Genomic DNA, 55267 nt, shown 5'->3' on the forward strand with positions numbered 1-55267 from the left:
GTTCCGGTATGGCCCAAGGTGGCGGCGGTGACGGCTTTAGCGGCGCCGAAGTCTACGAGAAATAGCTGGCCGTCGCGATCGCGCCGAATGATATTTTCCGGTTTGATGTCGTGGTGGATGACTTCTCGCTCGTGGATGAATTCTAAAATCGGCAGGATATTTTCGAGCAGTTCTCGGATTTGTCGTTCGTCAAAGGTACCCGTGAGGGCGAGTTCTTCGGCTAAGTTCTGACCGTCTACGAACTCTTGCACGAGATATTGCCGTCCTTCTTGGTCGAAATGAGCCAGGAGGTCGGGAATTTGCGGGTGTTGTCCGAGTTGTTCCAAGCGGATCGCTTGTTGTCGGAACAGTTCGCAGGCTTTTTGGTAGTGGGAACTCCGTCCTTCGTCGGGGGTGTAGAATTGCTCGATCGCACAACGGGGGTGGGAGGGTTTGTATTCGTCTACGCCGACAAAGGTGCGCCCAAATCCTCCCGAACCAATCAGTTTGACGGGACGATAACGATCGCCGAGCAGCAGTTTCGCGCCGCAAGTCTGGCAAAACTGGGAGCGATCGGGATTATTCGGTTGCGGACAGTGCGGATTGAGGCAAACAGTCATACGGGGACGCCATCGAGCTAATGCCTTTCCTTTTATGTTGGCACAATCTCCCCGGACTCTGGGCGATCGCCCCACGGGTCTCGGTCGGTGGCGATCGGGTTTTGTTCCCCAACCGGACCCAAACCGGGGGCGATCGCCGAAAAAGTTGAGTAATTCTACTCAGTTATTGCAAATTTTTAACAAAAATTGACTGACTGTTGCGAATCTTAACGCGATCGGATGCGGTCAACTCAGTTTAGACTGATAGACTGAAGGCAATACGACTTCACGGGCGTATAACTCTAGGCACGCCTTAAGGGCGATCGACCTACTCAAGCGGCGATTTCGTCGGCGTTTTCGGGTCGGATACTCGTCAGACACCCGTCAGGCACATTTAAGAACATCAACAACGAATCCTATGGTAGATTCCCTCAAAAAACCTGCCTTTGATGAAATTCGCCCTGGGGTCAAAGCCCCGGCGAAGGACACCATCCTCACCCCTCGGTTTTACACCACCGACTTCGAGGAGATGGCTCAAATGGACATCTCCCCGAATGAAGACGAACTCCAAGCGATTCTCGAAGAGTTTCGCACCGACTACAACCGTCACCACTTCGTCCGTGACGACGAGTTCGAGCAATCTTGGGATCACATCGACGGCGAAACGCGCAGGTTGTTTGTCGAATTCTTAGAACGTTCCTGCACGGCTGAATTCTCCGGCTTTCTGCTTTACAAAGAATTATCCCGTCGTCTCAAAGGCAAAAGCCCGGTTTTAGCCGAGTGCTTCGCCTTGATGTCCCGCGACGAAGCCCGTCACGCCGGATTTTTAAACAAGGCGATGTCGGATTTCAAATTATCCCTGGATTTGGGATTTTTGACCAAAAATAAGAAATACACCTTCTTTAAACCGAAGTTTATCTTCTACGCGACCTATTTATCCGAGAAAATCGGTTATTGGCGCTATATCACGATCTATCGCCACTTAGAAGCGAATCCCGAACATCGGATTTATCCGATTTTCCGCTTCTTTGAAAATTGGTGTCAGGATGAAAACCGCCACGGCGATTTCTTCGATGCGATTATGAAATCGCAACCGCAAATGCTCAATGACTGGAGAGCGAAACTCTGGAGCCGTTTCTTCTTGCTCTCGGTCTTTGCTACGATGTATCTTAATGATATCCAGCGTTCCGGATTCTACGCTTGCATCGGTCTTGACGCCCGTGATTATGACATTCACGTGATTCGCAAGACCAACGAAACTGCAGGACGGGTGTTCCCTCTGGTTCTGGATGTAGACCATCCCGAATTCTTCAGTCGGTTGGACACCTGCACGGAAAATAATGTTAAACTTGCCGAAATAGCGAGTTCTAACACGCCGAAATTCTTGCAGTTTTTCCAAAAACTACCCCTTTATCTTTCTACTGCCTGGCAACTTCTGCGTCTGTATCTGATGAAGCCAATCGAAGTGACATCGATGGAAGGGGTAGTTCGTTAGTCAGTATTCCGGTTTCGCTCCTCTGTTGTTTCGTCTTTCGGCTCTGCACTGTCGCAGGGCCGTTTTTATTGGTTTTATTGAGGGAGTTGTTTGCCTGTTGCCTGTTGCCTGTTGCCTGTTGCCTGTTGCCTGTTGCCTGTTGCCTGTTGCCTGTTGCCTGTTGCTTCTTGCCTCCAAAATTCCCATGAAAACAACCTGCCAATCTCGTTTATCTCTTCGTTTATCTCTGCCGAACTCTGGCTTTTGGCTTGTGAGTTTTTTCTTCTTTATTCTTTCTCCAATGGCGATCGCCCAAACTTCGGATGCCGAACGGTTGGATCTCGATCCGGAAGTGATTGAAAATAGCCCGGTTTTACAACGGTGGTTGGAAGAGGTTCCTGATGTTTTAGACGATATTCGTAACGATCCGAGTTTTAAAACCCGAGTGCGGTTGGGTTACTCGCAATTTAGCGACGCGGACGACAGTAGCGGCGTCCAAATTGGGGTGGAAGATATCTTTCTCGGTCGCACCGGATTGACTCTGAGTGGGGATTATCAGGCCAGTGGGGGCGATCGCTCGGGCGGCGGTGCGGAATTGCGCTATTACCTGCTACCTTTGGGCAATTACGTCAATATTGCTCCGGTTCTCGGCTACCGCCAACTCGAATCTGAGGATTACTCGATCGACGGTTTACAACTCGGCGGGCGGGTGATGTTGGCCCTGTCGCGCACGGGGGCGGCAGATATTGCCCTCGGATACAGTCGGGTAGGGGTCGGCAGTGAAGAAAGCGGGGGTTTGTTTTCTGTCAATGTCGGTTATGCGGTTTTGCCACAACTGCGTTTGGGGGCGGATTGGCAGCGACAAGATGCAGAAGATGAGGGGGAAAATCGCTGGGGTCTCGTGTTGGAATGGATGCCCTAAGTTAGGGGTTGGGCGAGGCGATCGCGAGGCACTTATTGCCAGAATAAAAGATTTTAATTCAATCCCTCGAAAAACATTTATTGTCTCGAAGCTTTTGTCATAAAATCTTAATACAAGAACAAAGAAGCAGCGCGATCGCGAATTTCAACAGGCATGAGTTTTTATATTGCTCCGAAGTTTTTAGACAAATTAGCGGTTCACATTACCAAGAACTTTATGGATTTACCCGACGTTCGGGTTCCCTTAATTTTGGGAATTCACGGACGCAAGGGCGAGGGGAAGTCCTTTCAGTGCGAACTGGTGTTCGAGAAAATGGGCGTCGAAGTCGTTCACATGTCGGCGGGAGAACTCGAAAGCCCGGACGCGGGGGATCCGGCGCGCTTGATTCGCCTGCGTTATCGCGAAGCTGCCGAACTGATTCGCACGCGCGGCAGAATGTCGGTGTTGATGATTAACGACCTCGACGCCGGGGCCGGACGATTCGATCGCTCCACCCAGTACACGGTCAACACCCAACTGGTCAACGGGACGTTGATGAATATTGCGGACAATCCGACCAACGTGCAGTTACCGGGGAGTTACGACGAGACCCCCCTGCACCGGGTCCCGATAATCGTCACCGGAAACGACTTTTCGACCCTCTACGAACCGTTAATCCGTGACGGTCGCATGGAGAAATTTTACTGGGAACCGACCCGGGACGATCGCATCGGTATCGTGTCGGGAATTTTTGAAGCGGACGGACTCTCGCGCGCTCAAATCCAACAGTTAGTGGATACCTTCCCAGAGCAGTCGATCGACTTTTTCGGCGCCTTGCGATCGCGCTTGTACGACGAACAAGTGCGTAAATTCATCGACCAAATCGGCTTAAATCGGGTCTCGTCGCGCTTGCTCAAAAGTACGGAAGGGGCGCCGAAGATCGAGCGACCGAACTTTAATCTAGAACATTTGCTCGAAATCGGTCATCTGATGTTCGACGAACAAGACCGAGTGCGTCGGATGCGCCTGTCGCGGGAGTACATGAGAATTGACGATCGCGACGACGACGAGGAAATCCGGCCCGCGCGATCGCCGCAAGCGGGGAAAGCGGTAGGGCGCAACCGCACCGAACGCAGCCAACCGGAAGCCACACCCCGGGCGAATAACCATTCGGCTAACGAGGGAACCTTACCTTCAGAGATTGCCGAACCGTTGCAACAACTGACGATCGCCGGATATAACATCGGCATCGAATTCGTCGATAAACGCCGTTTCCAGACTAATTCCTGGAAAACTTGCGCCTGTATCGCCAGCGATCGCCACGAGGAAGCGGCCCGGGAATTAGCCAATTGTTTGCAAACCCATCCCAACGACTACGTGCGGATTGTCGGGATCGAACCGCAAGCGAAACGCCGGGTCAGCGAGACGATCGTTCAACGTCCCAACCGCTAAAGGGTCGAACCCACCCTATTGAACGCTGGTGACTTCTCCCAGGCGAGTAAAGCGGATCTCGATCCGACGGCGGGTTTCGTCCGCGTTGCGATTGATATCCGCAAATCCGCCACTGGGAGAGACCAGTTGCGCGGCGGAATAGGCGCGAAATTCCAACCCTTGCAAGCGTTTTTCGTTTTTCTGAATATTCTGTAAAATCTGCACCACCGCCAGCGATCGCATCAACCCCAAATCCGCATTAGAACCGGGAACCAGTTGACTGACCGCCGTATTGCCACGCGCCACTTGTTCCAGGGAGCGATCGAGATTGCTGGCGCTGCTTTCGTTCGGTTGTCCGTCGGTATGGCCGATAATTTCTACTACATCAATTTGATATTGTTTGGCGTTCGCTTCGATTTGCGGGACTAACTGCGATCGCACGTAACTTTCTAAAGCATCGGGAACTTGGGCGCTCCCCGACTCAAACCGATAGGAACCCGTATCTCGAATCACGATGATTGGCGGTGCTTTGGGCGTTTCTAGCTCTTCTTTTAAGCGTCCCTTCAAATCTTCCGTTTGAGCGTTGAGCGCTTGATTTCGGGCAGCTAGGGCTTGATTTTGTTGCGTTAAAATGCCGATTCTTTGTTCCGCCGACGCCGCGCGATCGCGCTGTTTGTCCAAACTATTTTCTAACCCGACAAGCTGTTCTCGCAAGGCGGCTTCGGTTTCGCGCATACTCGAAATCGAAACCAACGGTTTAATAATCGCCAGCAATAGCAGAAAACTGAGAATCATAAACGCATTGGACATTAAGTCCGTAAATGCGGGCCAGATATCAAAATCTTCTTGAATTTCTTCCAATCGCGATCGCCCGCGTACCATTCGCCCTTCCTCCCGGTGAAAATTATCGTAACTTGACCCAGTTTTTAACTTGGGTTAGCTCGACTTCCGCTTAAAACATAAGTTTCTTCAAATAGGATAACAAATCCGCTATTTTTCCTAACTCGGCCCACAAACAGACGGTTTCAGACAAAACGATGGGTAAATTCGCAGGTTAAATCGATTCTCCCTTTGCGTAACATCGCCGGATCGAGTCGTTCGGTCGTGTTACAGGTCATCAAAAAGACGATTTTCTGGGTTTCTTGGAGGCGGCGATCGTCGATGATACTTTGATAAAGGGTTCCATCGAGCAAACTTAAAATATGCTCGGTTCGATTGCTTTGTTGGGCGATTTCAGTAGAGCGGTCTTGCGCCAAGTTATCCGCTTCGTTGATAATAATACAAATTCGCTCTAAATAATTGGGCGGAATAAAGTTTTCTACCCCGTCGCGATCGAGAATAAAAATCGTATAGCCGAGAGGGACTAAAATTTCTTTAGCCACCGCTTGAGTCCAAGCCGTTTTACCCGTTCCCGGAACCCCATGAACGAGAATCGCCAATTGATTTTGGTTAAAAATCGCCTGTTGCACCGCATCGGTGAAAATCTGAATATCTTGAGGAAAAGAACGAATTTCAAACTCGCTATTAAGTTGTCCGACGCGACTGTGATAGCCACTTAACATGACCGCGAGATTGTAGGTTGCTTTATTGATTAATGACCCGAGTTCTCGGGAAATTAGGGTATAACGTTTTTGCGAACGTGTCCCAGTTTGCATTTGTCCGAGATAGTCAATTTGCAACCAAATATCATGGGATTGCCAATAAGCGAAAATGGTTCCCATGGTTTGCAGGCGTTCCCAACTGACAAAGCGTTCGACGGGATAGTAAAAACTTCGGTCTTGATAAACTTGGGTAATCAGATCGGGGCGGTCTAATAAATCTAAGATCTTAAAAACGGTAATTTCCTGAAAGCGACGCAATACGTAGTCAATAGGAATGCTATCTCGACTGACAATTTGTTCCGTGGGAGTATCGATACTGAGGGTGTCGCATTCTCGATAGTTGGGTGTGGGTGGGTTTGGGGTGATGTAATCCCAAAATTCATCGAGATCGCCTCGGGTATAATCGGAAAAAAGATTAAAAATATTCGCCCACCAAGCATAATCTTTCCGTCCGAGGGCGTCGGCGACATCGCTAATTACATCGAGGGTTTTTTTGGTGAGTTCAAAGGTATCGTTACAGCAAAGATGATAGAAAAAATTCCAGTCAAATTCTCGATAAAGCGGTCGCCAACCTGCACCGAGTAATCCCTGTTCTGGGGACGAATTGGCGCGATCGCGATCGTGGGAGTTCCCAAAATATCCGGTTCCCATAAGTTGTATTATTTCTGAGGAATGGCGATAGAAAAAAAGGGATTTTAAATCCGCTCAATTTCAGGCGGTTAACACGATAAAATCGGTTGTATTTAGGATGAGTTTCGATCGCGGGGTGGGATGAAGGCGATCGCCCGAGACCCGATCGATCGACCCGATTGAGTCGGAATCGATCTTGATACTACATAAATACTACACAGTTGTCAAGTCTGCGGATGGTAAGCTGAAGGCGCGATCGCCCGGACTGGCGCCCCAATCCCGGGGTATAGTGAACAATTCAACCCAATTCATTACGGGTGGAGGAGGGGAACATGCAATTATCCGAACCCGAAATCGATCGCTTTTACCGTCTTTATTATTCTTTATTAATTGATGTCAACCAAAGAATTAATGGATTTGAAGAATTACGCGAACTGGAGGATTTAGTTAATTTTACGATCGCAGAAATTGAAATTCTTCGCCGACAGCTTTATCAACATCCGGAATTTTTAGACCGATTTCTCGAAGACAATCCGCGAGATTTTTCTTCAGAAGATTTAAACTTAGTTCGCAGTTGGAAAACCTTTATTAAAGGGAAATTCTATATTTTTGGATACCGCGAACAGTACACCCTATTTTTAGTCGATCGCAAACCGAGTAAAGTTTATGGGGTGTTAGCTTTAGATATTCCATTTCGCGAGTTAATTGGAAGTGCATTACCCGCGATCGTCGAAACTGTGTTACTTCCTTTTGGCGATCGCATTATTTACGACGGTATTTTACAATCTTATCCGTTTTATTTCGGCTGTAGCATTCGCGGAACGCTTCAAGATTCTTATCAAGAAGCGGAATCTCAATTTGGGATTATTACCCGTTTAGACGAACCCGTTCGCCAAAAAAGGGAAGAATGCAGACCGCAAGCGGCGATCGCGTCGATGAGTGACGAAGCCTTAATCGACTATTATATCGAACACGAAGGCGATCGCGCTCGATATCGCGAACAACTCGAAACCGCGATCGCCAATAATGCTAAACTAGCCAAACAGTATTATCAAAAAATAGGTCAATATAGCGCCGATCGCCTTGCCGAAAAATATAAAAAAATTGGCATCAAAAAAGCCTGGATTGCTTTTTACGAAGATACGGCGATCGCCACCGGAACCACAAAAGCAGAACTCGAAGGAATTTTGAAAAAACTTCTGTCCGTACAAAAACGGAAAAATGTTTATATTCATCGATTAAAATAAACCAAAATAGTTTAAAATAACCCTAGATAATGTCAACTCTTTTATAAAAAGCCAAAAATACAATTTTTGAAAAAATAACTCATTTCAAATTTGTTGCCATCGCCCTATCGACCGAAGGTTTAAACTCGATAATTTTAACTGGATAAAATGATGTCTGACTTTCGATTTCTTTTACCTTGCTGTGTCCTCATCCTCGCCGGATGTAATGCGATCGCGCCGACAGGCGATCGGCCCGCGACAACCCCAGAAACTACGAATACAGCAACGGAGGCGATCGGTAGCGAAACGACCCCAAGCGCCCCCAATCGCCTCGAAACGGCAGTTTTATCCCCCCAACCGATTCGCATTTCCGCCGCCAACCTCCCCGAACCGTTCCACAGCGACAGCGTCGCCAAACCGCCGCAAGTCGTCCCCATTCCCGATCGCCCCATTTTAAACGTCCCCGAAGGATTCGAGGTCAACATTTTCGCCGAAGGACTGACGAGTCCGCGTTGGTTGGCGCTGACGCCGACCGGAGACGTTCTGGTGACCGAAACCCCAAACAACCAAATTCGTCGCTTGCGCGATACTGACGGCGACGGCGTGGCGGACGAGCAAAATATCTTTGCCGATCGCACAAATGGCTTAAATTTACCCTTTGGGATGGCATTTGCCTCCGATTCATTCTTTTTAGGAAATACTGGAGAAGTCCGCCGTTTCAACTATCAAAACGGACAAACTCAACTCACCGGAACCGGAGAAAAAATTGCCGACTTACCGGGAGAAGGATACCGCCAACATTGGACGCGCAATGTAGTTGTTTCTCCCGACGAACAGCAGCTTTACGTTTCCGTCGGTTCGCGATCGAATGTAGACCGAGAAGAATTACCGCGCGCTTCCGTTCAAGTGATGAATTTAGACGGATCGCAAGTCGAAACTTTTGCCTTTGGTTTGCGTAATCCAGTGGGGTTAGATTTTCACCCGATAACGGGAAAACTTTATACGACAGTTAACGAACGCGATGGCTTGGGAAATGATTTAGTTCCGGACTATTTGACGGGATTGAATCGAGGGGAATTTTACGGATGGCCTTATGCCTATTTTTCCCCACAAAACTTAGACCCACGCCGGACGGTCAACGGACGCAGCGAAGCGCCCGAATTAGTCCAAAAAACGAAAATGCCCGATGTTTTATTTCAATCCCATTCTGCGGCATTGGGGTTGCAATTTTACGACGGTGAAAGCTTTCCAGAACGCTATCATAATGGGGCATTTGTGGCCTTTCGCGGCAGTTGGAACCGCGATCGCGCGACGGGATATAAACTCGTTTTCGTGCCTTTCGACGAGAACGGACAACCCCAGGACTATTATGAGGATTTTCTCACCGGATTTTTGGCGAATGAAGAAACACCGACCACCTGGGGACGCCCGGTTAGCGTTTTAGTTTTAAACGATGGTAGTTTATTATTTACTGAAGAATCGAATAACCGCATTTATCGGATTCAGTATCGACCGTAAACAATAGCAAAGGCGATCGCCTATTTCTAAATAATTTTAGAGCTTTTCTCGCAAATATACGATAATTTTTTGGGACTGGTTTCATTCCGATCTACAGCATTTTCCTCGGCTATGCAAGACATTTAGATCCCCCTAAATCCCCCTCGCCAGGTAGGGGTTTGGTTACCCAACCCCTACTTTCCTCGTTGCCCCCGAAATCCCCCCAACCCCCCTTTCAAAGGGGGGCGAAGGGGGGATAGGGCGATCGGCACTGTACCTCATCAGACGCCCGAGTGCTGTATCTACCTGACCAATCTGAAAAAACCTATATCCGTTTTACGGACAATCACGGTTGGAAATCGTACCGTCTGGCATAATCGTTTCACATAACTTTGCTTTTTCCATTAACGCCCCTTTTACACTGGCATAGGTAAAATCAACCCGGGTTAAATCAGCCCCGGTAAAATCAACATTAGGTAAGCCCGTTTCTCCGGCGGGGGTAAAGCCAACTGCTTGAAAATCTGCCCCGGTTAAATTGGCATTTCTAAAATTAGTATCGCTCAAGTAAGTACAAGTTCCCGCCCCACAAGAAAAATCGGCTTGAGATAAATTAGCCCCCTCAAAATTTGCCCTTGCTAGGTTAGCTTGTCTCAAAATCGCTCTTTCCAGATTCGCCTTGGAAAAATTCGCGTCGCTTAATTGGGTGGCTCCAAAGATCGCCTCTTGAAGGTTGGCGCCGGAAAAGTCGGCTTCGTTGAAGTTTCGTAAGGCGAAATCCTGAAAAGCAAGGTCACAGTTTTGACAAGAATTGATTTCTCGATTTAAAAATCTCTCTTTTTTAATTTCGGGTCGATTGGAATCGGCAATTAAAATTGCGGGTACGGTCACAAATCCGGCGAGGTAACAGACGCAACCCAAGGCGCAAGAGCGAGGATTTATCCATTTTTGCCAAGGCAAACGGGAATCTTTTTGAGGTGAGTTGTGATGGTTGTCTTCCATATTTGCCCTCGAAGAGAAGGGGGACTTATACAGGAGGTGAAGTGACGCGCAAACTGAAAAGCTTGGATCTGATTCTAATCTAAAAATTGAATCTCTTGCTTTTTGCCTCTTGTTAACGCTGTCCCCAAAAAAAATAACCCTCACGGAGGAGGGTTGGGAAAATTGAAGATTTAGGCCGAGCAACGGACATTATTCAGGCAGGTTGTTGCTGGCGTAAGCATCCATGCGGTAAGCGGGAACGCGATCTTTATAGTCGATATCTTGTCCGGTAATGCTTTTCGCTAATTTCTCGAAGGATTCGGAACGCCAGTTACGTTCGTGGATGGGTTTGCTTTGTTCGCCTCGGAAGTAAGCTTGGGTTCCGATGACGGCGACGGCGGCCCAACCTGCGATAAATAAGGCAATCAAAATTGTGAAGGTAGCCATATCTGCGATCTCCTCGATTGAAATTTACAAAATTTACAAGTTTACAAAGGTACAAATGTACAAAAAATGTAGATTAAAGCGAATTGAAGCGGTTTCTAACTGACCCCTGCCGCGACTAAGAGCAGTCCGGTAAATAAGAGGATGGAGAAGGCGCCTTGGAGCATGTAACGGCGTTGCTGGGCTTGAGAGGGATATTTAGCGTAATACATCTTCGGTTCGGTGGCGTAGTTGTTGAGGATGCCGCGTTCGTCGGTGGTGGTGTACATGAGTAGGAACTCCTTTCGTTTGCCTTGTTGTTAACTAATGTAACGCAATGTAAAGAAATATTACTGTGACTTGACAAGAAGAAACTCGTGATGTTCGTCACGAGGGGGGAAGGGTTGGGGCGCCGACGGCGGGCAAAACTGAGGGGGATGTCTGTTGTTTTATGCCTTGATTCAGTTAGAGTGAAAAACTGAGCAAGCCTTTAAGCAGATGATTTCCGATTGGTTATGCAGCAGCCCCCGAGCGAACACCCCCAGTTCAATTGCCTTTCGATGCAACTGAGCGGTCAACCGATTTCCGACCCGACCCAAGATACGGAATTCCTCGATCTCTACGCGAGTCTCCACTTTCACGAAGTGTGGCAAAGCATCGAGGAGGGGCGTTTTAAATTTGGGGCGATCGGTGGCACCCTGAAGCTGGCGCTCGATCGCGCCGACATGGCGGTAGACGAGAGCGAACCCCTGAGCCGTACCGTCAACTTTGACGGCGACGCGATCGCCGTTGAGGTCACCCGAGGCGGTAGCGAACGACAACCCACCTGGACTTGGACCCTCAAAAGTGGCGCCCCGGTTCTGCACGGCGGCATCGATCGCCTCAAACTCGGAAGAGCGCGACTGACGGGTCAACCGTTTTCCATCGAAGCCACCTTTGAAGTCAGCGCCGCCAACCTCGCCTTAATCGAAGCCGAACGGTTGTGGCCCCACGACATCAGTCCCAACAAACACGGCGTTCTCGAACGGCGGCTGATGCAAGAGCTAGCGGCGTTCAAACTGCAACCGTATCTCAGCCGGGTCGAACTGCGCTACAGCAGCTTAGACCGGGAACCGAGCCTCACCCAATACGAGATCGAAGCTTCGGAGACGGGATTCGATCGCCTCCAAGAAACGATCGCCCGGGTCATGGACGCCAAAACCGACGACTTCACCGAACTGGCCCAACTCGCCGAACTCGACCTGCTCCAAGATTTTGCGGGCGCCAAACTCTGGGGCTGCAATTTGAGCGGTGTCGATCTCAGTGGAGCCAACCTGCAAGGAACCAAACTGCGCGGCGCCGACTTGTGCGATGCGGATTTGAGCGAAGCCGACTTGCGCGGCGTCCAACTCGGCGGCGCCGATCTGAGTGGGGCGCTGTTGAGCGATGCCAACTTAGAACGGGCCGATTTGCATCGTTGTAGCTTGGCGTTGGCGAATTTAAGCGGCGCCAATCTGGTCGGCGCCAATTTAACCGAAGCCAACTTAAGCAATGCCAATCTCAGCGATGCCAAATTGACGGGAGCGAACCTGACCGGGGCCGACCTTCACCAAGCCGGATTAGTGTTGACCGATTTGACGGAAACGAACTTAACCGGAGTCAAAGTCGAAGGCGCGCGGTTTAAAAAAGATGCGGGTTTGTCTGTCGAAATCGAACAGATGTTAAAAGCAGGCGGCGCTATTTTTGAGGAAGCGTGAGCTAGGGGAGTGGGATGAGTGTAGAACAGGGCGATCGGCTGCTGAAAGCGGGAATCGAGTGCTATCAAAACAACGAGTTTGAGGCGGCTTTAGATGCCTGGGAGCAGGCCGGGGAAATTTATCAAAAAGTGGGCGATCGCGCCCGCGAAGGGGCGGCTGTAGGCAACTGCGGCGCGGTTTATCAGGCATTAGGACGCTTGCACGAGGCGATCGCCGCTTACGATCGACATCGGGCGATCGCCGAGGAGATCGCCGATCGCACCGGACACCTCAATGCGCTCTTTAATTTGAGCAACACTCATGCCGCTCTCGGCGACTTCGAGCGGGCGATCGCCTGCCAGCAGCAACGCCTCGCGATCGCCCGCCAACTCGGCGATCGGCGCTTGGAATGCAGCGTCCTGTCCGAGTTGCAGCGTCATTACACCACGAGTGGCAACCCTTCCCAAGCCCGAGCCTGCCAGCGCGATCGTACCCAAATCGCCCGAGAACTGTTCGATCTCAGTCCCAACCGCGATTTTCAAAACTTTTGTACCGAACTCGGTCTCGACCTGCGCCGGGACTTTGCCGGAGCGAATTTGAGTGGCTTGGATCTCGACGACGCCGATTTTGCCAACGCCAACCTCCAAGGCGCCTGTTTGAGTCGCTGTTCTCTCCAACTGGCGAACTTTTGCGGCGCCGATCTCTCCGATGCGGATCTCGTGGACACTCTTGCTATTAACGCCAACTTCAACCGCGCCAACTTACAGCGCGCCCACCTGCGTCGCGCCGATTTACGCACCAACTTAAGCGGCGCCAACTTGCAACAAGCCTGTTTGGAAGGCGCCAATTTAACCGCAGCTTACCTGCAAGGCGCCAACCTCACCGAAGCGAATTTGAGCGGCGCCAGTCTGAAAAATGCCGATTTAAAAGGGAGCAATTTGACCGGGGCCAACCTGACTGCCGTGGATTTGACCCGAGCTGAGTTGAACGAGGCGACAGTCAGCAAAACCCGCTTTGTCGCGACGATCGGACTGTCTCCCGAACTGGAAAATCAATTGCGCGATCGCGGGGCGATCGTCGAAAGCGAAAGACCCGAGAGCGAGTAAACGCGGCTCGGGCCTTGAGGTAAATGTCGAATCGATCGAACGGATGCGGCAATTTACATTAAGCCAATTTGAGACAAGATCCCTTGTCCGGTCATCAACTCGGTGAGTAGACCGATCGGAAACCCGAGCATCGCCAAACGACCGTTCCAGGTTTCCGCAAATTGGGTAAAGCCAAATTTCGTGGTTTCGTTATCCATGTTTACAATTACTCCTGCTGTTGCAATTTTTAAAAACTCAAACGTCGCACAACCGACGGGAGATCTACATTAAGCCGATTTGAGACAAGATCCCTTGTCCGGTCATCAGCTCGGTGAGCAGACCGATGAGGAACCCGAGCATCGCCAAGCGGCCATTCCAGGTTTCCGCAAATTGCGTGAATCCAAATTTGGTGGTTTCTTCGTTCATGGCTCAGAAAACATTCCTTTTGTCAACCCTTGTAATATAAGTTAACGCAAACAGCCTCGGAGTGCAACGTTTTATTAAAAAAATTTGACAAATATTGAGCAAGCCCCCCGCAGTTCCGAGGAGAGCGCCACCCCTGCAACCCTCGTCGTCGACCGCCCTGCGCGCGATCGACGACGAGGGGGCGATCGCCTCGGTATTCGTCCCGGCGAGAACTGGGGACGACCGGGGTTAAATTCTCCGGGCGAAACAAAATTACGGCTGCATCCATTCCTTATCTATAGGAGGCGATCGGGTCTTGAGGGGTCGTCCGGCGATCGCCAAACCCGGCAATGTTATTATCGCTGCTAGTCCGAGATCGGGCTGTCGTCCTTAATTTTTCCCGCTTCAATCAATGTTGTTGTTAAATTTCTTCGGGCGAACTTGTCTCTATTTAGTCACGACGTTGGCGGTCGTGGCGATCGCCCTAATTGTCAAATTCCTGTCAATTTTATTAGGAGATGAAATCGTCTATCAAATTCCCTTAATTGGTGACGCCTTTTTGAGCTTAGAAATCATGGAAATTCTGAATATTCTAGTATTCGGAATTCTCGGAATGGGATTCGGACTGGCGACGGTTTTGCTGCCCCGTTATTTCAGCAACCGGGTCAGCTTTTATACCCTCGTCTTGCTCGTTCCTTTGATTTTTAGCACGAGTACAATTTTTCGTTATTATAATTGGGTTCAAGAATTCGCCTTTCGGGAAAATATTTCTTACGAACAGTCCCGAAGAATCACCAATACATTTTTAAAAAATCAGACGGGCGATCGCCAAGGGTTTGTTGGGTTTTATTTTTACACCGCTCAATTTCCCAGCCTTCCTTATAAAGAGAAAGAAATGGTTCTGCTCGACGAACTGGAACAAAAAAGTAAAGATCGATTTTCTCGCTTCACCGGGTTAGACGATCGAATGGTTTCTTATTTATTTGCGGGACGAGGCTGGGGCTTGCGTTTCTTTTATTTATTTCTTTCGATTTTCGTGGCGATCGTTAACTTTCAAATTGGGATAAAACAAGTCAAACGGACTTGACCGAACGAGAACATTTTCCCGAGAAAGGATCCACGAAGTCTTCCGATCGCCTGACGTTTAAAAACGGCAAGCTACACTAGAAAGATGGCGATCGCTCACTTCAAGAAAAACCACTAGATTCGACGATCGGGGCGATCGCTGTTTTCAAAAAAATCAGTATTTTTACCGAAAACCAGGATCCAGAGATGAAGCTTAGGGACAGCATCAAGACGATCGCTCAGTCCCTAAATCTTAATCTTTAATAAAGAGCGGCGATCGATAAAGCAAATTTAAACTTAAGACTCTGATTTTTCCGATGTGGCTTCAACCATGTTATAACGGACTCGAAGATCTGGCCAACCCTTGAATCTCAATCGAGACCGACCGCGATCGCCATTCCAGATTTTCGTTCACTCTAAAATCTCCTAGTTCACAAGACTTTCAAGCTCGGAACGAACCCTAATTAATATAGATAGCCAGATAAAATTTCCTCCGACCTTACAATCGATTATTTTGCCGCCAGAAACCTGGCTCTAGACGAACCATTATGCGTATTCTGATTTACTCTTACAATTATCATCCAGAACCGATTGGAATCGCTCCGTTAATGACAGAATTAGCGGAAGGAATGGCGAAAAAAGGCCATAAAGTGCGGGTGATTACCGCCATGCCCAATTATCCGGAGCGTAAAATTTATGCTCCCTATCAAGGGAAATTTTTCATGGCCGAAATCGTGAACGGAGTAGTAGTCGAACGCTGTTTTATTTTTATTCGACCTCAGCCGACCTTGTGGGATCGGCTGTTATTAGATGGCAGTTTCGTGATTAATAGTTTGCCCCAAGCATTTAATGGTTGGCGTCCGGATGTAATTTTAGCAACAGTTCCCCCTTTACCCGTGTCGGTTCCTGCAACAGTTTTAGGTAAGTTATTGCGATGTCCGGTCGTTTTAAATATTCAAGATATCCAACACGAAGCGGCGGTTTCGGTGGGATTGCTCAAAAATAAATTCGCGATCGAGGCGTTTACCCGCTTGGAGAGATTTGCCTGTCATCAGGCGGATAAAATTACGGTCATTGCGGAAGGCTTTAGAGAGAATTTATTAAATAAAGGGATTCCAGAAGAAAAAATTGCGCTGATTCACAATTGGGTCGATGTTAATTTTATTCGACCGTTACCGAAAGAGGAGAATTATTTCCGGATTCAGAATAACTTAACGGGGAAATTTGTTGTTTTATATTCGGGCAATATTGCGCTGACCCAGGATTTACCGACGGTGATTAAAGCGGCGGCGCGACTCAAGGATATTGCCGATATTAAATTTGCGATCGTGGGAGAAGAAAAGGCGATCGATCGCGTTCGTGATTATTGCGAAATGTATGACGCTCCCAATGTAATTTTACGACCGTTTCAACCTCGAAAAAAACTACCGGAAATGTTAGCGGCTGCCGATGTAGGTTTGGTGGTTCAAAAAGCGAACGTCATTTCTTTTAATATGCCTTCTAAAATTCCGGTGTTGTTGGCGAGTGGTCGGGCGATTGTCGGGTCGGTTCCGGATACGGGAACGGCGGCGCAAGCGATTCGTAAAAGTGGCGGAGGGTTGGTGGTTCCGCCTCAAGATCCGGACCATTTGGCGGATGCCATTCTCAAGCTTTATCACGATCGCGATTTGACGGAAACCCTCGGTCGCAAAGGTCGCGAACATGCCCTGGAGTGTTATGGGTTTGAGGATACGTTAAATAAGTATGAGGCGCTTTTTGAAGAGGTTGTAGCTCAGTCGAAAGCGCCCGATCGCCGATCGCATTGAGTCGGGAATTGTTGTAGGGGAGTCATGGCGATCGCCGCAAGGTTCCCAGGACGAGAGATAGCCTGGTTTCTGCCGTGCGTTTCCAATGACTTTTGAGGGGAAAAGATGGGGGCATGGGGAGCGTTTGCGGGGGGTAGGCAGAGGCGATCGCCTATCTTTTGAAGTTTAAAAAATGTAATTTAATTTTAGGAAAATTTACGCATTTTGCAGGAATTGCGACTAAAACTTAACTGTTATAATAAATTGAGTAAATACTTTTAAGTGTTTGTTAAGTTTTCGGGGGTGGAAAGACAATGCGCGATCGCATTTTGGCTTGGTTGGAAGAGCGAGTTCCTGCGGGACGAATCCGCCATATTCTGCGGGTCGAACAGATGGCGGGAGAGTTGGCCCTACTGCACGGAATCGACGAAAACAGAGCTAAATTAGCGGGATTGCTGCACGATTTGGCGAAATATTTCAAGCCCAAACAGTTATTAGAGATGGCGACGAGGGAGGGGTTGGAAATTGACGGAGTATTGCAAGCGAACCCGCACCTGTTGCACGCCGATGTCAGCGCGATCGTGGCCCGGGAGGAGTTTGGGGTCAAAGATGAGGAGCTGTTGGCGGCGATCGCCGATCATACCTTAGGGCGTCCGCAGATGAGCGCGCTCAGTTGCGTGGTGTTTTTAGCGGACAGCTTGGAACCGGGACGGGGGAATACCCCGGAGTTAGCCGAACTCAGACAAGCCTGTCGCGACGATCTTTATAAAGCGGTGTGGCTGACGGGAGATTATACCCAGCGCTACCTGATCGATCGCCAGCAGTTGATCCACCCGCGCACGATTTTGACCCGGAATTGGGCGATGCAAGCGGCGAAATCGGCCAAATCGGCTCGCAAGCAAGACAGTGGCGATCGCGTTCCGGCTTGAAATTTGCTAGGATTACATCAAAAACCAAGGGAGATCGATTCGATCTTCACCAGACAAGTCCTTCGCTGTTTCGGTCTGGAAACAGAGGCGCGATCGCCCGGAGCGACCGACGGAATGCAGCGAGTCAAATAAAATCCGCTCGCCAATAATATTGATGGAGTTTTAATGTCGGAATATTTTCAAGCTCAATCGAATATCCCGTTAACCTTGAATCGCGGAGGTGACTTCAGCGACGAAGACAGCCAAATGCTCGCCTTGACGATCGCCCGCGCGGCCCAAGACCGCAAAGGTGGGGATTTGGTTTTGCTGAAAGTCTCCGACGTGTCCTATTTAGCCGATTACTTCGCGATCGTCACCGGGTTTTCCAAAGTGCAAGTGCGCGCGATCGCCCAAGCGATCGAAGAGCGCGTCGAGCAAGAATGTCACCGCAAACCCCTGCACGTCGAAGGACAAGGGGAAGGATCGTGGTTAGTTCAGGATTACGGCGACGCGATCGTTCATATCCTGATGCCCGAAGAACGAGACTATTACAATCTCGAAGCCTTCTGGGGTCATGCAGAACGCCTCGACCTCGACGAGTACGGATTGGGAGAATAACTCAAATGAGGGAGACGTCGATCGCGCAATGTCCCGTCCCTGACGAACAGCAACCGCTCAACGAATACGAACAACTGAAAGAATCGTGTTTCTTCGGCTGGGCCACGCGAGATCGGCGGGGTTACGCGACCCAGATCGCCCTCATTTGGGGATGCAGTTGCGCCCTGTGTTTCCCGATTGCGGCGGCGAGTTTTGCACCGAGCAAACATCTCGGAGAATGCATGTTGTGTACGGCGGGCGGGGGGAATTTATTTTTATCGTTAGCCTTATTGCGCTTGTATTTGGGCTGGCGTTACGTGCGCGATCGCCTCTGGAGTCCTACAATCTTCTACGAAGAATCGGGATGGTACGACGGTCAGGCATGGACGAAAACCCCCGAACTGCTCGCCCGCGATCGCCTCGTCGTCAACTACCAGCTCCGACCGATCCTGACGCGCCTCAGCCGCAGTCTCGGGGCGATCGCCCTGTCCTGTATCGTGGGAGCAACCCTGTGGGCCTTCCTCTGAAATCGGGAACGCCGAGAGGCGATCGGCCCGGCTCCCCTTTCTTCAGAACGGTTGTTTTTTGTAGGCGATCGCCTCTAATGTAATCGGGGGCTTCGTGTCCTCAATCAACTCGCCGTCGTGTCCCTCACCAAGAGGTAAATCCAACCCGTGACAATGGGAAAACGTAACTCAGCCGCATCTCTTGAAGTCCGCTTACTCCGTGAAGGGATTGTCGAATCGACCCACAACGTTCAAGCCGTCGTTTGCGATAACCGGGGTCGAGTGCTATCCGTCGCCGGAAAGGCTCAAACCACGGCCTTTATCCGCTCGGCCCTCAAACCCTTCCAAGCCCTCGCCGTCACCACCACAGGCACCTTAGAACGGTTCGATTTAACCGATCTCGACTTGGCCATTATTTGCAGTTCCCATCGCGGTACCATCGAGCAAACCCGGCAAGCCTTTAATATTTTATGGCGCTGCGATGTCGATACCTCCGCCTTGCAATGTCCGATTCCCCCAGGAAAGCAAAGCCCCCTCGAACACAACTGCTCCGGAAAACACGCCGGAATGCTGGCAGTGTGCAAACAGCGTCATTTTCCCCTCGAAACCTATCTCAAGCGCAACCATCCGGTTCAGGAGTTGATTTTAGATAAAGTCGCCGAATTGCTGCGAATGCCCGCCGCCGAATTTATCGCCGTGCGCGACGACTGCGGGGCGCCTACCTATTTGATGGAATTAGGACAGATGGCAACCCTTTATGCCATCCTCGCCTCCGGGGATAGTGTCGATATGGAACGGATCGTGCGCGCGATGGTCGCCCATCCCACGATGGTCGCCGGACCGGGAGAATTCGATACCGAGCTGATGAGTTTGACCGAAGGGGAAATCGTCAGCAAGTCCGGCGCTGAAGGCGTGCAATGTATCGGACGAGTCGGAGAAGGGATGGGACTGTCGATCAAGGTGCTCGACGGGGCCAAGCGGGCGAAATATGCCGTCGCCATCCACTTGCTCAAACAACTCGGATGGATCACCCCGACGATCGCCGAAAATCTGGCCGACAAGTTTATCGACCTCACGCCCCTCAAGCGTCTCGATGTCGTCGGGGAAGTTTCTTTTTTATAAGCTTGTGATTTGGAGGAGCGATCGCCTGTCGGTCGGGGCGATCGCCCATGTTCGTCAAGGGATTAGCGGGTTCTTTCCACAGAAATAACAGGCTGAGTAAGCTTACCCGACGATCGTCAGAAATGCTACAGCAGTTTTCGCTGTTGGGCGGTACATTTCGATCCCCCTAAATCTCCCTTAATAAGGGGGATTTAGGGGGATTTAAGGGGGGTTGGGGGCTTCTTTGCCTCTTGTCCCTCATGACAGCGCGAATTGCTGTATAAGGCGCGATCGCCTCAACAAGCAACCGCTTAATTTGCCCTATCCCCATTCGCGCAACTCAGTTCTTATCTGTGGGCTTCTTCGTCACTTCACTGGATAACCAAGCCAAATTTTTACTAATCAGTAACTCCGACTTTTTCGCATGATGAGTATTTTTCATCGCCACTTCTTTCATCTCAAAATTATAAAACTTTCCCATTTCTCTTAACTCCGCCGCATCGTTATAAGTCATTAAAAAATCCCCTTTTAATCGAGCGGCTAAAGCGAAAAGCTGCTGATGATTCACCTCCGAATAACGATAAAGTCTTTTGCCCGTTTTTGTATAAGGCGGATCGATAAAATAAATCACATCTTCTCGGGAAGAATTCTGTTGGCAAACATCGAATCCATCTCCTTGAATAAAATTAATTTTATCTTTAACTCTTCCAATAGCAAGAATCCGTTTTTTAAGTGTTTCGGGATACCATCTCGACCGAATTCCTTTACCGTTTTCTCCTTTTTTAACAAAGCTCGCTCCATCCGCCAAAATACCACCTCGATTGACACGATTTTTGACAATCGTAGCAAAAGCTAGAGATTCTAAAGATTCATTCGCCTTTTCAATAACTTCTTTAGCACTTTCTGGAGTTAATTGAAAATTAACAATTCGATTTGCAAGCCATTGGGCGCCTCCATTAAGAACAATTTGCCATACAGCCGCAACCCCTTCATCTTTTTCCACCATTGTTACCCGATGAACTAGGTTTTCACATGCAGCCGTTAAACTGACAATCCCCCCCCCAGCAAAGGGTTCAATCAGTTCTTTACTACTATGTTCGCGCTCATTCAACCATTGTCGAATCTTGGGAATCAACCATGTTTTCCCACCTGCATATCGAAACGGACTCCGTTGAGGAACAGTAGAAATGTTGACAATTTTAGAATTTACATCCACCTTGTTAGAAGGTAATAGATCGGTTTTTGGCATTAGTTTTAACCCTGTTTCCACAAGCGATCGCTTCTGCACGATCGGTTTTCATTGCTTCAGTTTTTTAGGCGACTATCCAATTTTTTTTGTAAGCTTTCAATAAATTTTTCTGAATGACCGATTTCAGGAGTAGAAATTCGATTAATTGCCACCCAATATTCAGTATAAACCACATCGGTGAGGACAAGTTGAAAGCGATCGTTCTGTTTTTGGAGGTCGTAAAGATTCCAGGCTAGATCGGCGCGATCGCGTGAAACTCGCACTAAAGAGGGTAGGGTTTCAAAAAATGCTTTTTGTACTGCAATAACCTGCTTTTTACCCCACTCATGTAAAATGGTTCCTTTGTAAAGGAGTTGAGGAATTAATCGTTTGCGCGAAGATGAAAGGTAATCTGGAGTCGGATAGTAGGGGGTTAATTGTGACTCCTTAATATTTTCCCAATTTTCAGGCTGATTCATGTAGGCTTCAAACGGTTGTCGGATATTGCCTGAAATGTAGACAGCCTGAACTTCAACCGCTCCAAAATCTATGATTTTCCCGCGACGGTCGTAAGCAACCAGTACCAAGTCGATATTGCCAGCCGATTGATTATTAGCATCTTTTAAACGAACTTCTGTTAGAATTGTCCACTGTTGATTTTTCCCAAAAAAGAAATCAGCAGCATTTTCAGCAATCAACCAATCTTGACGAAAACGAACCGGGCAAGTAATGACGGGAGCTTTCTTATGGTAAATGCTACAAACACCGAGGGGATTATTTGCTTTATCTTTAGTACAGTTAGCAACTTTATTATTGTAAGGATACAGCCGATCGCGACGATATCGATTTGCTTCTTGGGAAAAACTATTACTAGGAAAGCCAAAAACCTCTGCAAGAGGATTATTAGACATTTGAGCTGACCTTCAATTCAATGAGGATCAGTAGGTGTCTATTTTTATTTATTGTCGAGACTGAAAAAGTTGAGCGATTGGCGATCGCCCCCCGTCACCCCTCACGAGATCGTCGCGCGATCCTTTCTATCGATCCGAGGAGGAGATCTCGCGGGGGGAACGGGGACGACAGGGAGAACCGAAACAAACTTGGGCGGCGGGTAGGTCGGTGAAGACACTGCTGCGGGCGCCGACAACCGCATTGGCGCCGATCTTGACGCCGGGACCGACGAAACAATCGGCAGCGACCCAGGTGCCATTGCCGATCGCGATCGGCGCCGTTAACAAGCCAAAGGCGGGGTCGGCGATGTCGTGATTCCCGGTACATAAATAAGTTTTTTGTGAAATCACGCAATGTTTGCCGACGGTGATGCGATCGAGACTGTAGAAGACGACATCATCGCCGATCCAGCTAAACTCGCCGATTTCGACTTTCCAGGGATAGGTAAAACGGGCGGTGGGTCGAATCATCACCCCCTGACCGATGCGAGCGCCAAAACGGCGCAACAACCAGCAGCGAAAGCGGTGGGCGGAATGCAGGCTTAACGGAAAAGCGATCGCCTGCACCAACCACCACAACAAAATGAACCAACCCGGGCGCCCGCGATCGAACCAGGATTGATCGTACTGACGTAAATCGATCGCCGGAGGGAGATCGAGAACGGGTTCGACAGGTTCGGGAGGAGAAACGGGGCGATCGCTCATAGAAATCACTCGGGACGTTTGGCGTTCACAGCAAAGAAAATTAACTTTTAACAAACTCAGTTTAACTCAACTGTCCTTCCAGACTATTTAAGAATCAGTTTGAGCCAAAGATTTAGACGTTTCAACATCCTGGGGATGGGGATTGAGCTGACCGCCAAACTTACGAATTTCGTAAAGCTTCACGCCGATTTGATACTCGTATTGGCTCAATAACCTGGCATAAATATAACCCTGGATACCGTCGAGAAAACCGAGCTGAATAATATAAAACAGAATAAATCTCAGAGTCGGTTTAAATGGCAATCGTACCCAAATCCTCTTTAAAAACCGCTTGCGTTGAGCTTGGGAACCAAACAAACTCGCTTCGATCGAATCATCCTCTTTTCCTTCGAGTAAATTGTAATAAACTCTAGCTTCCCAATTTGAATAACGATTGTGACGCTCGATCCACTCGTAAATATCCCGAAAATCCTCGTGAATCATATCCGCTTTGAGATGTCCGGCGGTCAGTTGCGGACTATTTTTATCTTCGAGATTGTCTTTTAAAATCACGTGTTCGTGAACTTCATTATCCCCCGTATTGCGAACCCCTTCCGTCCCGAGATTTTCGTAGCGACCTTTGCAATGTTTGAACAAGCGTAAATTAAAATCGGGATATTTTCCCCCATGACGAATCCATCGACCGAGGAAGTAAACCTTACGATTTAGATAATATCCTTCGTACTGCGGATTTTGAATAACTTCTGCAATTTCCTGCCATAATTCGGGAGGAATGCGTTCGTCACAATCGACAATCAACACCCATTCATTGCGAAAGGGCAGGGTTTGTAAAGACCAATTCTTTTTTTTCGGCCAATATCCGTTAAAGTCAAATTGTTTGACTTTTGCCCCCCAAGCTTCGGCGATTTCTACGGTGCGATCGCTGCTGTGTGAATCGACGAGAAAAACTTCATCCGCACATTCCAAACTGGCCAAACAAGCGGGAAGATTGCGCTCTTCATTTTTAGCGGGAATGAGGACGGACACCGGGACTTTTTTGATAGTGGAGGTCATGTTCTTGGCCATTAGGTCAGCAATACAAACGGGAAAGACGATCGCTCCGAAGTGGAGATTCGAGGATGGATTGTTCCCTTAATCTTTATACTCCATCTCGATTTTTAAATCTTTCGGGGGTGAAAACGGGAGATTCGGATAAATTGGTCTTCGAGGGACTCAGGAGGTCGCTGACTGCGGCGGTCAAATAACCGAGATGACCGTAAGCATAGACTAAATTATCAAAGCGTCGGGCCGGATCGGGCCAGGATTTTAACGCTTTATAAACCCCTCGGGCGATGCGTTCCCCGGCGAGACCGAACTGACGCCATCCGGTGCGACCGCAGAGGCGATCGCGGTAACATTCGCTAATACCCTGCCACCATCCCCGTTGTAAAAACCACGATCGCGCCATTCGTTCGGGAGCCACGTGGTGGGCGACCAACGCCTCGGGAAGATAAAACACCTGCCAACCGAGTTCGAGAGCCAGTTCGGTGACGTAGAGTTCTTCATTCGAGAGTAATTTCGTACCCATGCGTCCTAAATTCGGATTGAACCCGCCGATTTGGTCGAGAAACGTGCGCCTGATTGAATAGTTCAAGCCTCGGGGGGTCAAACCGGGTTGTTCGATCGCTTGTGGGAGATCGCCGAGGTCGTAAGCGCCCAAATTGCCTGCCAGTCCGTCAGACAGCCACGGGGGAGGAGTAGAGTGTTCCGGCCAAATCAGGGTGACTTTTCCCCCGGCGACGGCGAGGCGGTCGTTTTCACGATAGGCTTGAACGAGAACGCTCAGCCATTGAGGACTCGCTACGGCGTCGTCGTCGAGATAGGCCAAAATGCGACCCCGGGCGACCCGAGCGCCTGTATTGCGGGCGGTGGAGAGTCCGAGTTCGGCTTCGTAAACGTAGTGGAGGCGATCGTCGTCCCGGCGGCGATCGACCACAGTGCGGGTGCCGTCCGTCGAGGCATTATCGACGACGATCGCCTCGAAGTTCCGAACGTCTTGGGCGAGCAAGCTGTCGATCGCCTCCCCTAAATACTGTTCCCGATTGTGGGTGCAGATAATTGCAGAAACTTCGAGGTCTGACATGAGTAAAGAAGAACCCCAACGGTTCTGAGTGTTCTTCCATATTCTAGGCGCGAACGATTGAGGAAGTCGTGACTCATCGAGTTGTTTTAGTCACCGGCCCGGCGCGATCGGGCAAAAGCGAGTGGGCCGAAACCCTCGCGCAAAAGACGGGCAAACCGCTTGTTTACGTGGCGACGGCGCGTCGCGATCCAAGCGATTCGGAATGGAGCGATCGCATCGAACGTCACCGCGAACGTCGCGGGGGAGAGTGGACGACGTTGGAAGTCCCCATCGAATTGGCGGCGTCCCTGCAGCAGGCGACGCCGGGGAGTTGTTGGTTGGTGGATTCTTTAGGAACCTGGGTGACGAATTGTTTGGATCTCGACGAAGCGAGTTGGAGTGAGGTTCGCAGGCGATTGCTGGCGAGTTTGGCCGATTTGCCCGAAATTGAGTTAATTTTCGTCGCGGAGGAAGTGGGATGGGGGGTGATTCCCGCGTATCCGGTCGGTCGCTTGTTTCGAGATCGCCTCGGCAGTTTGGTTCGCGACCTCGGGGCGATCGCCGATCCGGTTTACCTGGTGGTGGCAGGTCGCGCCGTCAACCTCGCGCGCTTGGGGACTCCCCTCGGGCCGACCCCCGATCGCCCCGATTTTAACTTTTGAGGGGTTCGGGGAGCGATAAATCCCGCACTGTACCTGAAAGGTCAGTATCGGGATACATGGACTCCCCGCGTCGATTGAGGGGTAGCGAGAAGCCGCTTCGCGTCTACGATGCCCCGAAAATCGACACACTGCCTATAGTCTAACGGAAAGCGCAAATCGGTTAGGCTGTAGGTATGTTGAACTTGACCTACAGCTACCGAATCTATCCAGGACGTGACCAGGAAGCTCAAATGCTCGATTGGTTGGAGCAGTGTCGTCGCGTCTATAACTACGCTTTGGCAGAGCGCAAGGACTGGATCGGCTCGCGTAAATGTCCGGTCAATGCTTGCACGATCAAGCAGGAATATATCATTTCTGCTGATGCACCCTATCCCGACTACTACAAACAGCAGAATGCACTGACCAAAGCCAAAAAGGCGATCCCAGAACTCAAGGCAGTTCACTCTCAAGTTTTGCAAGATGCCTTGAAGCGATTGGACAAGTCGTTCAAATTCATGCAGAAAAGAGGATTTGGATTTCCTCGATGCAAAAAGTTTGGTCAGTACCGCTCGTTTGTCTTTCCGCAGTTCAAATCGAATCCCGTCAACGGGTTTGAAATCGAACTGCCGAAAATTGGAGCCATGCCCATTAACCTGCATCGACCTCTCCCGGAAGGGTTTGCACTCAAGCGGGTACGGGTCGTCTTCAAGCCATCTGGTGGTATGCTCAACTGATTCTGCAAGCCGATCTTGCCGTCCCCGAGATCGTGCCTCACGGTGAACCGATTGGTATGGATTTGGGACTGGAAAAGTTCTTGGCTGGATCGACGGGAGAGTGGGTAGAACGCCCTCGCTTTTTCGTGAATTTGCAAAGCAAGCTTCGATGGCTGCAACGTAAATTGAGAAATAAGAAAAAGGGTTCTGCTAATTACCGGAAGATTCAAGCCAAGATTCGCCAACTGCACGAAGATATCTATAACGTTCGCCGTGAGTTCCACTTCCTGAAAGCTCACAAGCTTTGTGACCATGCTGGGATGATTTTTGCTGAGGATTTGAACCTCAAGATGACCAGTCGCGGGATATTGGCCAAGCATTGTTTGGATGGTGCTTGGGGAAGCTTCTTGGAAATCCTCAAGTGGGTTGCCTGGAAGCGTGGCGTCTACTTTGCCACGGTTGACCCCAACGGAACCCGTCAAACTTGCCCTCAGTGTGGGGCGCATACTGGAAAGAAAGAACTCGGCGAACGGGTGCATCATTGTGATGAGCGTGGATATGTAACTGACCGGGATGTTGCTGCCGCTCAAGTGGTCATGCAACGAGGTCTTGTACTTGCAGCCGACGGACAGTCGGTGATGCTGCCTGCAGAGGAAGGTTGCTTGGGAACCCCGATGAAGCAGGAAAACCCAACCGCGAGGAAGGGAAGCCCGCACTCTACCTGTTAGGGTGAGCGTCAGGAGGATGTCACGATAGAGATCCCCACGAAGGCGATCGCGATCGGACAACACCGCCTAACTAGAGCGATCTCCACCGTTAATAACTTGCATCGATCTGTAAAAAATCGTAATGACTTCTAACTCTCGTTAGAGGTCAAGTCTTCAAAATCTAGATAAGATAGGGGAAAGGGGGGACGACCTGGGGAATATCATTCGAGAATTTGCAAAATTAATTCGAGCTTGGGTGGCAGTGCAAACCACGAGGATCGTTTATGGCATCGCAACAGCAAATCAAACAATATTTGGCATATTGGTTTCAGTTAGGAAAAAAAATTATTGTCGGTCGCACTCAAGTTGCCTTACTCCCGCAAGTGATTTATGGCGGCGATCGCTACTCGGAAGAATTCGAGCAGTGCTGGCAAAAGATCTGGTCCCAAGAGCGCGACTCGTGTTATCTCGAAGGGACCGATCTCAGCGTCGGCGAACTCCTCGATTCCCGGTGGGAAATCGTGCTGTGCGCCCGTTGCTCGATGCCGATTCCCTTGCCCGTGCGGGGGATGCCGCCGGAAGTTTGCCCCTGTAACGATCTGGTCGGCTGGCCGAATACAGAACTGCCCCAACCGCGATCTCCCGTCGAAAATCGACACCAACTCCACGGAATCCGCGATCGCCTCTTCCTCAAAGACACCGAAGCCGACGAAGAAGACAGCGATCGCCCGCGTCCTGGAGATAGCACGATCGCCCCGGAATCGAGCGGCGAATTTCCTTTGTGTCCGTGCCATCCCAAACCCCTCGGGGAGTTGCGATCGAATCCGCGACCGATCGGCCAGCGCCACCGCCTTTAAGGGGCGATCGCCGTCTCCGACGCGCTAGAACGGCGACGCGGCACCTCGTAACTCCAAAAATCTCGTGCCATCGCCGTTTTTGGAAAAATCGCCCGCGCTTCCGCTTCGAGATCGTCGAGTTGGATCGCATTGCCGGGAGCGTAACGGGGGCTGAAATGAGTCATCACCAACTGCTTCACCCCCGCCGCTAAGGCCACTTGAGCCGCCATCGTACTCGTAGAATGGAGGCGATCGATCGCCAGTTGGGCGTCGCGGTGGGAAAACGTCGCTTCGTGAATTAAAACATCCGCATCGCGCGCCAACTCTACCGCCCCTTCACAGAAAATCGTATCCGTACAGTAAGCAATTTTGCGGCCCACTTCCGGCTCGGCGCAAAAGTCCGCCCCACGCACCCGGCGTCCGTCCGGCAGGGTCAGAGTTTCGCCGCGTTTGAGTTGGCCGTAAAGCGGCCCGAAGGGAATCCCGAACGCTTTCGCCTTTTGAGCGTCGAAGCGTCCGGGACGGTCTTTTTCTTCAATCCGGTAACCGAACGCCGTCACCCGGTGTTCGAGTAAACCGCAATGCACCCGGTATTCCTCATCTTCGTAAATGAGACCCGCGCGATTTTCGTGAACCGCGACCGGGTAAGAAAAATGAGTTTGGGAATAGCGGCGACAGGCTTGTAAGTATTCGTTCAACCCCGGCGGCCCGTAAATATCGATCCGCTCCGTATTTCCGGCCAAACCGCAACTGGCGAGCAACCCCATCAAGCCGAAAATATGGTCGCCGTGCATGTGGGTGATAAAAATGCGCGACAGTTGGGAAATTTTGAGGTCACTTCGCAAGATTTGATGCTGGGTGCCTTCCCCGCAGTCAAACAGCCAGAATTCCGCGCGTTGGGGCAGGCGAACCGCCACCCCCGAAACGTTGCGCGATCGCGTCGGCACGCCGGAACTCGTTCCAAGAAAGGTAATTTGCACGAACTGACTCTACTCTGACAACAATGACCCCGGCGACCCGGTGGACGGGGACGCCGATGGTCGGTTCGGAGACGATCTCCTCAACGAGCGCGCGATCGCCTCCTGGACAAATGCGGTTATTTTCAGCAAAATTGACGAATCGATCTAACCTGTATTGTAACCAGATTCCCCGAACACAGGCCCTCGATCGCTCGACGAGAACCCGGATCGGGAGATTGCCAATCGACCATCGAATCTTGTTATTATGGCCCACAACCTATTATTTCCCGTCAAGAAATTCCGAGTCAAGCTTAAGTTTCTCTGGTGGATGTGGCTGGCCATCGGCTTAATTGTGGCCGCTCCCGCCCAAGCTTCACTGTTATTAAAAGTGGCGATCGAAGAAAATGTCGATCGCGTCAAAGTGGGTAGCTCTACACCTGCCATGGTGCGCGATAGTAACGGGCGCAACCTCGGCCAACTCGACGCCATGCGCTCTTTCTACGCCCAAAGCAACGGCGCGGGAATTAGCTTGCAACAATGGCAAGGGAACAGCATCACCATCGATCCGGAAAATGACGGCTACGTTTACATTGGCGATCGCTGGTATCGCGGTCACACCATCCTCGTCCCCACCGACGGCGGTTTGACTGCCGTCAACGCCGTAGACCTCGAAGCATACCTCTACAGTGTCGTCGGCGCCGAAATGAGTCCCAGTTGGCCCTCGGAAGCGTTAAAAGCTCAAGCCGTCGCCGCCCGTTCTTACGTCCTCTACCAGCGCCAACATCGGGGCAACGGCGTTTACGATGTCGGCGACGATACCTACTGGCAAGTTTATTCCGGTTTGGAAAAGGAAGCGACCACCACCCATAAAGCCGTCCAAGAGACCGCCGGACAAGTGCTCACCCACGACGGACAGATTATCGAAGCGGTGTTTCATTCTTCTTCAGGCGGTCATACGGAAAATGTGGAGGACGTTTGGTCTGAAACTCGTCCTTACTTGCGTGGCGTTCCCGATTTCGATGCGGGGGCGCCCGTTTACGAATGGAAGGAAAGTTTTTCGAGTAGCCAACTGAGTCGTTTAATTTCCGGCGTGGGCAATGTTTTATCTTTGAATGTGGAAGCAATGACGCCTCAAGGTCGCGTCGTGCGCATTCGGGCGATCGGCGATGCGGGAGAACGCTCCCTCGATGGGGAAGCGTTCCGCCAAGCGCTCGATCTCAGAAGTGCGCGTTTTACGGTGCTTCCGCAATATGGATCGGCAACGAGCAAAGAGAATGCCAATGCTATTCCTACCGGGTTTTTACTCGACGGTCGCGGTTTCGGTCACGGCATCGGGATGAGTCAATGGGGGGCGTATCATTTGGCTCATCAGGGCGCCAACTACCAGCAAATTTTGCTGCATTACTATCAAAATTCGAGTTTGGCGAAGATTAAAGTCGAATAATCGGGAACGGGGCGATCGCGCGGGGTCTCCACAGGAGAATCGCGCGATCGCCCCTCGTGCATTCTCAATTTTCAAGCCTTTCAAGGCTCGCCAAATCCTCTCGCAATCTCGTCATGCAAGATTTCTGCATTCAATCAATAGGGTAGGAGTTCGACCGTGCCACAGTGGGAATATCTGTTCGTCCGTTTTGACTACTTTGCAGGCGATCTCCGACCGCAAAATGCCAACGGCGAAGAAATTCGCGACGAACGCCGTCAGCATCCTTTACACGAATATGCCAATTATCTCGGCGAACAAGGTTGGGAAATGGTGAATTTCAACTTTAGTCCGGCTTACGGGTATGGGTTTTTGACATTGAAACGGATCAAGGAGAGTTGAGGGAGAAGCAGGGAAGTTCAAGTAAAATCTAAAATCCCCACTCCCTCAATCTCAAATCAATCCAGGATTTAATCGCCTTCCAAACGGCGGCGCCATTCGGCATCGAGGAGATTGGTTTGGGCGACTTCTTGTTCTACAAGATCGGTTTCCGTGGTATAGGCGAGATCTTGGCTGTCGATCGTGGTTTCGGCAGCAAATTTTTCGGCGTAGTTGAGTTTTTTGTGCAGTTCCGGACTGGCTTGATTTAAGGCGATCGCCCGCGATTGACGCTCTTGGTTGCGCCGTTCGATTTTCTCGTTGCGCCATTGAATCGAGAAATAACGAATTAAGGGGACGCCTAAAAAGGCGACGCCATACCCGAGTAAGAGCCAGTAAATGGAAGCGACAAAGGCGACCAATCCCCCTAATGCGGAGGCGATCGCGCCGTCGCGCAACAAGTAACCTAAAATTAAAGCGCCGACGATGTTAACCCCACCCAAACCACTCGCTAAAATAATTTGACCGGAACTGGCGTGGCTGAATTGCCAGCGAAATTCCTGGAGAAAATCAGAGGTCGAACGATTTTGGCTGCGACTGGCGCGAACTTGTAACTCGGGGAAGTGATAGACGATTTGACCGTCGGGGCTGACTTCGGGACGTCCGTTAAAGCGGGTCAGTACGGGAAGCATATAATCTTCGTTTTCACGATCGTAATCCGCACCGAGATCGTCGAGATAGGGGGCAATTTGTTCGGCGACGACGGCGCCGCGAGCGTTACGGATGGTAGCGGCGATTTCTTGCCAGCGTCGTTCTTCTAAATTGGCGTTAGGATTGCCATCGCCGAACAGGAAGGAAAAGACCGCTTCAAAAAAGTTCATTTCGTCGCGATCGCCACTGCTAACCCGTTGTTGGCGTCGCTGTTGGTAGCTGCCATAATTCGGATCGAAGAACCAAAATAAATCCGGTCCCCACCAAAAATGAGGCATGAAGAAGATACCGCCACCGGAGCGAGAATTACCGCTACTGCGATTGTCACCGTCGCGGTTGAGAGAGGACAAAATAATAAAAATGGTGACAAAAATCAGGACGATCGAAACAATTAAAATAATCCCGAACGAAATGCGGATCAGATAAAACAAAATCCGCCAAATTTTTTCCCACCACTGTTGAAGTTGCAAGCGGAAAAACTTTTGGCGCAGAACCGCTCGAAAATTTTGGGGAAACTGGTAAACAATATCCCCGCTTTGAGCCACCTGCAAGTGACCGCCTGCTTCTGAGGCGAGTGCGAGCAGTTCGCGTTCCGCGAGTCGCACGTCCATCCCGACGTGAGCGGCGAGATCGCCGATAGTGGTGCGGTAGTCGAGCTGTTCTACCGCTTTCATGATGGTGGGATTTGGAGCCATGTTCAGCCCTCCCTCAAAATTGGCGCTTTATTTTCCAGTATAGGAGTTTTACGTTTTTCCTTCAGGGATAGTGGGGAGGCGATCGCCCGCGATCGGGTGCAGGTTAATGCTGTTCGTCGGACCATTGAGGGGGAAAGGAAGGATCGGGGAGACCGAAGGAATCTAACCCGGAGCGATCGCCGCAAGAGGAAACGGAAATTAAATCTTCGATATTGAGCAACATCGTTTTACAAATGTCGTCTAGGGGCAAATCGTTGGGGTCGTAATTAAACGGATTTTCAATTTCGACCCCAATTTCTTCGATGCCAAATAAGGTAAAACTAATTAAGGCGACGACGGGAATAGTCCAAGCGCTGAGGTCGCCGACGAGTTGAAAGGGTAAAGCGAGACAGTAAATTAATAAAATTTGTTTTAAATGAATGGTATAAGCGACGGGGATGGGAGTTTTTAAAATGCGCTCGCAAATTCCGAGAACTTCGACCATTGTATCGAGTAATTTAAACAGGGCGGTGAGTTGATAAGTATTGACCCTGCCGAGATCGTGTTGTTTTTGCAAGTAATCCCCGATCCAAAAGGCAATTTCTAAGGGGGGATGGTTCATGACTTGCAGTTTTTCATATTGGGCGGGAGACATCAAGGCGGCCAATTCTGCGTTGACGGATTCCCGACGCAAGTGGAGTTTGACGGCGACGGCGAAGGCGACGAGCAGGCGCAAGACGGCGATTTTTTGGGTGCGATCGCCGTCGTTGGTTTCGGCGATCGCCACTAAAATTTGTCGGGAAAAGTTGCGAATGGTATTAACTAAGGTTCCCCAAGCTTTGCGACCTTCCCAAAAGCGATCGTAGGCGGTATTGGTTCTAAAAACTAATAAAAGCCCGAGGACTAAATTCGGCACGAGTCCTTCGAGAACGGGCCAAGAAACGGGAATTTCAAGAGTCGATAAAAAGGCGATCGCGGCGGCGAAAACGGCACAAAACAGAACCCGAGGCCAAATGGCAGGAATGACGGATTTTTTGAAGCCCAAGGCAATTTTAAGCCATTCGTTGTTGTTGGGTTTCATCGCACGGATAGGCGGGAAGGGGGGCGCGCCACCAGGTCAACCGTCGGAGTCGTCGATCTCGGGCATCGACCAGACTTTGATCGTTTCGTCGGGACTGCCACTGACGAGGGTTTTGCCGTCGGCGCTGACGGCGATCGCGCTCACGTATTTCCCATGTCCGCGCAAGGTGGCGGTCAGTTCCCCGGTACTTAAATTCCAAATTTTAATCGCATCCCCACTGGTGGCGAGGGCTTGACCGTCGGGGGCGATCGCCACGGACCGCACCCAACTCGCATGAGCGTTGAGCTGGTATTTGCGCTCTCCGGTTTGAACGTTCCAAATTTGAACGGTATTGTCCCCACTCCCACTGGCGAGAATCTTGCCGTCGGGGCTGTAGGCGAGGGAAAGCACTTCGTGAGAATGAGCGCTCAAGGTTCGCAAGCGCGCCCCGGTGGGAACGTGCCAGATGCGAATGTTGCGATCTTTGCTGCCACTGGCGAGGGTTTTGCCGTCGGGAGCGAAGGTCAAGGCGTTGACGCCGGAACCGACTTGAATGGTGAGGATGCGGGCGCCACTGTACAGATCCCAAATGCGAATGGTGTTGTCTTCGGAGCCACTGGCGAGCAATCTGCCGTCGGGACTGATGGCGAGGGCTTGAACGGCGCCGGAGTGGGCGGGGGCGATCGTCAGAATGCGACTGCCGCGCTCGAAATCCCACAGGCGAATCGAGCGGTCGGAACTGCCACTGGCTAAAATATTGCCGTCCGGGGTGAGGGCGAGGGCGTTGATCCAAAGTTTGTGGGCGGCGATCGTATGCAGTAGGGTTCCGGTTCGCAGATTCCAGATCCGAATGGTGCCGTAACTGCCACTGGCGAAGGTGGCGCCTTCGGGGAAGTCCGCAGCGCCTTTGAGGGGACTCATGGCGATCGTCTGCACCTGACCGACCCCGCGCAGAGTTTTCTTTAAATAAAAGCTACTGGGTAAACTGAGAACCAAGCGGATCGGACTGGCGGGTAAAAACCCGTAGCGCCAGTAACCGTAAACTTGCGACAGCCCTAACATCAAACACAGTAGGGCAATGCTCAATTGCCAACGACTTTTTGAGGCATTGGCCGATCGCGCGGTACGATACCTGTTGTTTTTGGGTAACAATAAACGGGGCGATTTGCCACCGGAGGAATTCGACCCGCGCGAATTCAAGCTGGAGTTGGAGGAGAAGGCGGTGCGCCCGCCAAACATGGTTTTCTGATTGAATTTCCCCGTATCCTCCTCCCCAGGTAAGGTCAGGTCGATCTCGGCGAGGCATTGAACGATCGCCTGTGAATTTTGCGGTCGTTTGCCCGGAAACGGCGCCATCAAGTAATCGATCACGTCGGCGAATTCTTTGGCAATTTGGGGGGCACTGTTGCGCCAGACTAATTTCCCCGTGCGCGGGTGTTCGGAAAAGGCGGTCGGCGGTTTACCCGTGAGCAAAAAAACAAAGGTGCGCCCGAGGGCGTAAAAATCCGATTGGGGAACCGCTTTGCCGTTGGCTTGTTCGGGGGGCGTGTATCCCGGCGAGACAATTCCGGTGATGTTTTGTCCCTGTCCGACTTTCGCAAAATAGGTGGCCGTCACTTCCCGGGCCGCGCCAAAGTCGATCAACACCAGTTGTCCGTTGGGTTTGACCATGATGTTGAGCGGTTTGATGTCGCGGTGAAAAAACTGCTCTTTATGGACTTGTTCGAGAATTTCCGCCAGTTGGACCATCCATTCGATCGCCTGCTTTTGGGACACCGGGCGGTTCCCGCGCTGCTTCATCCAATCGCGCAGGTTGACGCCGTGGATTTTTTCCATGACTAAGCAGTGCATGGGTTCGCTGGTTTCCGGTGGGGTGAAGGTAAAGTAGGCGTCGGCTTCTACGGCGGGAATTCCGGGATGTTTGACCCGTTTGAGAACGTCGGCTTCTTGAACGAATAACTCGACGGCTTTCTCGTTGTTTTGCAGTAAAACTTTAATAACTTTTGACGCGCCGCGATCGTCGGCTTCAAAGGTTTTGCCAAATCCTCCTCCCCCGAGGGGACGAATGAGGCGATACCGTCCTTGTAATACCAAGTCACAGCCACAGTGACGACAACTGAGTAGGTTCCCGTTGGCAGGGTCACCGGGATTGGGGCACTTTGGATTAATGCAATAACTCACGGAAGCTACACTACCCAGATTCTGACTGCACTCTCAACAACACTATAACTTGGAGCGATCGACCCCCCCCTGTAGGGTCATGCCAAGCGCGAAGCCTGTAGGCGCGACTTTTCCATGCTCGATTCCGAGTCAATTTCACTGGCCAACGGGCGGATTTGACTGGAGTGCTTTACTCGTCAGAAGCTTGGCAAGACTTCGTAATCTTTTAGAGTTCGCTCCATCGATTCTCGGAGGTTAAAGTCGATCGGTGTTTTTCCTCGTAAATTTACGGAGATGCTCGTATCGATCGCCCAGTTTTTAATAATAATTATAACGATCCGAAGCTACCCTATTCAGCCTCCGAAAACCCGCGATCGCTTCTCGATCTTTTGGGGTTTTCACGCGATCGCCCCGTTCCCCCTACGGTCGTCGCACCGGACAGGCGATCGGCGTCACGCTCTTTTGCGGACTGACGCGCGATCGCTTGCAAACACCCCAAAACCAACCATTCCCAGGCTGACTGCCAGCGATCGAGCCACCGACGCTTTTTAAGCTCGATCGGCTCGACTGCGGCGATCGAGCGCTTCGCTTGTGAGGGAACGATTACGATCCAATGGTGTTTATTTCCCTCTGTATTCATATTTTAAACCCCTTTGCCAGTCTCGATCGCCCTCGCCGTCAAATTTTCAGCGATTCCTTCAATTCATCCCTGCCTTCGCCAAACTCGGATCGTTTTATCTTCACTTCCACTTAAAAGCAATTGACTATCTTCACTAAAAATCAAATATTTCACCGAACCGGAATGACCCGTTAAGGTTTGCAACAATTTCCCGCTTTTTAAATCCCAAATTTTGATCCGGCGATCGCCTCCCCCACTCACCAGAAGTTCGCCGTCGGGACTGATGGCCACTGCGAGAACCGTTCCTAAATCGGGGTCGTCTGTCGAAAGCAGTCGTCCCGTTTTGAGATTCCAGATCCCGATCGTTTTATCCAAACTGCCACTGGCTAATCGTTCCCCGTCCGGCGCGATCGCCACCGAACGCACGTCGTTTTCATGACCCGCGAGGGTATGGCGCAACCTTAACGGACTGGCTGCATAAGCGTTGAAATCCCACACTTTAAGCGTGCCGTCGCTACTCCCACTGACGAGGGTCCTTCCATCTGCCGCGATCGCCAGCGCGTTAATCCCCTCGGAATGCGCTTCGACGGTCTGTAGGGGAGAGGTGTCGCGATCGATCGCGATCGCCTCGGTCAGCTCTTGCAGATTGCGAACTTCGAGGGTGGCGTCATTACTCCCACTGATCAACATGCGGCCATCGGGAGAGATCGCCAACGTCGTCACTGCATCTAAATGCGCCGGAATCGACCCGAGCAAATCTCCAGAGACTAAATTCCACAATTTAATCTCTTTCCACGTCCCACTGGCGAGCAGTTCGCCGTTGGGATGCATCGCTAACGAATAAATCCACAACGCCGGAATTTCAAATTGTTCCGTCGCGGTACAAGAACGATTTTCAAAACAGTTGGCCCCCAGTTGCCACGAGCGAATTGAAGCGTAATCACTCGCGAATACCCTCCGACCGTCTGGGGTTATCGCTAAATCGTTCACGGTCCAGGTCGCTCCGGTCAAGGTCGCTGCCAATCCGAACGAAACGGTCGCTACCCCAGCTTCATCCCCGAGTGTCGATGGCGAGGCGTTCGCGGAAGGGGTCGAAACGACGCGATCGGATGGTGCAGGCGATGAATTGGAACGATTCTCGGTTGGCGAGTTCGCTGTCGGCGTTGCACGAGAGGTTCGCGACTGGGAATAACGCCAAATTCCCCATATTCCTGCACCGAAAACGAGGGCGATCGCGCCAAGATAAAGGATGAATTTCTTGCTACGCTTTCGCAATTTCTTTCGCTTTGATTTAAAAAAAAGCACGATCTCAATCCCGCCATCCCGTTGACCAGTTTTCCTATTGTAGGAAGTTTTCACGGGATTGACTGGTGCGATCGCCTCAGAATCCCTCTTGTCCGGGATTCATGCTCTTTACAGCGACTTCAAACGATAATGGATTTCCCTCATTTTTGAATTGAAACTGCCGCGCTCGAACTCCGAAATCGGCGATCGCGCGATCGCCGATTTTACTCAACTGATTAAATTTTAAAAACATTCACCAGACGTTTTCAACCCTAAATTGTTCCATTTTTTTCGTGACTAACTGGCTACCTGAAATCGGATCGCTCCCGATTCCATTGGGGGGATCGCTTTTCCCGCAACGATTTCCGTGCGCTTTCCCTACAGATCTATCGTTCTACCATATTGTTTTTATCCACATTCTCAACGTAATGTAGGGATTTGATTTATCCAAAAAGTATTTTATATAACCCGCGAAGATTTTTCTCAATCCATTTCATCAGCGATCGACGATGGCTATATCCAATCGAGATCGTTAAGCCTCAGAGGGATTCTTCACAATATCTTTCATAAGCGGCTTTAACCGTTTCTTCAGGAAGCAAAATATATTCGGCGATCGTTTTAAAGCTTTTTCCAGATTCGTGCATTTTAGCAACGACTTTCTCAATGGAATCTTCTATATTTTCGCGAGCTACCTGGCGAGTTAACTCGGTTTCCATAATTACTCCCAGATTGTCGAGCGATTGAGGTCAATGATTTAATCTATTCTTCTTGTCTCTTGTTTCGATCTCCGGAAATATTGATTAAGTTGAATTTTGGCTGTAGTTGATTTCATAAATAAAATAAACTCCGTAAAAATGCGGAGTTTAAAGTTGTTATTTTGGCAGGGATCGAATTGATAATTATTTTTTAACTACGTTTTATGAAATAATTAAATTCAACTCATTTGATTGAAGAGAAAATTGATAAATTTTAGGTATGCAGATGGGATTTATACGGATTTTTTGGATCGATCGCGGCGATCGTCGATTTTCCCACCGATGGCGATCCGCAAAATTCCCTAGTGAGGAGATCGCGCTCGATGTCGCGGTTCACTTTGACTCAATAACCAAGCAATTTGGGGCGATCGCAAGGGGATGAAGCCAGTAGGAGAGCGGTTTTCAATCATTTGAGACTGCCCAAATTTTGGGGCTTCTATCCATTGCTGACTCGTGCTTGACGCGCGATCGTGGCAATCCGCTAGTGGTTCCAATCCTTAAGTTATTTAATATTTTTTAATCTTTTGGGAAGATCGGAGATTTTTTGGCCAGGTCTTATAATGCAGTCGATCTCAAAACCCCAAAATAGAAGTTTTGAAATTTTACAATTGACAATTGAGATATTTTTGTAAGTCTCTAAAGTCTTAAAAGGATTAGTTTGAAGGTTTTTTTATTTTTTGGATTAAAAAAGTTAATCAATAAAAAAACGATCTTGATTTTATTTTAAACTTATTTTTTCTGAGAAAAGGATAATCTTGTTTCACTGCATTTCCCCGATCCTCGAACTCTTCGATTTTTATGAAAACACAGTATCGACAAGGGTTAAAAAGCTAAGTTCGTCGAACGTCGTTGTCTGATTTAAGCGGATCGATGGGATGGAAGCACCTCGATAGTTAACTGGGAGCAATCTCGAACGGCGATCGTTCCCGAGTGTTGGGTTGCCACGACTATTTGCAGGTTAATTGAAATTTTTGGATTGCCTTGAGATGCGATCGACTATTTCATAAGTTTCAAGGGGGGGTCGTGCAACTATTTTGTGTTTTATCTGCATTTATTTGGCGGGATGCTCCCGAACGGCATTGGATGGGTTCGGCGAGGTGGAGCGGATGAGTAGGGGTTTTTGTCAACCTGGGGCAGATCTCCCTGTCATCTATGGCGATGGGGTTGGAATTTCCCCGTTGCTTCTTAAGTGGAGAGCATCTCGAGGTCTGGACGAGTTGAGGTGGATTGAGGGGGAGTTTGAGGAATACAACGAGGGGCGATCGGCCTGAAAGTCCCTTGTAATAAGCTTTTCAAGTCTGATTAACGGCTTGCGATCGTCCCTGCTGCCCGAGGGCGATCGGGCAATTATTACAATTCGTTAAGGATTGACCCCCTCTTCGAGAGGCGATCGGGGCGTTTTTGGGGGATTTTGGTAAGCAAATCTACTCAATTTTGGGCAGAAATAAAAATTCTTAACAACTTGTAATAAATAATGCCTCAACTGCGGTGTATAAAAAGAACCTGGAGGGCGAAAAGGACAGAGCAAAGTTAACCCAGACACTGAATTAACAACGTTTTCAGGTTTCTCATCCAGGTGTAAAATTTTCTAAGATTTCTCGAAGGCGGCTTTTAAGGCTCCTGAGCGCTTGAAAGAATCGGACTTCGAGAGTCGGTTAACCCAGCATCCAGCATGATGACTGGTATCTGTCCTCAAAACCCGACAAGCTGGCAAGCTGGAACTGGCTCAGCTAAAATTCCTTGAAACGAAAACAAACCCAAACAAGTTAGGAGATTTAAGTACATGCTAGACGCATTTGCCAAGGTGGTTTCCCAAGCCGACGCACGCGGCGAATTCCTCACCGACGCTCAGTTTGACGCTCTGGCCAACATGGTCAAAGACGGCAACAAGCGTTTGGATACCGTCAACCGCATCACCAGCAACGCTTCGACGATCGTTGCCGAAGCCGCTCGCTCTTTGTTTGCCGAGCAGCCCCAACTCATCCAACCTGGTGGTAACGCTTACACCAACCGCCGCATGGCTGCTTGCTTGCGCGACATGGAAATCATCTTGCGTTACGTCACCTACGCGACGATCGCAGGTGATGCCAGCGTCCTCGACGATCGCTGCTTGAACGGTCTGCGTGAAACCTACCAAGCCCTGGGTGTCCCCGGTGGTTCCGTTGCCGTCGGCGTTCAAAAAATGAAAGAAGCTGCCGTCCGCATCGCCAACGATCCCGCAGGAATCACTCCTGGCGACTGCAGCGCCCTGATGTCTGAAGTGGCGGGCTACTTCGATCGCGCCGCCGCCGCCGTTGGCTAAACAGCCATATAAGGCGTGAAGTCTGAGACCCCTTTAGTTTCGGACGATCGGACTTCATTGATTCATTCTTCATAACCGACGACTCTATAAACATTGCACAACCATAGGGAGATACCTCAACAATGAAAACCCCAATTACCGAAGCGATCTCTACTGCCGACGCCCAAGGCCGTTTCCTGAGCAACACCGAACTGCAAGCCGTTGACGGTCGCTTCAAGCGCGCTGCTGCCAGCATGGAAGCCGCTCGTGCCTTGACCAGCAACTCCCAACGCTTGGTTGACGGCGCCGCTCAAGCGGTTTACAACAAATTCCCCTACACCACCAGTATGCAAGGGGCCAACTACGCTTCCACCGAAACCGGGAAAGCGAAATGCTCTCGTGACATCGGCTACTACCTGCGCATGGTGACCTACTGCTTGGTTGCGGGTGGCACCGGACCGATGGACGAATACTTGATCGCGGGTCTCGATGAAATCAACAGCACCTTCGATCTGTCTCCGAGCTGGTACGTTGAAGCCCTCAAGTACATCAAAAACAACCACGGCTTGAGCGGTCAAGCGGCTGTCGAAGCGAACGCCTACATCGACTACGCCATCAACGCCCTGAGCTAGTCTTGCTTGGAAACTCGTCAGTCTATCCACTCGGATAGACCGTAAGGGATGTCCGGGTAGGTATGCAGGTTGCTAGTAACAGGCTAGTTGCTGTTTACCTCTCCGGACATCTTTAGCATTTTGGGGATTTAACAAAGATTTGCCTCATCACGTTTTAGATTTTGGATGAGTTCGAGTGGGAATGGACTCGATCAATTGAAACAGCGAGAGGCCAATCGACGATCCCCTTTCAATCTCAAATCGAGAGACTCTAAACAAAACTACTTCTTGGGAGATCGATCAGATGGCTATTACAACAGCAGCAGCCCGTTTGGGGACTTCGGCGTTTTTAGATGCGGCTCCGGTCGAATTGCGTCCGAATTGGAGCGAACAAGACGCGATCGCCGTCATTCGCGCCGTGTACCGCCAGGTGCTCGGGAATGACTACGTGATGTCTTCGGAACGGCTCACCAGTGCCGAATCCCTGCTGAAAAATGGCAGCATCACCGTGCGCGATTTCGTGCGTTGCGTTGCCAAATCCGAGCTTTACAAAACCAAGTTTCTCTACAACAATTTCCAGACCCGGGTGATCGAGCTTAACTTCAAGCACCTCTTGGGTCGCGCTCCTTATGATGAATCTGAAGTCATCGAGCATTTAGATCTTTACGAAACCCAAGGATTTGATGCAGAAATCGATTCCTACATCGATTCTCGGGAGTATCAAGATAACTTCGGAGACTATATCGTCCCCTACTATCGCGGTTTCAACAACCAACCGGGTCAGAAAACCGTCGGTTTCAACCGGATGTTCCGCCTGTATCGCGGTTACGCCAACAGCGATCGCGCTCAGGTGGAAGGCAACAACTCGCGCTTGGCTCGCGAATTGGCTCAAAATACGGCGTCCACGATTGTCGGACCGTCCGGCGGTAGCTCCGGCTGGTCTTACCGCAGTGCAGCCGATGCGACCCCGAACACTTGCCTCGGCGGTGCGTTTGTCGGTTTTGGCAAACAAGGCGGAGTCTATCGGATCGAAGTGACGGGAATCCGTCAAACCGGAGTACGCCGTAGCAGCAACAGCTACATCGTCCCTTATGAGAAGCTGTCCTCGCAAATTCAGCAGATTCTCAAAAAAGGTGGCAAGATTGCCAGCATTACTCCGGCTTAGTCAAGGTCTCAATTGACCCATTGACCCGTCAACGGTTACTACTTTAGGAGTTAACAGACAGATATGCTCGGTCAAGTTGCAGGTGGCAGTAGCGCCAATACGGGCGCTGGGAACCGCTACTTTCGCTATGAAGTGGCAGGGCTGCGTCAAAGCGAAGTCACGGATGATATGAATTATCAAATCCGCGAAAGTGGCAGCGTGTTCATCACGGTACCTTACAGCCGGATGAATGAGGAAATGCAGCGCATTACCCGCATGGGCGGAAAAATTGTTAATATCCAGCCGATTGCCAATAATGACGAGGGGGAGGGCTAAATCTCCCGCCCGATCCTGTTAAACGGATGCACCTGACTCATCATGCTGGATGATTTTGAATCAGCTTCACCGTCGGCCCAGGAGGCTGGCGGTGAGTCTCTGACTGTAGAAGAAGCGATCGCCAATCTGCGCCACGAGGATCTGAGCTTGCGCTACTATGCGGCGTGGTGGATCGGTCGCTTTGGCGTGCGCGAACCGGAGGCGATCGATGCCTTGCTCGATTTGTTGCAAGAACACGGCGATCGCACGGAAGCAGGCGGCTATCCCTTGCAACGGAACGCGGCGCGAGCGTTGGGGAAAGTCGGCGACGATCGCGCGGTTCCCGCGTTAATCGACTGCCTCGATTCCCCGGACTACTACGTTCGCGAAGCGGCGGCGGAAGGGTTGGAACGCTTGGGCGACCCGGAAGCGATTCCCGCCTTGCTCAAATTACTCGATGGCGGCGTCGAAGCCGCAGTCCGGGTTCCGGGTAAACCGCACTTAAACCAACCTTACGATACGATTATCGAGGCGTTGGGGTCTCTGAAAGCGACGGAGGCGACGGAGGCGATCGCCCCATTTTTAAATCATTCTTTTGAACGAGTGCACTATTCGGCGGCGCGGGCGATGTACCAACTGACCGGAGATCCGGCGTATGGCGATCGCCTGGTAGAAGCGTTGCGCGGATCGAAGCTACAACTACGGCGCTCGGCGTTGATCGACCTCGGGGCGATCGGCTATCTTCCCGCCGCTCCCGCGATCGCGCAAACTTTAGCGGAAAATAGCATTAAACTGATTTCGCTCAAAGGGATCGTCGAACATCATTTAGACTCGCCGGAAGCCGACAAGCCACCCGCGCTCTCCGAAGCGGCGATCGATACCTTATATTTAATGGATTCCCTGCTTTAGAAAACCCCCAAGCGGACGCCCCCACCGGGAACTGCAGCCAGATTATTTCCTGCTCATGACTTCGCAACCCTCCATCCACACCCTGATCGAAGCCGTTCGCGCTGCCGATTCCGCCCGAGCCCTGGCGGGAGCCGTTCGGAATTTAGCTCAAACTCGTTCCCCGGAAGCAATTCCTCTCCTGATCGAAGCTCTCGGCTACAACAATCCCGGCGCTGCCGTGGCTGCGGTCGAAGGGCTGGTCGGTTTGAGCGAGCTCGCGGTTCCCGCAATTTTGGAACAGCTCGACGGCTACAACTACGGCGCCCGTGCCTGGGGAATTCGCGCTTTAGCCGGAATTGGCGACCCGCGCGGCTTGGATATTTTGACCGAGGCGGCGAAGAACGATTTTGCCCTGAGCGTGCGCCGGGCCGCCGCGCGGGGATTGGGAAATATTCTCTGGGATCGCTTGGAGGCGACCCCACGGGAGCAAGAGCGAGAACGAGTCCATCACTGTTTGATCCAGGTCGCGGAGGATCCGGAATGGGTGGTGCGCTATGCGGCGGTGGTCGGGATCGAGGGACTGCTAAAAAATGAGCGATCGCCCGAACCGAGTTGGGTTCCTCAAAGTTTGGCTCGCTTGGAACGCTTATCGAGTGAGGATGAGGTTTTAGTGGTGCGCGCTCGGGCGCTTTTGGCCTGTCAAAATTTACAAACGGGCGTCACGGCTGGGGTGAATTAAACGATCGAAAGTAGACAACGATTGAATCATTAAAGTTATGGGAAATTCGAGAATCAAACATATCGTAATGTGGCGCTTGCACGAGTCTGCGGAAGGGGCTTCTAAGGCAGAAAATGCTTTAAAAATAAAGAAAATGCTCGAAGGGTTGAAAGGGACGATCGCGGAAATTGAGGCGATCGAGGTCGGCATCAATGCGATCGCCTCTCCTGCCAGTTACGATGTGGTTTTATCTTCTGAATTTGCCAGTATGGAAGCACTCGATCGCTATCAAAAACATCCAGAACATGAGAAATGTAAGGATTTTATTGTCAAAGTGGTCGGCGATCGCGCGGTGGTCGATTACGAGGTCGATTCGTGAGGGTTTCAACGGGTTAAAAGTTTAAACGTTATGGTGTTTTGATGAAATCTAGGTGTAATTCCTAGGGTCTGTCATCAATTAAGAAAATTGACAAAAATAGTGAAATGTGTGTAGCCTGCTACCCGTTCACTCAAGATAGCTCAAAACCGGGATGAAACGGCGTTACGCTTTACGAGACGACCAATGGCAACGCATTGAACACCTGCTTCCGGGTCGTCCGGGTACAGTTGGGGTCACAGCTAAAGATAACCGTTTATTCGTCGAAGCCGTGTTGTATCGCTTTCGAGCAGGGATTCCTTGGCGAGATCTTCCCGAACGCTTTGGGGATTTTCGAGTCGTCCACACACGCTTCACTCGCTGGTCAAAAACTGGGGTGTGGGAGCGCGTTTTCCAAGTCCTCTGCGAGGAAGCCGATAACGAATATGCTGCCATCGATTCCACCATTGTGCGAGCGCATCAGCACAGTGCTGGAGCATCAGGGAGTTCAGCCGAAGAGGAAAATATCGGTCGTAGCCGAGGCGGGTTGAGTACGAAAATTCATGCGGTGGTGGATGCTTTGGGGAATCCCATATCTTTTTTTTAACTCCCGGTCAGGCCAGCGATCTAGTCGGTGCCGAGCGGTTGCTACCATCAGTGGAAGTCCAGGCACTGCTAGCGGATAAAGCTTACGATGCCGACGAACGAGTCAGACAACCGTTGCACGAGCGAGGGATTGAAGTCGTCATTCCCTCGAAAAAGAATCGAAAACAAGCCCACGATTACGATCGATTCTTGTATCAAACCCGACATCTGGTGGAAAACTTCTTTGCCAAGCTCAAACAGTATCGAGGGATTGCCACTCGTTATGACAAGCGCTCGGTGAACTTCCTGGGTGGCATTTACCTGGCTGCATCCGTGATTTGGCTGGCTTAAATGTCCGCAGGCGCTTTCCTCCACATTTGGTCACTTTTGTCAACCTACATAATTGATGACACGCCCTAGATTTTTTAATTTATAAATAAAAAAGATATTGACCTGGATGCGATCGCCTGCCCTTGCGCTTCTCAATGCTCCTAAAACAAGCAACATGGCCGAACGACGGATCTTATGAATTTCTCGAAACGATGAGCAAATACGACAAAATTTTCAATGCTTATGCTAAATCTTCGGAAAAACTCACCCCAGTTGAGGGCTTATTTGCGATCGCCTTAATTGTGGTTTATGCCGATGGGGAGATGTCGGCGAAAGAATTAGAGTTATTTCGAGATATTTTAGCCAGTGGTTCGGTCAAAGGCTATTCGCAAGCCGATTTCCGGGTCGTATCCGGAAAAATCGATACGATTTGGGATTTGCAGGGAACGGGGGCGCTGCTGAATGCGGCGATCGAGGCATTACCGACGGATATGAGAGAAGATGCGTATACCGTGGCGGTGGCTTTTGCGATCGCCGACGGTCGAGTGACGAAGGAAGAGTCGGAGTATTTGGAAAAATTAGCGCGAGCTTTGGAAATTCCCGAGGCGAAAGCGGAGCAAATCGTTGCCGAAGAATGGAACAATTTCGATTCGCCGTAATGCAAGTTTTCGAGTGCGTACAACATTTTCCTCTGCTATGCAACACATTTAGATCCCCTTAAATCCCCCTTTCAAAGGGGGACTTTCCTCGTTCCCCCCGAAATCCCCCCCACCCCCCTTTCAAAGGGGGGCGAAGGGGGGATAGGGGGATCGGCATCGTACCTTATCAGACGCCCGAGTGCTGTATTTGCGAAGAAGGGGCGATCGCGGAAGGTTACAGTCACGATCTCATTGCAATGAGACAAGTAGGGGAGAACAGCCGTTCGCCCCTACAAGATCTATTGGAACAGAATCAAAAAAACAAAATGGGGATTTGTCGCCTAAATTGTGGCCACGTCGAGCAATCTAACTCGCCATACTATCTATGCTCAACGGAACCATTTCGCCGTGTACGGTCAGTCCTAACAACATCGGCTCTTGCGGTCGGATGGTTTTGCCTGTAATCACGCAACGTTCCTCTCGTTGGGCTGTCGCTTCGAGGCTGGCGCGGATATCGGACGGTGAAAACGAGGGTCGATAATGACCGGATTTCTGCTGGACGTAATTCCAAAGGACATCGCGAATGAGGGCTTGGTAGCCCCGATCGCCTGCAATGGCTTTGAGATTGTCTTTTAGCTCTCTCTCCAAGCGGATGCTGGTGACTTCCATTTCGGTGGTCGGAGTTCGAGTAATTGCGGGCATAATTTTTTCCTCAAATGGGTAGACATCTCTGTAATATCAGTGTAGTATGTTTACTGTAGATTTCAAGTCATTCCCTTCAAAACTTTTTACTGTGAAGCTTTCAACCGCCCTCTCTATGCAACGATATCTCGCCGACGCCTTTGACTGGAGTATCGACCTCGCGCGCCGAGTCGGTGCCGTCGTGGCGATCGCCAGAGATGGTTTTGCGAGTGGGTGTGATTCCTGCGCAGATGTGCTAGAGATTGGAGAAGGTTTCGTATGTTTAGCCCCGGGGAACCCCGAGGGCAATGGTGATAGAACGGGTGTAAGAAGCGGGAGGTACGCCTCAAGTTGATGTCGTACCTGAAATAGATAAAACAAAACCATAAACGGATTTTGTGGCCCCCGCTTCCTCCAGCATGAGAAGTGGGGGTCATTTAATAAGGAGTTCAGCCGTGACGAGCAGCATAACTGACGTATTGACACATGCGGTGGTGGTTTTCTCTAAAAACTACCTGCCGATCGCGCGAGTGAACGTTAAACGGGCGATCGTGCTGTTAATCGCCGGAAAGGCGGAACCCCTCGATTTGACGGGGGGTATGGCCGCCGCCACGACGGGGATGCCTTTGAGCAAAATTTACGAAGTCCGATCGCCCTCGACGATCTTGCAGGTTCCCGAACATATCCGCCTCACGGTCAGTGGTACCGAACGGATGTGGAAAGTACCTCCCGTCAACCGCCGGGAAGTGCTGCGACGCGATCGCCATAGCTGCCAATACTGCGGCAGTACGAAACACTTGACCCTCGATCACGTCATCCCTAAATCAAAAGGGGGCGCCCATAGTTGGGATAACGTCGTCGCAGCTTGCAGTGCGTGTAACGGTCGCAAAGGCGATCGCACGCCCCAGCAAGCGGGGATGCCGCTCGCAAGCAAGCCAAAAGCACCGATGCATCCCGCGATCGCATTTGCTGAAGAATTTTGGAATGATTTTCAGGTCTAAAGGGGAAAAATAGTTCGGTTCTCAAAGATTAACTGAACCCAACCCGCAGGTAGCGGCAACAAAGAGGGAATTCCACCGCTCTTTATACTCCTCTCACCGCCTACCTCGACCCCTGTGGATCTCAAGCCCCATCGGGCAAGGCTGCGCTGACAGCCAACGAACGAGAATACTCAAAACCACGGGAGAATAACCGGGAATGTTGAAGTTCACGTACACCGAAAACGGCTTTAACTTGGAGCGTTTGGCGTCCTCCGTCGATGAGTTAGTCGCCCGGCGAGTCGTTTTGGCGATGCGCGTCGGCGAAGGAATCGTCGTCGAACCGACAAGTGCATCGTTTCTGCTCCCTGCAGACCTACCGGGGCTTAAGGGTTTGGAAACTCAAGCGCGGCGGGATCGAAATGAGGCGATCGCCCTGTGTATCGCCGACGCGGACTACGTGGAAGTGAGCTTGCACGGAACGTGGATCGCGGCAAACTCGGAAACCGCAGAAGGTGTTTTCGTGACTGCCATCGGCGAACTGAGCGAATTCTACCTGATCGACCTGTGGGAGCAAGCCCAAACGAAAATCTCGCTACTCGAAGAGGTCGATTGATTGAAATCGATCGATTGAAGCCGATTCCTTGAAGGAGGGGCGATCGTATTTTAGGCGATCGCCCCTTCTTCTGAGATAAAAGCACCGATTTTTCCTCGATTTTCTCCCCTAAAAAATTAAGAGCTTGTTATCTAACGGAGTAATTTAAGACCAAAGGCGCTAAATCAATCCCTTTCCAGTCCTTGAGAAACTCACAAATGACTTCAGGAGTAAAGGTTTTTCGCCCTCTGAAAAACTCAAATTGCTGCGTATCAACATTGAAAAGAAAATGCAAGATATTACAATGGTCTTTCAAACCAAAAGGACAACTTCCTGCTTTCCAATTATCCACGCTCGCTGCATAGTCAGCAATGCCAGTGACCGCAGGTTCTATCTCAGCACGATACTGTTGGCACAACTCTAGTAACTCTGAAGGGTCTCGAGCAACTTCACATAAAAGTTGGATGGCTTCACAAGGGAGGCTCGAACGCTTACAGTGCAAAGTCTTTAAAGATTTGCAAATTTCAACCGCTTCAAGGAATTTTTCGGTGGATGATTTATTCATCGTGCCTCCTTTGTTTTAGCCGTTCCGACCAAGGATACCTAGCTTGAGCCAATTCGTGGGCATCTTCTACAATCGCACCCTGGTTAATGACCAGATTCGATTCAAACACTTCATGCCTAAGTAAAATCTCATCAATGTCCATTGCCCTTCCTACTGCCATTCTAATCCAAGCGGCTGCCATATCCTCATCGGGATAAAACTGATAGCGCGAAACCCCACTACCAAATGCATAGTCTTTTGCCCTTTGCACCTCGTTAACTGAGAATTGATAACGATTGGCAATCCTACAAACATCCGTTTTCAGTTGCATAATGCGATCGTACCTCTCCATCACTTTGCGGGCATATTTGCGCTCGTATCGATCGAGATGCGCCCATCGCTCAGATGAGGGAATAGCATTAGAATGACTGTTCATGAGGTTCTCCTACCCGTTAGGTTGTAGGTAACCCCAGTTATAGGACGATTTCAGAATCCCTTCGTTGACGACCCATCCAACATTGGGAGTCTAGATCTAAAAAATCATTAGATCGCCCTGTGTTGGTTTGTAGAGATTAGGCATTGAAAATGCAGTGGCTCGTGATTCCTGAAAGCAGAAACCACAATCCCTCTAGGGAACGACGTGAAAGACCTGAGAACAGGACTCATAACTAGAGTTGCGTTTATCAATGCCGAACACAGAGCGCCATTTCCTGGATTCCCCAAAGAAAAATGAGTTAAAACCTATCCAGCTTCTGATTCGGCGTCTTTGGGAAAACCTTCCTTATTTAGGATAACAGAGTCAATGCTTAGAACACAATCCACCTCGGGTACTTTCAACTACTTCTAAATTCAAACAACCCGAATATTCCATCGCCGGACTATTCGACGGTTTAAACACAACTAAAGCCATATTTCCAGGCGGATCGATTTCCACAACTTGCAAGTAGCCTTCGACAAAACGAACTGATTGAATGCTACTCAAACTATAGGTTGAAAAATCGCGATCGGGCAGGGGTTCCGGTCCGGGTATACTCCCCCGATAAATCGCATATCCTCCCGGTTGCGGGTCGATAATAAACACCGCACTCGTGGTGGTCGCCGCATAGTAATTGAGCATGACACCGACGGCAATATTACCTGTTTGCGGATCGACACTGTAATCGACAATGCGATCGCCGCTCATTTCTCGTGCTTTTATGGTTCCCGTTTCCGGATCCGGTGCATCCATCACGAATACATTCATTTCACTCGCATCAATCGTGAAAATTTCGCCGCCCCATTGGGCTTGTAATTGTTTGCTATTCGAGATAATTTCAACCCGAGGAAAGGTTTCAGCCGCTTGGGGAGAATTGCGCCAAATTTGGATAAATGGCGAACCATCTTCTAATAAAGCGGGGCGATCGGATTCGATTTGTTGCTGCAATATTTCTAGGGCATGTTTTTGATGGGGAAGTCCTTCGTAATAGGTGGCAATATCAATTAGAGAAATGCTCATATTAATCCTTTGAAATTTATAAAATGATGCGGTGGAAAGAGTCGGTCAGGATGCCCGTGCCACCGAAAAACTTATGCGATCGTGGTTCTAGCCAGATCCCCAGCTTGACTCATGCAGTTTAAAGATCTAACAGCTTATGAATGATTATTCCGCTACTTTTTTAGCCATTAATATTTTCATTTGTGCTTTAAAACTTTCTAATTGTTCTGGGGTCGCTTGGGTTTGTTGCCAACTCGATCGCTGCATGAGGCGATCGCACCATGCTTTAAGATTTGAATAGCTATCTAATGAAAACCCCAAGAACGGTAAAACCCCGATCGCCGTCCCTGCAACAATATCGGCAAGGGTAAGGCGATCGTCGATAAAATAAGATTGTTCGCCTAATTTTTCAGCTAAAAACTCTAAAATTTTACCGACTTTTTGCTGACTCTCTTCAAGTTTATTCGCTTCCGGTTCGCCGAATCCCATCCCTTTCACAATTAACGGATTCATCGCCGTTAATAGTTCATTCAGGGTCACCATCTGCACCATTCTAACAAGTGCCAGCGATCGCGCATCTGTCGGAAGTAAGGGATTCTCTGGATATTTCGCGTCGAGATAATCGAGAATTGCGAAAGATTCAATCACTGAAAACCCATCATCCTCCAAAACGGGGATATGGTGAAAAGGATTGAGGGCTAAGAAACTCGGTTCAAACTGGTCGCCATTGAGTTTAAGTTCAATTCCTTCAAATTCGATATTTTTTTCTAATAAAGCAATCCACACTCGTCGAGAATTGATCGAAATCTGGTGGTAGTAAAACTTAAGCATCACAAATTATCCTCACTGGAGAGATAGGAGAAATTGAACAGATCGAGAACAGCTTGAGTAACGAGTCGCTGTTTCTTCCTGATTTATCCAAATATACGCAAAACCAAACCTTATCGGCGATCGCCCTAAATTTCACCCCCTTGAGACCGATCCAAAGCTAAGCTTAGCAAATCTTTGGCGCCAGTTGCGATTTCCTAGCTAAAATATGAATTGTTTATTCACATTCAGGCTATGTTCGCAATTTTTTTCCGTCAATATTCTCGTCAAATGAGCGTGGGCGCGATCGTCTTATCTCTATCTTTAGGAGGATGTCAATTAAGCGATTTTACCGTACCGCTAGCAACGGAAAGCCCCACCCCAGAAGCTCTACCCTCCCCGACGACCTACGATAATTTTGTTGATTGGTGCCAAAACAAAGAAAATCTTTCCGAACCTCTCAGACAAACGGTAGATTTATTACTAGAAAATATCCAAGCGAATGAATGCGAGCTAGCTCAATTGGAACTGCTGCAACTTTCCGAACTCGACTTGCGCGGAACCCAGATTGTAGACCTCAAACCCCTCGCGTCTCTTACGAATTTAAGGAGGCTTTCCCTACGTAGCAACCAAATTACCGATCTCGAACCGTTACGCTCTTTAACCTCTTTGATCGAACTAGATTTAGGCAGCAATAAAATCGTCGATCTGGAGCCAATTTCTAATTTGACTAACCTGAAAAATTTATCTCTTTTTAATAATCAGATTAGTGATTTAACTCCCCTTGCAAGTTTAACCAACTTGCAAACTTTGACCCTGTTTAACAATCAAATTACTGATTTAACTCCATTATCGGGATTAAATAATATGAGTCAGCTCGATTTGGGGAACAATCAAATTACAAATTTGGAAGCTCTTTCCAATCTCGTCAATCTAAAAACATTAAATTTAGAAACGAATCAAATTATCACCGTAGAACCGTTGGGTTCCCTCCGTTCTTTGACGGAACTCGACCTCGGCAGCAATCAGATTGTCGATCTCGATTCCTTGGCTGCAGTCTCAACTCTAAAAATCCTTCATTTGGGAAGTAATCAAATTGTCGATATTACCAATCTTTCAAACCTAAATTCTTTGACGGAATTGGATTTAAGCGGCAACACGATCGCCGATATCGGCGCGATCGCCCCTCTTCAATCTTTAACAAAACTCAATCTCAATACTAATGCGATTAACAGCATAGATGCTTTAGCTAATCTGACATATTTGAGTGAATTAAGTTTAGAAAACAATCAAATTACCGAAATCACGCCTCTGGCGAAACTGACGGCACTCGAAACGCTCAAGTTAACTAAAAATAATATAACTACGGTGGAGGCGATCGCGTCATTAACTAATGTCAAAAAACTGAATCTCGGTGACAATCAAATTTCCGAGATCTCCCCTTTAGCCAACCTCACCGATCTCGAAGAATTATCCTTGGTTAATAATAAAATTAGCAACATTGAGCCATTGGCGAGCTTAACTCAGCTTAAAATCCTCAATCTCAATGGCAATCAAATTGAGACAGTCGCACCTCTGGCGGGTTTAACTCAGCTCAAAACGTTGAATCTCAAAGATAATCAGATCGAGAATGTCAAACCCCTGGCGTCTTTGACGAACTTAAACGAATTAGTTTTAGAAAACAACCAGATCGCCGAAATTCAGTCCCTCTCTCCTCTCAAGTCCCTCTCCGGACTCTTTTTAAGTGGTAATGCGATCGCCGAAAAAACCTGTCCGGTCGAACCCGCCTCGATCTGCTCGTTTTAATCCGGACTAGCGACCCTCCCCCTGCGTACTACACGATCGCCTCTCCCGGAATCGGCGATCGGGGTAATTCGCTCGTGCATACTACAATTTTCAGTAATACTACAAACCTTAAAACCCTTGCTATTTAAAGGTTTTAAGGTTTGTAGCGCGATCGTATACCGAGATTTCCCCAAAAATCTCGGCCAGACCCCTTGACATTAATGTAGTATGTATGTAGCATGTAAATGTGGCGGACGGGAAAAGCGCTCTGACGCAACGCCCCATCGCCCAAATTAGAACCTTGACAACTGAATAAATTCAATCATGACCTATTGGAAAGAATTCACAAAACAGGCAGATTGATGCGGGGAAAATCATTCCCTCGAATCATTCTCTCCCGTCAACTGCCTGGGGTGAATTCAACTGGAGAAAGGTGGAAAACTTATCCACAAAATGCCAACAAATGGGGGTGTAACTCAGACGTGTAGAGTGCTTGTCTGTCGAACAAGAAGTCGCGGGTTCGAGTCCCGTCATCCCCGTTCGATAGTCCCGTAGGCGAACGAATAAGCCGTCAGCCCCTCAAGCTGGAGATGCGGGTTTAAATCCCGTCGGGACTTCCAATGTTTGGCTATTCGCGAGTAGAAACCTCATCGGAGCCTTTTTCCCTCGCTTTTATCTCAGAAAAGGTCATGCGGGGATGGTGTAACAGGCAAACATCTCGGTCTCCAAAACCGAAGATTCTGAGTTCGACTCTCAGTCCCCGTGTCTAATAAGGTGCCGTAGGCAAATTGGTAAAGCCCCCGATCTTTCAAGTCGGCGTTTGCGGGTTCAAATCCCGTCGGCACTGTTTTAATATCGGTTTCAATAACTTTTTAAAAACGATTTTAATAACCAGTTAAAAAGGGTGTCAATTTTTGGGTCGGTATCCAAATGGGTGACGGAGCTTGACTGTAAATCAAGTGCTTTTATGCTAAACGTGGGGGTTCGAGTCCCTCCCGACCCTTTGGGGAGAAGTGGCCGAGTGGTTGAAGGCGCTTTCCTGCTAAGAAAGAACGGTTTTAAACAGCCGTCGAGGGTTCAAATCCCTCCTTCTCCGTTTTGATTTTGTTTTGATTTTGTTTTGATGTTTAACATTTCCCCCGGTAGCTCAGTTGGTAGTAGCGCCTGTGTGAAGAACAGGAGGTCGTCGGTTCGATTCCGACTTGGGGGGCTGTTGATGCCGGATGGACGATGGGTAAGTCGCCGTGACTCTGAATCACGGAGAGGTTGGTTCGATCCCAACTCCGGCAGTGATTGGGGAGTAGGCGACGTTGGCAAAGCCACCCGACTTTGAATCGGGATCTCGCGGGTTCGATTCCTGCCTCCCCAGTTGGCTCACTAAACGAGAAAAGTATCGCACTCACATTGGGTGATTGGCAGAGCGGCTGATGCATCGGGCTTTTAACCCGATTTAGGTAGGTTCGACTCCTACATCACCCCCCTATTTTGCTCCTGTGGCGCAATTGGCAGACGCGACAGCCTTAAAATCTGTTTGTTTGCGGGTTCGAGTCCCGCCAGGAGTATCGCCGGGATGTAATTCAGTGGCCAGAAGCCTTGGTTTGGGGCCAAGGAGTCGTTGGTTCGAGTCCAACCATCCCGACTGTTTACCCCTGTGACGCAATTGGAAGACGTGGCCGACTCAGACTCGGTGGTTTGCAGGTTCGAGTCCTGTCAGGGGTATATGCTCTCGTGGCGGAAGTGGAAGACGCGCCAGACTAAGGATCTGGTTTTTTGCAGGTTCGAGTCCTGCCGGGAGTATTTTAATATATATGGTTTTTTTGGGAGTTACGGGAATGAAGCGCGTTGCGATCGCCCAAGAAACGATCCAAATTCTCGAAAGAGGTCACTACTTTTATGAAGATCGTCAAATCGAAATGGCTCGCGAGCTACGCGAATGTCTGGAAAATACGAAATTTTATCATCCAGACTTTTTAGTTCAAATTGAACGAGAGGTTTTAGCCCGTTCTCCGAGGTTTTCGCAAACTCTTTTTGAACTTAAAAATGAGACGACTTTAATGGGTGCGGAGCGGTTGGCGCGATCGCAACATTTTGAAAAAATTGGAGTTCTCAATTTCGCTTCTGCGAGGAATCCCGGGGGCGGCTTTCTCAACGGCGCTCAAGCTCAAGAGGAAAGTTTAGCTCGCAGTTCTGGTTTATATCAAAGCTTATTAAAGGCTCAAGAGTATTATGATTTTCATCGGTCTTATCGATCGCTTTTATATTCCAATCGAATGGTTTATTCTCCCGGTTGTCCCGTGTTCCGAAAAGATGACGGAACGCTGTTGGCGCAACCTTATCGAGTTGATTTTATAACCAGTCCGGCTCCCAATGCCGGGGCGATCGCGCGACAACAACCGGAATCGGTGCCGCAAATTATTCCAGTATTGCGCGATCGCGCCTCCAAACTGTTGAGTTTGGCCGCTTACCACCACTGCGATGCTTTAGTCTTAGGGGCTTGGGGCTGTGGTGTTTTCCGCAACGATCCGGCGATCGTCGCCAAAATTTTCGCCGATTTTCTCTTATCCAACGCTCCATTTTGGGGCAGATTTAAAACTGTTTTATTTTCGGTTTTAGATTCGAGTAAAGATCGGAAAACTTATCGAGAATTTGAAAAGACATTTTCAAAAAATTTACAGTAGTTTTGAGTTTCTATGCCATGACTGTAGGGGCGAACATTTTTCGCCTCTACTCCCT

Annotated in this window: 59 protein-coding genes and 14 tRNA genes (1 of these 73 cut by a window edge); 47 read left to right on the forward strand and 26 right to left on the reverse strand. The window is 49.8% G+C overall.

Annotated elements, in window-relative coordinates; all coding sequences use genetic code 11:
• Positions 1-599, reverse strand: partial view of a protein kinase domain-containing protein gene (locus JJD41_RS25645; protein WP_200665099.1) — the start only. 853 nt of this gene lie to the left of the window's left edge; the window shows 599 of its 1452 coding nt (coding positions 1-599); its start codon is at positions 597-599; its stop codon lies beyond the left edge, outside the window.
• A 20-nt stretch (positions 600-619) separates the two neighbouring features.
• On the opposite strand from JJD41_RS25645, the gene JJD41_RS25215 reads away from it, so the two are divergent.
• From JJD41_RS25215 to JJD41_RS05720, 4 genes are all read left to right on the forward strand, one after another.
• Positions 620-748, forward strand: a complete 129-nt coding sequence (locus tag JJD41_RS25215; RefSeq protein ID WP_255547221.1) for a hypothetical protein — start codon at positions 620-622, stop codon at positions 746-748.
• 248 nt (positions 749-996) lie between these two features.
• Positions 997-2073 (forward strand): magnesium-protoporphyrin IX monomethyl ester (oxidative) cyclase, encoded by a 1077-nt coding sequence (gene acsF, locus JJD41_RS05710; protein ID WP_200665101.1) that lies wholly within the window; start codon positions 997-999, stop codon positions 2071-2073.
• A 250-nt stretch (positions 2074-2323) separates the two neighbouring features.
• A complete protein-coding gene (locus tag JJD41_RS05715; protein WP_200665102.1) occupies positions 2324-2974 on the forward strand; it encodes a hypothetical protein in 651 nt (216 codons plus the stop codon).
• A gap of 153 nt (positions 2975-3127) precedes the next feature.
• Positions 3128-4405: a ribulose bisphosphate carboxylase small subunit gene (locus tag JJD41_RS05720; RefSeq protein WP_200665103.1), complete on the forward strand. Its 1278-nt coding sequence runs from the start codon at positions 3128-3130 to the stop codon at positions 4403-4405.
• A 15-nt stretch (positions 4406-4420) separates the two neighbouring features.
• Here JJD41_RS05720 and JJD41_RS05725 read toward each other — a convergent pair whose 3' ends face one another.
• Both JJD41_RS05725 and JJD41_RS05730 read right to left on the reverse strand, forming a co-directional pair.
• The gene (locus JJD41_RS05725) at positions 4421-5245 is read right to left on the reverse strand and encodes a hypothetical protein (protein ID WP_234488523.1); all 825 of its coding nucleotides are present in this window, start codon (positions 5243-5245) and stop codon (positions 4421-4423) included.
• 164 nt (positions 5246-5409) lie between these two features.
• Complete coding sequence (locus JJD41_RS05730) at positions 5410-6636, reverse strand: AAA family ATPase (RefSeq protein ID WP_200665105.1); 1227 nt, start codon at positions 6634-6636, stop codon at positions 5410-5412.
• 311 nt (positions 6637-6947) lie between these two features.
• Here JJD41_RS05730 and JJD41_RS05735 point away from each other — a divergent pair, with 311 nt between their 5' ends.
• Positions 6948-7862 carry a hypothetical protein gene (locus JJD41_RS05735; protein WP_200665106.1) on the forward strand — a complete coding sequence of 305 codons (915 nt, stop codon included), beginning with the start codon at positions 6948-6950 and terminating at the stop codon, positions 7860-7862.
• A gap of 150 nt (positions 7863-8012) precedes the next feature.
• The gene (locus JJD41_RS05740; RefSeq protein WP_200665107.1) at positions 8013-9359 is read left to right on the forward strand and encodes a PQQ-dependent sugar dehydrogenase; all 1347 of its coding nucleotides are present in this window, start codon (positions 8013-8015) and stop codon (positions 9357-9359) included.
• A 315-nt stretch (positions 9360-9674) separates the two neighbouring features.
• Here the strand turns inward: JJD41_RS05740 and JJD41_RS05745 are convergent, their stop codons facing one another.
• The 3 genes from JJD41_RS05745 to psb34 form a co-directional block, all read right to left on the reverse strand.
• Positions 9675-10337 (reverse strand): pentapeptide repeat-containing protein, encoded by a 663-nt coding sequence (locus tag JJD41_RS05745; protein ID WP_200665108.1) that lies wholly within the window; start codon positions 10335-10337, stop codon positions 9675-9677.
• A 189-nt stretch (positions 10338-10526) separates the two neighbouring features.
• Positions 10527-10763, reverse strand: coding sequence for a photosystem II protein, Psb35-related (locus JJD41_RS05750; RefSeq protein WP_200665109.1), 237 nt, complete (start codon positions 10761-10763; stop codon positions 10527-10529).
• Positions 10764-10858: 95 nt separating this feature from the next.
• Entirely contained in the window at positions 10859-11029 is a 171-nt protein-coding gene (gene psb34 / locus JJD41_RS05755) for a photosystem II assembly protein Psb34 (RefSeq protein ID WP_200665110.1), read from the reverse strand.
• A 225-nt stretch (positions 11030-11254) separates the two neighbouring features.
• On the opposite strand from psb34, the gene JJD41_RS24655 reads away from it, so the two are divergent.
• Both JJD41_RS24655 and JJD41_RS05765 read left to right on the forward strand, forming a co-directional pair.
• Entirely contained in the window at positions 11255-12475 is a 1221-nt protein-coding gene (locus JJD41_RS24655) for a pentapeptide repeat-containing protein (protein ID WP_234488524.1), read from the forward strand.
• A gap of 14 nt (positions 12476-12489) precedes the next feature.
• Positions 12490-13560 (forward strand): pentapeptide repeat-containing protein, encoded by a 1071-nt coding sequence (locus JJD41_RS05765; protein WP_200665111.1) that lies wholly within the window; start codon positions 12490-12492, stop codon positions 13558-13560.
• Between the two features lie 53 nt (positions 13561-13613).
• Here JJD41_RS05765 and JJD41_RS05770 read toward each other — a convergent pair whose 3' ends face one another.
• Positions 13614-13757 (reverse strand): chlorophyll A-B binding protein, encoded by a 144-nt coding sequence (locus JJD41_RS05770; RefSeq protein WP_200665112.1) that lies wholly within the window; start codon positions 13755-13757, stop codon positions 13614-13616.
• Positions 13758-13821: 64 nt separating this feature from the next.
• Positions 13822-13965 (reverse strand): chlorophyll a/b-binding protein, encoded by a 144-nt coding sequence (locus JJD41_RS05775; RefSeq protein WP_168569187.1) that lies wholly within the window; start codon positions 13963-13965, stop codon positions 13822-13824.
• Between the two features lie 391 nt (positions 13966-14356).
• Here JJD41_RS05775 and JJD41_RS05780 point away from each other — a divergent pair, with 391 nt between their 5' ends.
• The 6 genes from JJD41_RS05780 to JJD41_RS05805 all read left to right on the forward strand — a co-directional run bounded on the left by JJD41_RS05780 (position 14357) and on the right by JJD41_RS05805 (position 19926).
• Positions 14357-15031 (forward strand): hypothetical protein, encoded by a 675-nt coding sequence (locus JJD41_RS05780; protein WP_200665113.1) that lies wholly within the window; start codon positions 14357-14359, stop codon positions 15029-15031.
• A 526-nt stretch (positions 15032-15557) separates the two neighbouring features.
• A complete protein-coding gene (locus JJD41_RS05785) occupies positions 15558-16814 on the forward strand; it encodes a glycosyltransferase family 4 protein (RefSeq protein ID WP_200665114.1) in 1257 nt (418 codons plus the stop codon).
• Between the two features lie 293 nt (positions 16815-17107).
• A complete protein-coding gene (yqeK, locus tag JJD41_RS05790) occupies positions 17108-17722 on the forward strand; it encodes a bis(5'-nucleosyl)-tetraphosphatase (symmetrical) YqeK (protein ID WP_200665115.1) in 615 nt (204 codons plus the stop codon).
• 165 nt (positions 17723-17887) lie between these two features.
• Positions 17888-18319 (forward strand): ribosome silencing factor, encoded by a 432-nt coding sequence (rsfS, locus tag JJD41_RS05795; protein ID WP_168569191.1) that lies wholly within the window; start codon positions 17888-17890, stop codon positions 18317-18319.
• Positions 18320-18324: 5 nt separating this feature from the next.
• The gene (locus JJD41_RS05800; RefSeq protein WP_200665116.1) at positions 18325-18825 is read left to right on the forward strand and encodes a CGLD27 family protein; all 501 of its coding nucleotides are present in this window, start codon (positions 18325-18327) and stop codon (positions 18823-18825) included.
• 147 nt (positions 18826-18972) lie between these two features.
• Positions 18973-19926 (forward strand): asparaginase, encoded by a 954-nt coding sequence (locus JJD41_RS05805; protein WP_168569193.1) that lies wholly within the window; start codon positions 18973-18975, stop codon positions 19924-19926.
• A 319-nt stretch (positions 19927-20245) separates the two neighbouring features.
• Here JJD41_RS05805 and JJD41_RS05810 read toward each other — a convergent pair whose 3' ends face one another.
• The 5 genes from JJD41_RS05810 to JJD41_RS05830 all read right to left on the reverse strand — a co-directional run bounded on the left by JJD41_RS05810 (position 20246) and on the right by JJD41_RS05830 (position 24910).
• Positions 20246-21175, reverse strand: a complete 930-nt coding sequence (locus JJD41_RS05810; protein ID WP_370583738.1) for a DNA adenine methylase — start codon at positions 21173-21175, stop codon at positions 20246-20248.
• Between the two features lie 35 nt (positions 21176-21210).
• Entirely contained in the window at positions 21211-22044 is an 834-nt protein-coding gene (locus tag JJD41_RS05815) for a NotI family restriction endonuclease (RefSeq protein ID WP_200665118.1), read from the reverse strand.
• Between the two features lie 126 nt (positions 22045-22170).
• The gene (gene hpsU / locus JJD41_RS05820) at positions 22171-22788 is read right to left on the reverse strand and encodes a hormogonium polysaccharide biosynthesis acetyltransferase HpsU (RefSeq protein WP_200665119.1); all 618 of its coding nucleotides are present in this window, start codon (positions 22786-22788) and stop codon (positions 22171-22173) included.
• Positions 22789-22875: 87 nt separating this feature from the next.
• Entirely contained in the window at positions 22876-23841 is a 966-nt protein-coding gene (locus tag JJD41_RS05825; protein WP_168569196.1) for a glycosyltransferase family 2 protein, read from the reverse strand.
• An 85-nt stretch (positions 23842-23926) separates the two neighbouring features.
• On the reverse strand, positions 23927-24910 hold the full coding sequence (locus JJD41_RS05830; protein ID WP_200665120.1) for a glycosyltransferase family 2 protein: 984 nt from the start codon (positions 24908-24910) through the stop codon (positions 23927-23929).
• 68 nt (positions 24911-24978) lie between these two features.
• Between JJD41_RS05830 and cobU the strand changes: the two genes are divergently transcribed.
• The 4 genes from cobU (at position 24979) to JJD41_RS05845 (ending at position 27807) form a co-directional block, all read left to right on the forward strand.
• Positions 24979-25551 carry a bifunctional adenosylcobinamide kinase/adenosylcobinamide-phosphate guanylyltransferase gene (gene cobU / locus JJD41_RS05835; RefSeq protein ID WP_200665121.1) on the forward strand — a complete coding sequence of 191 codons (573 nt, stop codon included), beginning with the start codon at positions 24979-24981 and terminating at the stop codon, positions 25549-25551.
• A 173-nt stretch (positions 25552-25724) separates the two neighbouring features.
• The gene (locus tag JJD41_RS25650; RefSeq protein ID WP_370583739.1) at positions 25725-26264 is read left to right on the forward strand and encodes an RNA-guided endonuclease InsQ/TnpB family protein; all 540 of its coding nucleotides are present in this window, start codon (positions 25725-25727) and stop codon (positions 26262-26264) included.
• A gap of 32 nt (positions 26265-26296) precedes the next feature.
• The gene (locus tag JJD41_RS25655; protein ID WP_370583740.1) at positions 26297-26971 is read left to right on the forward strand and encodes an RNA-guided endonuclease InsQ/TnpB family protein; all 675 of its coding nucleotides are present in this window, start codon (positions 26297-26299) and stop codon (positions 26969-26971) included.
• A 263-nt stretch (positions 26972-27234) separates the two neighbouring features.
• On the forward strand, positions 27235-27807 hold the full coding sequence (locus JJD41_RS05845; RefSeq protein ID WP_234488526.1) for a hypothetical protein: 573 nt from the start codon (positions 27235-27237) through the stop codon (positions 27805-27807).
• On the opposite strand, the gene JJD41_RS05850 is transcribed toward JJD41_RS05845, so the two are convergent.
• The gene (locus JJD41_RS05850; RefSeq protein ID WP_200665122.1) at positions 27804-28766 is read right to left on the reverse strand and encodes a ribonuclease Z; all 963 of its coding nucleotides are present in this window, start codon (positions 28764-28766) and stop codon (positions 27804-27806) included. The genes JJD41_RS05845 and JJD41_RS05850 overlap by 4 nt on opposite strands.
• Positions 28767-29010: 244 nt before the next feature.
• On the opposite strand from JJD41_RS05850, the gene JJD41_RS05855 reads away from it, so the two are divergent.
• Positions 29011-30189: a SpoIID/LytB domain-containing protein gene (locus JJD41_RS05855; protein WP_200665123.1), complete on the forward strand. Its 1179-nt coding sequence runs from the start codon at positions 29011-29013 to the stop codon at positions 30187-30189.
• 156 nt (positions 30190-30345) lie between these two features.
• Positions 30346-30567 (forward strand): hypothetical protein, encoded by a 222-nt coding sequence (locus JJD41_RS05860; protein WP_200665124.1) that lies wholly within the window; start codon positions 30346-30348, stop codon positions 30565-30567.
• Between the two features lie 68 nt (positions 30568-30635).
• Here JJD41_RS05860 and JJD41_RS05865 read toward each other — a convergent pair whose 3' ends face one another.
• The 7 genes from JJD41_RS05865 to JJD41_RS05895 form a co-directional block, all read right to left on the reverse strand.
• Complete coding sequence (locus tag JJD41_RS05865) at positions 30636-31949, reverse strand: hypothetical protein (RefSeq protein WP_200665125.1); 1314 nt, start codon at positions 31947-31949, stop codon at positions 30636-30638.
• Positions 31950-32052: 103 nt separating this feature from the next.
• Positions 32053-33009 (reverse strand): bestrophin family protein, encoded by a 957-nt coding sequence (locus JJD41_RS05870; protein ID WP_200665126.1) that lies wholly within the window; start codon positions 33007-33009, stop codon positions 32053-32055.
• A gap of 36 nt (positions 33010-33045) precedes the next feature.
• The gene (locus JJD41_RS05875) at positions 33046-35169 is read right to left on the reverse strand and encodes a protein kinase domain-containing protein (protein WP_200665127.1); all 2124 of its coding nucleotides are present in this window, start codon (positions 35167-35169) and stop codon (positions 33046-33048) included.
• Between the two features lie 328 nt (positions 35170-35497).
• Positions 35498-35788 (reverse strand): hypothetical protein, encoded by a 291-nt coding sequence (locus tag JJD41_RS05880; RefSeq protein WP_200665128.1) that lies wholly within the window; start codon positions 35786-35788, stop codon positions 35498-35500.
• A gap of 63 nt (positions 35789-35851) precedes the next feature.
• Positions 35852-37042, reverse strand: coding sequence for a WD40 repeat domain-containing protein (locus tag JJD41_RS05885; RefSeq protein WP_200665129.1), 1191 nt, complete (start codon positions 37040-37042; stop codon positions 35852-35854).
• Between the two features lie 106 nt (positions 37043-37148).
• On the reverse strand, positions 37149-37304 hold the full coding sequence (locus tag JJD41_RS05890) for a hypothetical protein (RefSeq protein WP_200665130.1): 156 nt from the start codon (positions 37302-37304) through the stop codon (positions 37149-37151).
• Positions 37305-37590: 286 nt separating this feature from the next.
• On the reverse strand, positions 37591-37767 hold the full coding sequence (locus JJD41_RS05895) for a hypothetical protein (RefSeq protein WP_200665131.1): 177 nt from the start codon (positions 37765-37767) through the stop codon (positions 37591-37593).
• A gap of 1822 nt (positions 37768-39589) precedes the next feature.
• On the opposite strand from JJD41_RS05895, the gene JJD41_RS05900 reads away from it, so the two are divergent.
• From JJD41_RS05900 to JJD41_RS05940, 9 genes are all read left to right on the forward strand, one after another.
• On the forward strand, positions 39590-40108 hold the full coding sequence (locus JJD41_RS05900) for a phycocyanin subunit beta (RefSeq protein ID WP_168569209.1): 519 nt from the start codon (positions 39590-39592) through the stop codon (positions 40106-40108).
• Between the two features lie 122 nt (positions 40109-40230).
• Positions 40231-40719, forward strand: coding sequence for a phycocyanin subunit alpha (gene cpcA, locus JJD41_RS05905; RefSeq protein WP_200665132.1), 489 nt, complete (start codon positions 40231-40233; stop codon positions 40717-40719).
• 283 nt (positions 40720-41002) lie between these two features.
• Positions 41003-41863, forward strand: a complete 861-nt coding sequence (locus JJD41_RS05910) for a phycobilisome linker polypeptide (RefSeq protein ID WP_200665133.1) — start codon at positions 41003-41005, stop codon at positions 41861-41863.
• Between the two features lie 63 nt (positions 41864-41926).
• A complete protein-coding gene (locus JJD41_RS05915; RefSeq protein WP_200665134.1) occupies positions 41927-42178 on the forward strand; it encodes a phycobilisome linker polypeptide in 252 nt (83 codons plus the stop codon).
• Between the two features lie 42 nt (positions 42179-42220).
• A complete protein-coding gene (locus tag JJD41_RS05920; RefSeq protein WP_200665135.1) occupies positions 42221-43066 on the forward strand; it encodes a HEAT repeat domain-containing protein in 846 nt (281 codons plus the stop codon).
• A 55-nt stretch (positions 43067-43121) separates the two neighbouring features.
• Positions 43122-43784: a HEAT repeat domain-containing protein gene (locus tag JJD41_RS05925; protein WP_200665136.1), complete on the forward strand. Its 663-nt coding sequence runs from the start codon at positions 43122-43124 to the stop codon at positions 43782-43784.
• A 37-nt stretch (positions 43785-43821) separates the two neighbouring features.
• Positions 43822-44142, forward strand: coding sequence for a Dabb family protein (locus tag JJD41_RS05930; RefSeq protein ID WP_200665137.1), 321 nt, complete (start codon positions 43822-43824; stop codon positions 44140-44142).
• Between the two features lie 151 nt (positions 44143-44293).
• Positions 44294-45054 (forward strand): IS5 family transposase gene (locus JJD41_RS05935; RefSeq protein ID WP_200664346.1). Its coding sequence is split into 2 segments (ribosomal slippage): positions 44294-44720 and positions 44720-45054, totalling 762 coding nucleotides; the frame shifts between segments, so codons are not numbered across the junction.
• 134 nt (positions 45055-45188) lie between these two features.
• On the forward strand, positions 45189-45692 hold the full coding sequence (locus tag JJD41_RS05940) for a tellurite resistance TerB family protein (protein ID WP_200665138.1): 504 nt from the start codon (positions 45189-45191) through the stop codon (positions 45690-45692).
• 345 nt (positions 45693-46037) lie between these two features.
• Here JJD41_RS05940 and JJD41_RS05945 read toward each other — a convergent pair whose 3' ends face one another.
• Positions 46038-46373: a hypothetical protein gene (locus JJD41_RS05945; RefSeq protein ID WP_168569216.1), complete on the reverse strand. Its 336-nt coding sequence runs from the start codon at positions 46371-46373 to the stop codon at positions 46038-46040.
• 500 nt (positions 46374-46873) lie between these two features.
• Here JJD41_RS05945 and JJD41_RS05950 point away from each other — a divergent pair, with 500 nt between their 5' ends.
• Both JJD41_RS05950 and JJD41_RS05955 read left to right on the forward strand, forming a co-directional pair.
• Positions 46874-47353, forward strand: coding sequence for an HNH endonuclease (locus tag JJD41_RS05950; RefSeq protein WP_370583821.1), 480 nt, complete (start codon positions 46874-46876; stop codon positions 47351-47353).
• 196 nt (positions 47354-47549) lie between these two features.
• Complete coding sequence (locus JJD41_RS05955) at positions 47550-47945, forward strand: alr0857 family protein (protein ID WP_168569217.1); 396 nt, start codon at positions 47550-47552, stop codon at positions 47943-47945.
• Between the two features lie 127 nt (positions 47946-48072).
• Here JJD41_RS05955 and JJD41_RS05960 read toward each other — a convergent pair whose 3' ends face one another.
• From JJD41_RS05960 to JJD41_RS05975, 4 genes are all read right to left on the reverse strand, one after another.
• A complete protein-coding gene (locus tag JJD41_RS05960; protein WP_200665139.1) occupies positions 48073-48489 on the reverse strand; it encodes a hypothetical protein in 417 nt (138 codons plus the stop codon).
• On the reverse strand, positions 48482-48904 hold the full coding sequence (locus JJD41_RS05965; protein WP_200665140.1) for a hypothetical protein: 423 nt from the start codon (positions 48902-48904) through the stop codon (positions 48482-48484). Before JJD41_RS05965 ends, JJD41_RS05960 begins: the two co-directional genes overlap by 8 nt.
• 363 nt (positions 48905-49267) lie before the next feature.
• Positions 49268-49963 (reverse strand): hypothetical protein, encoded by a 696-nt coding sequence (locus JJD41_RS05970; RefSeq protein ID WP_200665141.1) that lies wholly within the window; start codon positions 49961-49963, stop codon positions 49268-49270.
• Positions 49964-50107: 144 nt separating this feature from the next.
• On the reverse strand, positions 50108-50773 hold the full coding sequence (locus JJD41_RS05975) for a glutathione S-transferase family protein (protein ID WP_200665142.1): 666 nt from the start codon (positions 50771-50773) through the stop codon (positions 50108-50110).
• Positions 50774-51004: 231 nt separating this feature from the next.
• Here JJD41_RS05975 and JJD41_RS05980 point away from each other — a divergent pair, with 231 nt between their 5' ends.
• The 16 genes from JJD41_RS05980 to JJD41_RS06055 all read left to right on the forward strand — a co-directional run bounded on the left by JJD41_RS05980 (position 51005) and on the right by JJD41_RS06055 (position 55212).
• The gene (locus JJD41_RS05980) at positions 51005-52555 is read left to right on the forward strand and encodes a leucine-rich repeat domain-containing protein (protein WP_200665143.1); all 1551 of its coding nucleotides are present in this window, start codon (positions 51005-51007) and stop codon (positions 52553-52555) included.
• A gap of 444 nt (positions 52556-52999) precedes the next feature.
• Positions 53000-53073, forward strand: a tRNA-Asp gene (locus tag JJD41_RS05985).
• A 6-nt stretch (positions 53074-53079) separates the two neighbouring features.
• A tRNA-Glu gene (locus JJD41_RS05990) sits at positions 53080-53154 on the forward strand.
• 71 nt (positions 53155-53225) lie between these two features.
• A tRNA-Trp gene (locus JJD41_RS05995) sits at positions 53226-53299 on the forward strand.
• A gap of 8 nt (positions 53300-53307) precedes the next feature.
• Positions 53308-53381 (forward strand) — tRNA-Glu (locus tag JJD41_RS06000).
• A gap of 69 nt (positions 53382-53450) precedes the next feature.
• Positions 53451-53537 (forward strand) — tRNA-Tyr (locus JJD41_RS06005).
• Positions 53538-53541: 4 nt separating this feature from the next.
• A tRNA-Ser gene (locus JJD41_RS06010) sits at positions 53542-53630 on the forward strand.
• 40 nt (positions 53631-53670) lie between these two features.
• A tRNA-Phe gene (locus JJD41_RS06015) sits at positions 53671-53744 on the forward strand.
• A 7-nt stretch (positions 53745-53751) separates the two neighbouring features.
• Positions 53752-53824: transfer RNA gene (locus JJD41_RS06020), tRNA-Gln, on the forward strand.
• A gap of 4 nt (positions 53825-53828) precedes the next feature.
• A tRNA-Gln gene (locus JJD41_RS06025) sits at positions 53829-53903 on the forward strand.
• A gap of 37 nt (positions 53904-53940) precedes the next feature.
• Positions 53941-54013 (forward strand) — tRNA-Lys (locus JJD41_RS06030).
• 8 nt (positions 54014-54021) lie between these two features.
• Positions 54022-54096: transfer RNA gene (locus tag JJD41_RS06035), tRNA-Leu, on the forward strand.
• 4 nt (positions 54097-54100) lie between these two features.
• A tRNA-Pro gene (locus JJD41_RS06040) sits at positions 54101-54173 on the forward strand.
• A gap of 6 nt (positions 54174-54179) precedes the next feature.
• Positions 54180-54253 (forward strand) — tRNA-Leu (locus JJD41_RS06045).
• Between the two features lie 3 nt (positions 54254-54256).
• A tRNA-Leu gene (locus tag JJD41_RS06050) sits at positions 54257-54331 on the forward strand.
• 35 nt (positions 54332-54366) lie between these two features.
• Positions 54367-55212, forward strand: coding sequence for a TIGR02452 family protein (locus JJD41_RS06055; protein ID WP_200665144.1), 846 nt, complete (start codon positions 54367-54369; stop codon positions 55210-55212).
• The last annotated feature ends 55 nt before the right edge of the window (positions 55213-55267 follow it).

The organism is Oxynema mangrovii CENA135 (genome assembly GCF_016632315.1).
In the GTDB taxonomy this organism is placed as follows: domain Bacteria; phylum Cyanobacteriota; class Cyanobacteriia; order Cyanobacteriales; family Laspinemataceae; genus Oxynema; species Oxynema aestuarii.

Bases quoted from the DNA above. Each gene is read 5' to 3' on its own strand.
- JJD41_RS25215 (WP_255547221.1), top strand. From the start codon at position 620: ATGCCTTTCCTTTTATGTTGGCACAATCTCCCCGGACTCTGGGCGATC.
- acsF (WP_200665101.1), top strand. From the start codon at position 997: ATGGTAGATTCCCTCAAAAAACCTGCCTTTGATGAAATTCGCCCTGGG.
- JJD41_RS05720 (WP_200665103.1), top strand. From the start codon at position 3,128: ATGAGTTTTTATATTGCTCCGAAGTTTTTAGACAAATTAGCGGTTCAC.
- JJD41_RS05730 (WP_200665105.1), bottom strand. From the start codon at position 6,636: ATGGGAACCGGATATTTTGGGAACTCCCACGATCGCGATCGCGCCAAT.
- JJD41_RS05735 (WP_200665106.1), top strand. From the start codon at position 6,948: ATGCAATTATCCGAACCCGAAATCGATCGCTTTTACCGTCTTTATTAT.
- JJD41_RS05740 (WP_200665107.1), top strand. From the start codon at position 8,013: ATGTCTGACTTTCGATTTCTTTTACCTTGCTGTGTCCTCATCCTCGCC.
- JJD41_RS05745 (WP_200665108.1), bottom strand. From the start codon at position 10,337: ATGGAAGACAACCATCACAACTCACCTCAAAAAGATTCCCGTTTGCCT.
- JJD41_RS05750 (WP_200665109.1), bottom strand. From the start codon at position 10,763: ATGGCTACCTTCACAATTTTGATTGCCTTATTTATCGCAGGTTGGGCC.
- psb34 (WP_200665110.1), bottom strand. From the start codon at position 11,029: ATGTACACCACCACCGACGAACGCGGCATCCTCAACAACTACGCCACC.
- JJD41_RS24655 (WP_234488524.1), top strand. From the start codon at position 11,255: ATGCAGCAGCCCCCGAGCGAACACCCCCAGTTCAATTGCCTTTCGATG.
- JJD41_RS05765 (WP_200665111.1), top strand. From the start codon at position 12,490: ATGAGTGTAGAACAGGGCGATCGGCTGCTGAAAGCGGGAATCGAGTGC.
- JJD41_RS05770 (WP_200665112.1), bottom strand. From the start codon at position 13,757: ATGGATAACGAAACCACGAAATTTGGCTTTACCCAATTTGCGGAAACC.
- JJD41_RS05775 (WP_168569187.1), bottom strand. From the start codon at position 13,965: ATGAACGAAGAAACCACCAAATTTGGATTCACGCAATTTGCGGAAACC.
- JJD41_RS05780 (WP_200665113.1), top strand. From the start codon at position 14,357: ATGTTGTTGTTAAATTTCTTCGGGCGAACTTGTCTCTATTTAGTCACG.
- JJD41_RS05785 (WP_200665114.1), top strand. From the start codon at position 15,558: ATGCGTATTCTGATTTACTCTTACAATTATCATCCAGAACCGATTGGA.
- yqeK (WP_200665115.1), top strand. From the start codon at position 17,108: ATGCGCGATCGCATTTTGGCTTGGTTGGAAGAGCGAGTTCCTGCGGGA.
- rsfS (WP_168569191.1), top strand. From the start codon at position 17,888: ATGTCGGAATATTTTCAAGCTCAATCGAATATCCCGTTAACCTTGAAT.
- JJD41_RS05800 (WP_200665116.1), top strand. From the start codon at position 18,325: ATGAGGGAGACGTCGATCGCGCAATGTCCCGTCCCTGACGAACAGCAA.
- JJD41_RS05815 (WP_200665118.1), bottom strand. From the start codon at position 22,044: ATGTCTAATAATCCTCTTGCAGAGGTTTTTGGCTTTCCTAGTAATAGT.
- hpsU (WP_200665119.1), bottom strand. From the start codon at position 22,788: ATGAGCGATCGCCCCGTTTCTCCTCCCGAACCTGTCGAACCCGTTCTC.
- JJD41_RS05825 (WP_168569196.1), bottom strand. From the start codon at position 23,841: ATGACCTCCACTATCAAAAAAGTCCCGGTGTCCGTCCTCATTCCCGCT.
- JJD41_RS05830 (WP_200665120.1), bottom strand. From the start codon at position 24,910: ATGTCAGACCTCGAAGTTTCTGCAATTATCTGCACCCACAATCGGGAA.
- JJD41_RS25650 (WP_370583739.1), top strand. From the start codon at position 25,725: ATGTTGAACTTGACCTACAGCTACCGAATCTATCCAGGACGTGACCAG.
- JJD41_RS05845 (WP_234488526.1), top strand. From the start codon at position 27,235: ATGGCATCGCAACAGCAAATCAAACAATATTTGGCATATTGGTTTCAG.
- JJD41_RS05855 (WP_200665123.1), top strand. From the start codon at position 29,011: ATGGCCCACAACCTATTATTTCCCGTCAAGAAATTCCGAGTCAAGCTT.
- JJD41_RS05865 (WP_200665125.1), bottom strand. From the start codon at position 31,949: ATGGCTCCAAATCCCACCATCATGAAAGCGGTAGAACAGCTCGACTAC.
- JJD41_RS05870 (WP_200665126.1), bottom strand. From the start codon at position 33,009: ATGAAACCCAACAACAACGAATGGCTTAAAATTGCCTTGGGCTTCAAA.
- JJD41_RS05880 (WP_200665128.1), bottom strand. From the start codon at position 35,788: ATGAATACAGAGGGAAATAAACACCATTGGATCGTAATCGTTCCCTCA.
- JJD41_RS05890 (WP_200665130.1), bottom strand. From the start codon at position 37,304: ATGTTTTTAAAATTTAATCAGTTGAGTAAAATCGGCGATCGCGCGATC.
- JJD41_RS05895 (WP_200665131.1), bottom strand. From the start codon at position 37,767: ATGGAAACCGAGTTAACTCGCCAGGTAGCTCGCGAAAATATAGAAGAT.
- JJD41_RS05900 (WP_168569209.1), top strand. From the start codon at position 39,590: ATGCTAGACGCATTTGCCAAGGTGGTTTCCCAAGCCGACGCACGCGGC.
- cpcA (WP_200665132.1), top strand. From the start codon at position 40,231: ATGAAAACCCCAATTACCGAAGCGATCTCTACTGCCGACGCCCAAGGC.
- JJD41_RS05910 (WP_200665133.1), top strand. From the start codon at position 41,003: ATGGCTATTACAACAGCAGCAGCCCGTTTGGGGACTTCGGCGTTTTTA.
- JJD41_RS05915 (WP_200665134.1), top strand. From the start codon at position 41,927: ATGCTCGGTCAAGTTGCAGGTGGCAGTAGCGCCAATACGGGCGCTGGG.
- JJD41_RS05920 (WP_200665135.1), top strand. From the start codon at position 42,221: ATGCTGGATGATTTTGAATCAGCTTCACCGTCGGCCCAGGAGGCTGGC.
- JJD41_RS05925 (WP_200665136.1), top strand. From the start codon at position 43,122: ATGACTTCGCAACCCTCCATCCACACCCTGATCGAAGCCGTTCGCGCT.
- JJD41_RS05930 (WP_200665137.1), top strand. From the start codon at position 43,822: ATGGGAAATTCGAGAATCAAACATATCGTAATGTGGCGCTTGCACGAG.
- JJD41_RS05940 (WP_200665138.1), top strand. From the start codon at position 45,189: ATGCTCCTAAAACAAGCAACATGGCCGAACGACGGATCTTATGAATTT.
- JJD41_RS05945 (WP_168569216.1), bottom strand. From the start codon at position 46,373: ATGCCCGCAATTACTCGAACTCCGACCACCGAAATGGAAGTCACCAGC.
- JJD41_RS05955 (WP_168569217.1), top strand. From the start codon at position 47,550: ATGTTGAAGTTCACGTACACCGAAAACGGCTTTAACTTGGAGCGTTTG.
- JJD41_RS05960 (WP_200665139.1), bottom strand. From the start codon at position 48,489: ATGAATAAATCATCCACCGAAAAATTCCTTGAAGCGGTTGAAATTTGC.
- JJD41_RS05965 (WP_200665140.1), bottom strand. From the start codon at position 48,904: ATGAACAGTCATTCTAATGCTATTCCCTCATCTGAGCGATGGGCGCAT.
- JJD41_RS05970 (WP_200665141.1), bottom strand. From the start codon at position 49,963: ATGAGCATTTCTCTAATTGATATTGCCACCTATTACGAAGGACTTCCC.
- JJD41_RS05975 (WP_200665142.1), bottom strand. From the start codon at position 50,773: ATGCTTAAGTTTTACTACCACCAGATTTCGATCAATTCTCGACGAGTG.
- JJD41_RS05980 (WP_200665143.1), top strand. From the start codon at position 51,005: ATGTTCGCAATTTTTTTCCGTCAATATTCTCGTCAAATGAGCGTGGGC.
- JJD41_RS06055 (WP_200665144.1), top strand. From the start codon at position 54,367: ATGAAGCGCGTTGCGATCGCCCAAGAAACGATCCAAATTCTCGAAAGA.